Here is a 57033-nt window from a genome sequence, read left to right as displayed (position 1 = left end):
GCGGAGCCAGGTGGTGATGACCCACGCCGCCATGCCGGTCAGGCAAATGGTGACGATCATCGGGATGAAGTCGGGGTTGGTGCTCATCATGTCGGTCGTCCTCGGGTTCAGCGCAGCGCGTCGATTTCGCGGGCGGTTCGCGTGGCGGGATCGGTGGCGATGCGTTCGAGGACGGCGATCCGCTCTTCGAGGCGCAGGACCTTCGCCTGCAACTGCTCGTTCTGATCGGCCATCAACCGTGCCTGTCGCGTCGCGTCGATCTCATCCTGACGGCGGCGGCGCTTGCCCTTGCCCTCGCACGTTTCGTCATCCAGCGGATAACCGTGCTTCGCGCGGATCGCGGTCTTCACAATGCTCGCGATCATGACGATCGCGATGATCGACAGCACGAACCCTGGTCCACCCCAATTCATCGTCTCTCTCCCCTAATCTGCCCCGGCGGGGATCGGTTCAGCGCAGGCTGTCGATCTCGTCCGCCAGACGGGTGTTGCGGCTGGTATAATACATTTCGATGTCGGCGAGGCGACGGTCGATGTCACGGAAAGTAGAGCGCATTTCCGACGCGGTGCGGGTCGGGTTCGACCGGACGCCCTGCCAGAATTTCTCGTCCTCGCGGCTTTCGTACAGGCCGTGCGGCTTCTTCTGCGCCATCCAGGCGATCATGAAATAGGCGATCACCGTCCAGGGAAAGCCACCGGCCAGCGTCAGCAACACCGTGCCGATGCGAATCCACATGACCTCGACACCGGTATAGTCGGCGATGCCGGCGCACACGCCCGACATCTTGCCATTTGCCTTGTCGACATAAAATTTGGTGCGTGCGCCGGACATCAGTCCCTCCGTGAATAGTCGTGGTTGCGGAAATCGCTTTCCGGATATTCCCGGCGCGGCATCGATGGGCGGAAGTCCGGATTGTCGGCGGCGATGATCCGCTCGATCGTCTGGAGCCGCTCTTCGAGCCGGCGGGCAGTAAGATGCATGTCGTCGAGCAGTCGCTCGTCCTCGTTGGTCAGCGTCGGCGACTGTTTCCACTTGGTGATATAGTGGAGGATCAGCCACGGCAGCCCGATCAGGAGTGCGGCGACGGCGACCATGCCGATCAGGAAATCGCCCATCGCGATCAGCCCTCCCGGTTCAGGCGGGCCTTGAGCGCGGCCAGTTCGGCATCGATCTTGTCCGACTGCCGCAGCTCGGCGATCTCGTCCTCGAGGCTCTTGCCACCCTGGCCCATGCCGGCCGCTTCGGCGCGACCCTCGGCCAGATCGGCGCGGCGTTCGAGAACGTCGAAGCGGCTGAACGCCTCGGCGGTCTTGGAACCGGCATACATTTCACGCAGCTTGGTGCGGTTGTTGGCGCTTTCCATCCGAGTCTGGATGGCGTTCTGCCGGGTCCGCGCCTCGCGCAGCTTGGTCTGCAGCTTGGCGATATCGGCTTCCGAAGCGCGCAGCGCGTCGTCGAGCACGACGATCTCCGAATTGAGCTGTTCGATCATGTCAACAGCCTTCTGGCGTTCGACCAGTGCCGCTTTGGCTAGATCCTCGCGGTCCTTGCTCAGCGCCAGTTCGGCCTTTTCGGTCCAGCTTTCCTGCAGCTTGTCGAGCTTGGAGATGTGGCGGCGCATTTCCTTCTGGTCGGCGATGGTGCGCGCGGCGGATGCGCGGACCTCGACCAGCGTTTCCTCCATTTCGAGGATGATCATGCGGATCATCTTCGCGGGGTCTTCGGCCTTGTCGAGCAGGTCGGTGACGTTGGCGGCGATGATGTCGCGGGTGCGGGAGAAAATGCCCATCGGTTACTCCTGAAGAATGCGTGGGTGGCCGGGACGGAACGGGGCAGAACCGCCCCGGCCTGCCGCCTTACGCGATCGGCGCGGCGGCATGGGTGGTGGCGATCGGACCGGGTGCGGTCGTGACGCCGAAGGCAGTGACGCAGACCGCAACCGCGCCGATCAGGCTGAGGAGCGACTGGCGGGTGGTCACGTTCTTGTTGATGCGGATCATGGTGGAACTCCCTGAAGCTGTAGCGTGCGCCCTGTGTCGGGCTTGCACAATACCTTGCAGGAGGCGTGCCAAATCGAAAAATGACGGATTTGCGTCACTTTTCACAGATCGTTGACGCCGGCGCATTTGGCCTCTTGCGAACTATTGGGAAAATACGCCACATCATCGGCATGGAGCGCGCAACCCAGGTCGTCGGCCAGTCCGGTCCGTTTCTCGATGCCCTCGAACGGGCCAGCCGGGCGGCCGCGCTCGATCGTCCGGTGCTGGTGATCGGGGAACGGGGAACGGGCAAGGAACTGGTCGCCGAACGACTGCACCGCCTGTCGGGGCGCTGGGACCAGCCGCTGGTGGTGATGAACTGCGCCGCACTGCCCGAGACGCTGATCGAGGCGGAATTGTTCGGGCATGAAGCAGGTGCGTTCACCGGCGCGACCAAGGCACGGGCAGGGCGGTTCGAGGAGGCCGATGGCGGTACGCTGTTCCTCGACGAACTGGGCACGCTGTCGATGGGTGCACAGGAGCGGCTGTTGCGCGCGGTCGAATATGGCGAGGTGACACGGATCGGATCGTCGCGGCCGTTGCGGGTCGATGTCCGCATCGTCGCCGCGACCAACGAGCATCTGCCCGACCGCGTCGAATGCGGCACGTTCCGCGCCGACCTGCTCGACCGGTTGAGTTTCGAGGTGGTGACTTTGCCCCCGTTACGCGCGCGACCGGGCGATATCATGGTGCTGGCCGACTTCTTCGGGCGGCGCATGGCGGCGGAGATCGGGCGCGACGAATGGGTCGGGTTCGGGCCGAACGCGGTCGATCAGCTGATGGAGCATCGCTGGCCTGGCAATGTCCGCGAATTGCGCAACGCGGTCGAGCGGTCGGTCTATCGCTGGGAACGGCCGGGGCCGATCGATCTGGTCGAGATCGATCCGTTCGCCTCGCCCTTTCGCCCGCGCTCGAATGCGAACCAGGCCGCATTGGGTGCGGCGCCGGTCGTGGGAACGCCGACGATCGAGTCCGCCGCCCCCGACGATCCGTGCGAAGACTTCAAGACGCGGGTCAATCGCTTCGAACGGCAGCTGCTCACGCGGGCGATGGCGGAAGCGCGCTACAACCAGCGCAACTGCGCCGACGCGATCGGGCTGACCTATGACCAGTTGCGCCATGCCTTGAAGCGTCACGGAATGCTGGGGCAGGGCGGCTGACCCCCTTTTCGACACCGCCGGCCACGCCTATGGGTTCGCGGGCGTAACGATCGGAGCCAAGCGGGGTCCGCCGCGTTCGGTCGAGCGAGTTCTTTTCCTAAGGAGGATTGCCATGGCGTTCGAACTTCCGCCGCTGCCCTATGCCTATGACGCGCTGGAGCCGACCATCGACAAGGAAACGATGACGCTGCACCATGACAAGCATCATCAGGCCTATACCGACAAGCTGAACGAAGCCGTGTCGGAAGATGCGAGCCTGGAGGGCAAGTCGATCGAGGAACTGCTTGCCAATATCGGCAGCGGTTCGGCCAAGCTGCGAAACAATGGCGGCGGCTATTGGAACCACACCTTCTTCTGGGAAACCATGAAGGGTGGCGGGTCGCAGCCCTCGGGCGCGCTCAAGGACGCGATCGATCAGCAGTTCGGCGGGCTGGACCAGCTGAAGGAGCAGTTCAACACCGCCGGCGCGAACCAGTTCGGATCGGGCTGGGCGTGGCTGATCGTCGGGCAGGATGGCAAGCTGGCCATTACCTCGACGCCGAACCAGGACAATCCGCTGATGGACGTCGCGCCGGTCAAGGGCACGCCGATCCTTGGCAACGACGTTTGGGAACACGCTTACTACATCACCTACCGCAATGCGCGTCCGGCGTATCTGAAGGCGTGGTGGGACGTGGTCGACTGGGACAAGGTCGGCCAGCGGTACGACGCTGCGGTGAAGTAAGCCGAATAGCCCTCTCCCCTTCAGGGGAGAGGCTTGGGAGAGGGGGCTGTCCGCGAGGACCGCCCCTTTTTCGTGGGCGTTACGTTCGGGACTCCCCCTCTCCCCGGCCCTCTCCCCTGAAGGGGAGAGGGAGTTAGTCTGCGGGGGGCAGCGGCGTCTCTTCGCCGACCTTCAGGCCGTGTTTCAACAACATCGGAATATTCGCCAGCGCGAACAGCAGCGTCAGCGGCACCGCGCCCCACAGCTTGAACCCGACCCAGAAATCCCAGGTCGAATGGCGCCACACGACCTCGTTGAGCACCGCCATGCACGCAAAGAACGCCGCCCAGTTGACGGTCAGCTTGCGCCAGCCAACCGCGCTCAGCCCCGGATAGGCGGTTTCGAGCAATTGTTGCAGCAACGGCCGCCCGGTCACCAATCCGAAGGTCAGGATCGCCGAGAACATCGCATAGACGATCGTCGGCTTCATCTTGATGAAGGTATCGTCGCGGAAATAGAGGGTCAGCGCGCCGAACACGACGACCAGCCCCGCCGACAGCCACAACATCGGCGAGATATGGCCGGTCTTCCACTTGGATACGATGATCGCGATGACGCTGGCGATCATGAACGCGGTGCTGGCGATGATGACCTGCGCCAGCGAATCGATCATGTCGGGCAGGCCGATCTTGCCGGCCAGCAGATTGGCGACGAAGAACACCACCAGCGGCCCGTAATCGAGCGCCATGCGGAACAGCGGCGAGGCGGGTTGGCGCTGCGCGGTCATTTGCGCACCCGTTCGACACCGGCGATGATCCGCGACACTTCGTTGGCGTCGAAGCCGCGCAGGTCGTCGGCAGTCTCGCCCACGCCGATTGCGTGGATCGGCAGGCCGAACTTCTCCGCCGCCGCGACCAGCACGCCGCCGCGCGCGGTGCCGTCGAGCTTGGTCATGACGAGGCCGGTGACGCCCGCCGTCTCCTTGAACACCTCGATCTGGTTGAGCGCATTCTGACCGGTCGTCGCGTCGAGAACGAGGACGACGTCGTGCGGCGCTGCCGGGTTAAGCCGGCCGAGGACACGGCGAACCTTGGCCAGTTCGTCCATCAACTCGCGCTTGTTCTGCAGGCGTCCGGCGGTGTCGACGATCAGCACGTCGATGCCGGTCGCCGTCGCCTGCTTGACCGCTTCATAGACGATGCCGGCGGCGTCGCCCCCCTCGGCACCGCTGACGATCGGCACGCCGATCCGCTCGGCCCAAGTGCGAAGCTGGCCGATGGCGGCCGCGCGGAAGGTGTCGCCGGCGGCCAGCATGACGCCATAATCCTGTTCGACCAGGGTCTTGGCCAGCTTGGCGATGGTGGTGGTCTTGCCCGACCCGTTGACGCCGATGACGAGGATAACCTGCGGACGCGGAAACGCCTCGATTTCCAGCGGCTTGGCGACCGGTGTTAAGACCTTTTCGATCTCTTCGGCGACGACCAGCCGGATGCCCAGTTCCTCCATGTTGCGCTCATATTGCCCTTCGGCAAGGCGCTGTCGGACGCGGGCGGCGGTGGCGGGACCGAGGTCGGAGGCGATCAGCGCTTCCTCGATATCGTCGAGTTGCGCGTCGTCGAGCCGTGCGGCGGACAGGCCGACGAGGTTGCCGGTCAGCCGGTCGGACGTCTTCTTCAGACCGCCGAGCAGGCGTTCGTGCCACGAAAGGCTCATAGGGGCATTCCGATCAACTGATTGCCTTCGAGTTGGGTCAGCCGCGCGGTCACGATCGAGCCGGGCGGGCAGGGGGGAAGCGAGACATCGGCGAAGCCGGGGCTGTGTCCGCGCGTGCCGGGACGTTCGACGAGAATTTCGGCGGTAGTGCCGATCTGCCGCTCGAGCCAGTCACGATGGCGGCGTTCGGCGGCGACACGCAACGCCTGTGCGCGCGCCTTGCCGACCGGCGGTGGCACCTGCGGCATCCGCGCGGCAGGCGTGCGGGCGCGCGGGCTGTAGGGAAAGACATGGGCATGGACAATGTCGCAATCGTCGATGAGCGCGAGCGTGTTCGCCGCCATCGCATCGTCCTCGGTCGGAAAGCCGGCGATCAGGTCGGCGCCGATCGCGATATCGGGACGTGCGGACTTCAGCTGGTCGACCAGCGCGACCGCGTCGGTGCGGCGGTGGCGGCGGCGCATCCGCTTTAGCACCATATCGTCGCCCGCCTGGAACGACAGATGGGCGTGCGGCATGACGCGCGGTTCGTTCGTCAGCAATTCGAACAGCTTGTCGTCGATAGCTGCGGGATCGAGCGAAGAAAGCCGCAAGCGCCGCAAGCGCGTACGGACGAGGATCGCCGCGACCAGATCGCCGAGTCTCGGCGTATCGGACAGGTCGTCGCCATAGCTCGACAGGTCGACACCGGTCAGCACGACCTCGGCATGGCCGGCCGCGACGAGGGCCGCGACCTGCGCGACCACGCCGTCGATCGTCGCCGAACGCGACGGTCCACGCCCTGCGGGTATCGCGCAGAAGGTGCAGCGATGGTCGCAGCCATTCTGCACTTCGACAAAGGCGCGCGTCTGCCCTTCGAACCCGCCGGCCAGTTGCGGCGCGGTGTCGAGCACCCGGGCGAACTCACGGACGACGATCGGATCGGCAGAGCCCCACGCGACCGGGTTCAGCTTGTCCGAATTGCCGATGACCCGATCGACTTCGGGCATCGCCGCGAACTGCGCCGGATCGATCTGTGCCGCGCAGCCGGTGACGATCAGTTCCGCCGCCGGCCGGTCGCGGCGGGCGCGCCGGATCGCGCGGCGGGTGGCAGCGACCGCATCGTTGGTGACCGCACAGCTATTGACCACGGTCACGTCGCGATCGACGACCAGCGCGCGGATCGCATCGCTTTCGGCGATGTTCAGCCGACAACCGAGCGTGATGATAGTGGGACCAGCGGAGGATGGCATGGGCGGTGATCTAGGGACAGGGACACGCGAAGTCCACGCGAACGCGCGGGGCGTGCTCGACTTCTGGTTCGACGAGGTCGGGCCGGAACGGCATTTCGCCAAGGATGCGGCGCTCGATGCGACGATCGCGGAGCGCTTCGGGGCACTGCGCGATACGGTATTGGCGAGCGAGGCGGCGGAGTGGCGGGACGAAGAACATCATCTGCTCGCTGCGGTCATCCTGCTCGACCAGTTCTCGCGCAATATCTATCGCGGCACCGCCGAGGCATTCGCCGCCGACCCGCTCGCGCTCGAACTCGCGCTGATCGGCATCGCCCGTGGCGACGACAGGGAATTCAAACCGCTCGAACGTGCGTTCCTCTATATGCCGTTGATGCACAGCGAGGATGCCGGCGTCGCGCGCTTCTCGCTGCGCTGCTTCGAGTCGCTCGGCAATCCGGTGAACCTGCAATTCGCTCGCGACCATGCGGCCGTCCTGGCGCGCTATGGCCGCTATCCGTCGCGCAATGCCGCGCTCGGCCGCGAATCGACCGCGGCGGAACGTGCCTATCTCAGCCGGCCCGACGCCGGTTGGTAAGGTCGGTCAGTTCGGGATCGCTCCCCCCGCCGCAATGGAGCAGCCCGCGCGCCGCCAGCATCCGCCGGGTGTCGGCCACCGACAACGGCCGGCTATAGGCCCAGCCCTGTGCCTTGGCGCAACCGAGCGCGGCCAGCCGTTCGGCGATCGCGTCGGTCTCGACCCCCTCGGCGGTGATCGGCAGGTTCAGGCTTTCGCCCAGACCGATGATCGCATGGACGATCGCCGCCGAATCGGCATTGTCGAGCAGCGACAGGACGAAGCTCTTGTCGATCTTGATCCGGTCGAACGGCAATGCCCGCAGATGCGCGAGGCTCGAATAACCGGTGCCGAAATCGTCGAGCGACAGCCGGACGCCCTGGTTCTTGAGCGATCCGACGATCGACTGCGCCAGCGGCAGATTGTCGAACAGCGCGCTTTCGGTGATCTCGATCTCCAGCCGGTTCGCGGCGAAACCGGATTCGACCGTGGTCTTGATGATCTTCTGCGCCAGCCACGCGTCACGCAACTGCCATGGCGAGATGTTCACCGACAGGGTGATGCCCGGGTCCCAGTCGCGTGCGGCCGCGAACGCCTGGCGCATGATCGAGAGCGACAGGTCGCCGATCAGCCCGGCTTCCTCCGCCACCGGAATGAAGCGATCGGGCGGGATCGGCCCCTGCGTCGGATGGACCCAGCGCGCCAGCACCTCGAACCCGCACAGCCGGCCGGTGGCCAGATCGACCTGCGGTTCGAAAAAGGGAACGACCTGTCCGGCGGGGATCGCCTGACGCAACCCGCTTTCGATGTCGTTGCGATCGATCAGCGCGTTCTCCATCGCCCGGTTGAACCAGGTGAAGTCGCCGCGACCCGATTTCTTGGCCGAATACATCGCGATATCGGCGGCGCGCAGCAGCGTGTCGATGCTGCCCCCGTCAAAGTCCGACCGCGCGATGCCGATCGAACAGCTCAGATGGATGCGCAGATCGTCGACGAACATCGGCTGCGAAAGCGCGGTGATGACCCGGCCGGCAATGCGTTCGACGACCGCCGGATCGCGCGCGTCGAAGACGAAGGCGCAGGCGAAGGCATCGCCGCCGAACCGCGCGGTCAGCGCGGCTGGGGGCATCGCCCCGGCAATCTCCAGCGCGACGCTGCGCAGCACGCTGTCGCCCGCCGCATGGCCGTGCATGTCGTTGACCATCTTGAAATGATCGAGGTCGACGATCAGCAGCGCCACCGCCTGATCGCGCTTCGTCGCCGAACGCAGCAGCGCGGCACCCGCTTCGCTGAGGCTGCGGCGATTGAGGAAGCCGGTCAGCGGATCGCGCGACGCCAGCATCCGTGCGCGTTCCTCGGCGGCGGATCGGCCATGCATCTCGATCCGTACGGCGCGGTGGCGGCGCCAGCCGAAGATGACCAGCGCGGCATTGATGAGCAGCGCCGTCACCAGCGGCTGCGCCACCGGTTCGCCGCCATAGTAACGATGGTCGAGCAGCCCGGAAATGACCGCGAAACTGAGGCCGACGAACAGCAGGATCGCCGAGACGCAGATCGCCAGAGTCCAGCGTTCGCCGCCTTCCCGCGGTTCCGCCGGAGCAGGGCTGATGCCCTCGGTTCCTCTTTGACGATCCCATTCCATCGGCAATTCTTATCCCGACCATCGGTATAGAAGCGGTTAAAGCCGGCCCATCGTCCGCCATGGACCGGTCGTCGATCGTCATCGCTTGCGCTGAACCGAGTTTTGGGATAGGCGCCCCGGATCGTTTCCGTGCGGAGACGTTCAGCATTGCCGCCCATGGGCGACGCCGGCCGACGAGGTTTCGTCCGCCGGCGTGTTTTGCTTGAGCGTTTCCCGTACGGCAAGGTTGGAGTGGTACGCGTGTTCGAGAGTCTGAGTGACCGGCTGGGAGGAGTGTTCGATCGCTTGCGCGGTCGCGGCGCGCTGACCGAAGCCGACGTTCGCACCGCGATGCGCGAAGTCCGCGTCGCGCTGCTCGAAGCCGATGTGGCACTGCCGGTCGCGCGCGAATTCGTCGAGAAGGCGACCGAAGCGGCCGTCGGCCAGAATGTCCTGCGCTCGATCACGCCGGGGCAGCAGGTCGTCAAGATCGTCCATGACGCGCTGGTCGACATGCTGGGGCCGGACACGGCCGAACTCGACGTCGCGGTCACCCCGCCGGCGGTCGTGATGCTGGTCGGTCTGCAGGGGTCGGGCAAGACCACCACCACCGCCAAGCTCGCCAAGCTGCTCGCCAAGCGTGAGGGCAAGAAGGTGATGATGGCGTCGCTCGACGTCAATCGCCCGGCCGCGCAGGAACAGCTTGCGGTACTGGGGACGCAGGTCGAGGTCGCGACGTTGCCGATCGTGGCGGGGCAGCAGCCGGTCGATATCGCCCGGCGCGCGCTGCAATCGGCGAAGCTGCAGGGCTATGACGTCGTCATGCTCGATACGGCGGGTCGTCTGCACGTCGATCAGGCGCTGATGGACGAGATGAAGGCGGTGGCGGAGATCGCCCGGCCGAACGAAATCCTGCTGGTCGTCGACTCGCTGACCGGTCAGGACGCGGTCAACGTCGCGCAGAACTTCTCCGAACAGGTGCCGCTGACCGGCGTCATCCTGACCCGCATGGACGGCGATGCGCGCGGCGGCGCCGCGCTGTCGATGCGCGCGGTCACCGGCAAGCCGATCAAGTTCGCGGGTACCGGCGAGAAGCTGGACGCGATCGAGCCGTTCCACCCGAAGCGAGTCGCCGGCCGGATCCTCGGCATGGGCGACGTCGTCTCGCTGGTCGAGAAGGCGGCGCAGTCGATCGAGGCCGAAGATGCCGAGCGCATGGCCGGCCGCCTCGCCAAGGGTCAGTTCGACATGAACGACCTGCGCGGGCAGCTGGCGCAGATGCGGCGCATGGGCGGCCTCGGCGCGCTTGCCGGCATGATCCCCGGCATGAAGAAGGCGCAGGCGGCGATGGCCTCGGGCGCGGTCGATGAAAAGATCCTGCTGCGCATGGACGCGATGATCACGTCGATGACGGTCAAGGAACGCGCCAAGCCCGAGCTGATCAACGCCAAGCGCAAGATCCGTATCGCCAAGGGGTCGGGCACCACGGTGCAGGACGTCAACAAGCTCCTGAAGATGCATCAGGAAATGCAGTCCGCGATGAAGAAGCTCAAGAAGATGGGCGGCATCAAGGGCATGATGGCGATGCTTGGCAAGGGCGGCATGGGCGGCCTCGGCAATGCGCTGGGCGGTCCGGGGCTTGGCGACCTGATGAGCAAGGCAGGCGGCGAAATGCCGGGCCTGCCGGGTCTTACGGGTGGCAAGGGCATGCCGCAACTGCCCCCCGGCTTCGAAAACCTTATCAAAAAGAAGTAACCGCCGGTCGGAACCGGCTTACACAGACCAACGAAGGAAGAAGAATAATGGCACTCAGCATCCGTCTGTCGCGTGGCGGCTCGAAGAAGCGTCCGTACTACCGCATCGTCGTCGCCGACGCGCGCAGCCCGCGCGATGGCCGCTTCATCGAGAAGATCGGCACCTACAACCCGCTGCTGGGCAAGGAAGACGAGAAGCGCGTCGTGCTTGATGCCGAGCGTGCGACCCACTGGCTGGGCGTCGGCGCGCAGCCGACCGACCGCGTCGCGCGTTTCCTCGACAAGGCCGGCGTGAAGGAACGCGCCGCCCGCAACAACCCGAACAAGGGCAAGCCGGGCGAGAAGGCCGTCGAGCGCGCCGAGGAGCGTGCCGAAAAGGCGAAGGCCGCCGAAGAAGCCGCTGCTGCTCCGGCCGAAGCATAAGGGGTTCTGCCGGCGCGTCTTTTCGGGCGCGCCGGCACCCTATGATCGTTGTCGTGCGTTCCGGGTCCACTCGACCAGGAGCATGAACGATGATCGATCCCGAACAGCAGCCGAACCATGACGAAGACGCCACCAATGCCGGCCGATCGGCGGAAGAACCCGCCGAAGGCCGCGACGACGCCCCCGCGGGCGGCGAAGGCTCGCCCGACGCCTGAACCGGCGGCGGCGGACCGCGACCGGGTCGTGCTGGCGGCGATCGCCGGCGCGCACGGGCTGAACGGCGAGGTTCGGCTGAAGCTGTTCACCGACGATCTGTCGGCCTATCCGAAGTTGAACGGCGGCGCACTGACGCTGGTGTCGGTGCGCCCCGCCACCAACGGCGTCATCGGCAAGTTCCGCGAGATCGCCGACCGGACCAAGGCCGAGGCTATGCGCGGCACCGAGCTATGGATCGGCCGCGACCAACTGCCCCCGCTGGGCGAGGGCGAATATTACCATGCCGACCTGCTAGGGTTGCCGGTGGTGTCGAGCGAGGGCGAGGCGCTGGGCCGAGTCGTCGCGATCGACGATTTCGGCGCGGGCGACGTGATCGAGATCGAACGCCCTGGCGGCAAGCGCTTCATGGTGCCGATGCAGCCGCAAGCGGTCCCCGAATGGAATGCCGAACGGCTGGTCGTCGACGCGCTGTTCGCCGCCGACTGATTAACGATTGGCGGCGGTGGTGAACGCCTGACGCACCGATTCCGGCGCATTGGACAATCGCCGTTCGAGCCGCGCGAGCAACGCGTCGGTGTCGACGCTGCCTTTCTGCGCGCGTTCCATGCTCCAATAGCCGAATTCGCGGGCCTCGATTGGACGATCGGACAGGATCGTCAGCTCCTCATGCCGCGGATCGGTGGCGATCCGGGCGAAAGTGGCGGCGACGCTGCTCTCCGGCCCTTCGATCACCTGCAGGAACAGACCGTCCTGATACCATAGCAACCCGGTAACCCCGTCGACGGCATTATTGTGCCGCGACTGCTGCACGATCCTGTCGACATCGACGCCGTGCGCGCAGCGGCTGGCGTAAAATAGCTGACGGAAGGGCGGGGTAGTCACCAACATCGGATACGGTTGTCGCCGCGTCCGATCAAGTCACTTCGCTGCCGCCAGTCGTTCTCAACCCGAAATGGTCGGCGACGGACCGAATACGGTCCACGACAAAACTCACCGCCGCAGCGGGCGGCGTTCGCTCAGCAGGTTGCGGATCGTCGTCGCCGCGACCCCGGCCTCGCCCATCGCATGGCTGATCTGGTCGAGCCCCTTCACCACGTCGCCGGCCGCGAACAGGCCGGGGATCGAGGTGCGCTGGTGATCGTCGACCTCCAGACAGCCGTCTGCACTCGCCTTCGCGCCGGCCGCAACCGCCAGTTCGGAGCGGATATGCGATCCGAGCGCAGGATAGACGCTGTCGAACGCCATCTCGCCCTCGGCGGTGCGTACGACGAACCGGTCGCCGTCGATCCGATAATCGCCACATGGTCCGTCGACGCGCCGGATGCCGGCTGCGTCGAGCTTTTCCAGACAGGCATCGTCGAGATCATGGTCGCTGTCCGGGGCGATCAGCGTGACGTCGGCGGTGTAGCCGCGCAGGAACAGCGCCTCGCGCATACCGTGATCGCTGGTGCCGATCACCCCGACCCGCCGGTCGGTCACCTCATACCCGTCGCAGATCGGGCAATAGCGCAGCAATCCCCGCGCCAGCGCCGCGTCGTGGACGGCGTCGTCCAGCCCGCGCGGCCGATGGTTGACGACCCCGGTCGCGAGCAACACGCTGCGCGTCGCCAGGACGCCGTCGGCGGTGACGATGCGGAAATCCTCGCCATCGCGTTCGATCGCGTCGACCGTCGCAGGGGTGCAGGTCGCGCCGTATGTCCGCGCCTGTTCGTGCATCCGCGCCAGCAATTCCTTGCCGGCAATGCCGCCGGGAAAGCCGGCATGGTTATGGGTGCGCGGGATCATCGCTGCCCGGCTCGATCCGCAGTCGAACATGCGGATCGTCAGGTGGAACCGTGCGAGATAGATGGCGGCGGTCAGCCCGGCCGGGCCGGCGCCGACGATGATGCAGTCGACCGTTTCGGGATCGGGGGCAGGGGAGGTCGCCGGCATGGAGGCGCAAATGAAGCGGATGGGCTTTCGTTCCCCCGAACAAGCGGGCACAGGCTGCCGAATGACTTTCGCCGCGACCGTGCTGACCCTCTATCCCGAAATGTTTCCCGGGCCGCTCGGCTTGTCGTTGGCCGGCCGGGCGCTGCGTGAGGAACGCTGGTCGCTCGACACGGTGCAGATCCGCGACTTCGCCACCGACAAGCACCGTTCGGTCGATGATACGCCGGCCGGGGGCGGGGCGGGGATGGTGCTGCGCGCCGATGTGCTGGCCGCCGCGCTCGACAGCGTGACCGATGGCCGCCCGGTGCTGGCGATGACCCCGCGCGGGAAATCGCTGACGCAGGCGCGGGTACGCGAACTGGCGGCGGGGCCGGGCGCGATCGTGCTGTGCGGCCGGTTCGAGGGTTTCGACGAACGACTGTTCGAAGCACGCGATATCGAACCGGTCGCAATCGGCGATTATGTGCTGTCGGGCGGTGAAATGGGCGCGCTGGTGCTGCTCGATGCTTGCGTTCGGCTGCTTCCCGGCGTAATGGGCGCGGCTTCGAGTGGTATCGAGGAAAGCTTCGAAAGCGGCCTTCTCGAATATCCTCAATATACCCGACCTGCTGAATGGGAAGGGCGTGTGATCCCCGAAGTGTTGCGATCGGGGGATCATGCGAGGATCGCCGCGTGGCGCAGGTCACGATCGGAATCCGACACACGGCTATGGCGGCCGGATCTGTGGGAGCGTCACGTCGACGCTCGGGTCCAGTCGCCCTCTGGCGCGCACAGGCAAGACGAAGGTCAGAAGAAATGAACCTCCTCCAGACGATCGAAGCTGAACAGATCGCCAAGTTCAACGAATCGAAGAAGATCCCGGAATTCCGCGCCGGTGATACCCTCAAGGTCGGCGTGAAGGTCGTCGAAGGCGAGCGTACCCGCGTGCAGAATTACGAAGGCGTCTGCATCGCCCGTTCGAACAAGGGCATGGGTTCGTCGTTCACCGTCCGCAAGATGAGCTTCGGTGAAGGCGTGGAGCGCGTATTCCCGCTCTATTCGCCGAACATCGATTCGATCGAAGTCGTCCGTCGCGGCGTCGTGCGGCGCGCGAAGCTCTATTATCTGCGCGGTCGTACCGGCAAGTCGGCGCGTATCGCCGAACGCCGCGATCCGCGTCCGGCCAAGGCGACCGCCGCCGAGTAATCGGTGCGGGCGTGATTGCGCCAATGGGGCGCGGTGGCCATCGGTCACCGCGCCCTTTTTCTTGGGTCGATATCTGGCGACGCATCGCTGAATTGCTGCCGAACCTCCCTTTCCATCGAAGGGGGGAAGTTGGGAAGCGAACCGCACCGCACCGCACCTGACGGCAACAAGTCGGCGCGTATCGCCGAACGCCGCGATCCGCGTCCGGCCAAGGCGACCGCCGCCGAGTAATCGGTGCGGGCGTGATTGCGCCAATGGGGCGCGGTGGCCATCGGTCACCGCGCCCTTTTTCTTTGGTCGATATCTGGCGACGCATCGCCGAATTGCTGCCGAACCACCCTTTCCATCGAAGCGGGGGTTGGGAAGCGAACCGCACCGCACCGCACCTGACGGCAAGACGCCGCAGGCCTACGCCCCGTCCGGTCCACCGATCGGTGCCGACACGGTGAAGCGCAGCCCCGGCGCGTTGTCGCTTTCCTCGATCACGCCATCCAGTCGCTTGACCATGGCGGTCAACATGCGCGTGCCGAAGCCGGTGCGGTTGCCGACCCGGCCACGCCCACGATCGCTGACCGTCAGACGGAACCGGTTGCGGAACCGCTCCAGCGTCACCGCGATCGGTCCCGGCTTGCCCTCATAGGCATATTTCTGGGCATTGATGACCAGTTCGACCAGCACCAGCCCGACCTGCACCGCCGCATCGGCGGAGATCAGCATCGGCGACAAGTCCATGGTCAGTCGCCCGGTCCATTCGGCCCCCATGGACGATTGCATCTCGGACAACAGGTCCTCGATATAGCGGCCGAGATCGATGACGGTGACGGTATCGTCGGAATAGAGCCGGCGATGGACCAGCGCGACCGCCGACAACCGCCGCTGCGCCTCGCCCAGATGGCGGGTCAGCGTCGCGTCATTCTCCGCCGTCGCCTGCATGGCCAGGAACGCGACCACCAGTTGCAGGCTGTTCTGCACCCGGTGATTGACCTCCTTGATCAGCGTTTCCTGCTGCGCGAGCAGCGCGTCCTTGTCGGTGACGGCGCGCGACAATTCGCGGTTCAACTCGCTGATCCGCCGGCGTTGACGTACGTCGAACAACAGGCGCGACAGCCGGTGCGCAGCCTCGACCTCCGCCGGGGTCCATGGACGTGCGCGTCCGCGTATCTCCTCGCTCCACGCCGCGAACGAGGCGCGGGGAGTCAGGGGCTGGTCGGGCGTATCGCTTACCGCCTTGTGCGGATTGCCGGCCCATTGGATCGTCTGCAACGTCTCGGCGCGGAACCACATCAGCACTACCGGCTCCTCGACCGACAGCGTGATGGCGAGGATGCCGCTCGCCAGATCGCGATAGGCGTGCGCGGCGGGCAGACGCAGTTCGAGCGCGGCGCTATGCGTCAGGATCGAACCCTGCTGCCGGACCCAGCGCGACAGGTCGGCGATGTCCTCGCGCGCCGGAACATGGCCCGATGTGTGCAAGACGGCACCGCGTTGCAGGGCGAAGCCGTCCGCGCCCAGCATGCGTTGCAGGTCGTGACCGATCAGCGCGGCGGTCTGGTCCGGGTCGCTGTCGAGCGCCAGCCGCTGGGCCAGCGCATCCTCGGCCGCGCGCAGCCGCAACCGTTCGCGATATTCGGCAGCGTCTTCCTTGGCGCTGACCTGTTGCGCGAACGATGCCGCGACCAGTTCGCACGTCTTGCGCTGGAGATAGGACAGGCTGCGTGGGCTGCGATGGTGACAGGCGACCAGCCCCCACAACATGCCGTCCTTGACGATCGATACCGATGCCGATGCCGCCACGCCCATATTGCGCAGATACTGGACATGGATTGGCGATACCGCACGCAGGCCGACATCGCTCAGGTCGATAGTGCGCAGTGCCGGGTCGATGCCGGTGATCGGGGCCGGGGTGTAGGCGGCGTCGGGAATCACGCGGACCCGATTGCGGACATACAGCGCGCGGGCCTGTCGCGGGATGTCGGACGCCGGGAAATGATGGTTGAGGAACCCGTCCATGTCGACGGCATGGCGCTCGGCGATGACCTTGCCCGAGTCATCGTCGAGGAAGCGGTAGATCATTACCCGGTCGAACCCGGTCAGCCGCGAAAAGATCGACGCGGCGCGTGCGCTCAGATCGTCGATGTCGACGGCGCGCGCGAATTCCTCACCGCCATGTTCGATCCAGGTCAGCGCGTCGTCGGTGCCCGGCTGGCCCGGTGCGGTCGGCTCGATCTCGACCAGCCACTTCGCACCGGCACGGCTCGCGACGACCGAGAACGCGCGGTCGTTGATCGTGCCCAGCGATACCGGACCGGCGATCGTCGATCGCAGGACGCCGACTGCCTCGTCCCCGATCAGCGGACCTACCGGCCCGCCGAGCCAGTCGTCGCCCAGCAGCGCGGCGACGTCGCCCGCGCCGCCGGTGATCCGATCCTGCACGGGATCGACGATCAGCAACACGCCATGCGGCTGGATCGCGCCGGGTATATGGATCGGCTCGCGATCGCACGCGGTCAGATCGGGTCCCAGATCGGATGCCGAATGGGCATCTGCCTGCCGCGGCGCATCGAAGTCTGCATTCGTCGCCAACGGTTGGCCTTTCGTGGTCATGATGCGACCCGTCGACGAAGTTCGCAGCGGGAAGTGTTTGCAGTAAAAGGACTAGCGCGTTCGATCAACCGGCTCCCGTCGGGCCGTCCAGCACATGACGCACGCGCCCTGCCAGATCGGGACGTTTATAGGGTTTGCCGATCAGGTCGAACTCGGTTCCGCGCGCATCGACCCGCTCGATCGATGCCTCGGCATAGCCGGTGGTCAACAACACCTTCAGTCGGGGCCGCTGCCGCCGGGCTTCGCGCGCCAGCATCACCCCGTTCATCCCGCCGGGCATGATGAGGTCGGTGAACAGCAGATCGATCGGCGTTCCGCGTTCGAGTATCTCGATCGCTTCGGGGCCGTTGCCGGCGCGCAGGACCGTATAGCCGAAATCGTTCAGGATCGCTTCGGCCAAATCGCCGACATCGGGCTGATCCTCGACCACCAGGATCGTCTCGTGGCCCCGCGAGTCGCGCTCGCTATGCGTACGGCGGCGGCGGATCGGTTCGGCGGCATCGCTCGCGGCGGGGAATAGCAGGTGGACGGTCGTGCCCTTGCCTTCCTCCGACTCGATCTTCAGCGCGCCATCGGACTGTTTCATGAAGCCATAGACCATCGACAGACCAAGGCCCGGACCTTGCCCCTGATCCTTGGTCGTGAAGAATGGTTCGGTCACCCGCGCAAGTATGTCGGGCGCCATGCCCGGTCCGGTATCGGCGATCGACAGTCCGATATACTGGCCCTGGCGCGCGTCGGAGAAACGGGGATCGGTGCCGTCGACGCAGACATGCTCGGCGGTGATCGTCACCTTTCCGCCGCCGGGCATGGCGTCGCGGGCGTTCGTCAGGATGTTCAGGATCGCGGTTTCCGCCTGGACCGGATCGATCCGCGCATTGCAGTCGCTGCCGCACGGGATCACCTCGATCGCGATCTCCGCCGATCCGATCGTGCGTTTCAGCATCGGCAGCAGATTCCTGATCAGATCGTCGATACTGGTCACCCGGCCCGACAGTTTCTGCCTGCGCGAGAACGCCAGCAATTGCTGCGTCAGTTCCGCGCCGCGCTCCGCCGCCTCGACCACCGCGCGGAGCGACCGGGTGGTGCGGACCGGATCGATCGGTTTTTCGCGACTGCGCTCGACCTGGGTCAGCACGACATCGGTGAACCCTTGAATGACCGTCAGGAGATTGTTGAAATCATGCGCAATCCCCCCGGTCAGTTGGCCCACCGCCTCCATTTTCTGCGCCTGCCGTAATCCTTCCTCGGCATCGCGCCGGCGGGTGACGTCGAGTTGCGAGGCGAAATAGTAGCGAAGCTCGCCATCGCCATCGAGCACGGGCGAAATGAACAGCGCGTTCCAGAAGGCGCTGCCGTTCTTCTTATAATTGATGATTTCGACCGACGTCTCGCGGCGCCGGCGGATCGCTTCGGAAACCTCGGCGACGGTGTCCGGATCGGTATCGGGTCCCTGCAGGAACCGGCAGTTCCGCCCCAGCACCTCGTTCGCGGCATAGCCGGTCATCTGGAGGAAGGCAGGATTGGCGAAGATGATCGGATTGTCGTCCTGTCGGGGATCGGTCACGATCATCGGCATCCGCGTGGTCTTGACCGCCGCGAAGAAGATGCCGTTCGCCGGGTCGCGCATGTCTCCCTCCGCCATCGCCGGCTGGCGATGCACGGGATCGAGGGGCTTTTCCGGACTGGACGGCGAATGCATGGGCGAGGTCTACCGGTTCGAGTTCTTGGCTAAAGATCGCCAACGGCGGCTTTGGTTCCGCGCGGACGGACCCGGATCGCCGCGCCGCTCGTTGCATCGCATATGAACCCCGTCCGCCAAGCCATTGCCCGACAGGTCCGCGCACTGACCGGGGCGGGGGACGGCGCGATCGACCTGACCCGTCCGCCCGGCGATAACGGCCTGTTCGGCCCGCAATCGGTAAGCTGGCGCGTGCATGGCGATTTTTCTTCGATGATGATCGGCGGTACGGCGGCGCTGCTGGTACAGATGCTTCATCCCGGCGCACTGGCCGGCGTGTGGGACCACAGCAATTTCCAGCGTGACATGCTCGGTCGGCTGAAACGGACCGCACAGTTCATCGCTGCCACCACCTATGGCAGCACCGCCGAGGCCGAACGGCTGATCGGACGGGTGCGGCAGATCCATGACCGGGTGCACGGGGTACTGCCCGACGGCACGTCGTACGACGCCAACGACCCGCACCTGCTGACCTGGGTGCATGTCGCCGAGACCGATTCATTCCTGCGCGCTTATCTGCGCTATCGCGATCCGAACCTGTCGCGCGCCGATCAGGATCGCTATTTCGCCGAAAACGTCGTGGTGGCCGAACGGTTGGGTGCGACCAATGTCCCCGATAGCCGGGCGGCGGTCGATGCGTGGCTGCTGGCGGTCCGGCGCGAACTGCGCTGCGACGAACGCACCCGGACGGTGCGCGACGCGCTGCTATACCAGCCCTTGCCCAATCCGCTGCTGAAGGGGTTCGGCGCGCTCAATACCGCCGCGGCGATCGACCTGTTGCCGCCATGGGCGCGGGCGATGCTCGAATTGCAGCCGCACAGCGTCGGCGTCCGCACCGGCGCGCACGGCATGGCGCGGGTGTTGCGCTGGGCGCTGGGCGGATCGGCATCCGAACGGACGGCACGGGCGCAGGGTTAGAGCGGCGGCAACCCCGCCCGCAACTCCGCTACCCATGGCCCGGCGACGCCATCCGAGGGCGCCCGCCAGTCGCCGCGCGGCGACAGCGCGCCGCCGCCCGATACCTTTGGCCCGTTGGGCAATGCCGATCGCTTGAACTGGCTGGTCTGGAAGAAGCGCCACAGGAACTTCTCCAGCCACGCCGCGATCGTCGGCAGGTCGTAGCTGCCCTTCGCCTCTTCCGGGAAATCGATCGGCCAGCGCCCCGCCGCCGCATCGCGCCAAGCGTGCCAGCACAGGAACGCAATCTTCGACGGCCGCATCCCGTAACGCACGACATGGTGCAGGAAGAAATCGTTCAGCGCATAGGGGCCGACCCGGTCCTCGGTGCTCTGCATCCTGCCCGACGAATCCGCCGGCACCAGCTCGGGCGAAATCTCGGTATTCAGGATCGCGTCCAGCACCGCATCGGTATCGGCATCGAACTGATCGGTGCGGATCGCCCAGCGGATCAGATACTGGATCAGCGTCTTGGGCACGCCGGCATTGACGCCGTAATGGCTCATATGGTCGCCGACGCCATAGGTGCACCAACCCAGCGCCAGTTCGGACAGGTCGCCGGTGCCGAGCACCAGCGCCTGCCGCTGATTGGCCAGCCGGAACAGATAATCGGTGCGCAGCCCCGCCTGCACATTCTCGAACGTCACGTCATAGACCGGCTCGCCCTTGGCAAAGGGGTGGTCCATATCGGCCAGCATCTGCGTCGCGGCGGGACGGATGTCGATCTCGTCGCCGGTGATGCCCAGCGCGCGCATCAGCTTCCACGCATTGCTCTTGGTCGCCTCGCCGGTCGCGAAGCCCGGCATGGTGAAGCCGAGAATATCGGTGCGCGGTCGCTCCAGCCGGTCGAACGCCTTGGCCGCGACGATCAGCGCATGGGTCGAATCGAGCCCGCCCGATACGCCGATCACCAGCCGCTTGGTCCCCGACGCGACCAGCCGCTGGCGCAGCCCCTCGACCTGGATGTTGAATGCTTCGTAGCAATCCTCGTCCAGCCGGTCGGGCGTGTTGGGTACGAAGGGATAGCGGCGCACCGGTCGCAACAGTCCGATATCGTCGCCAGCCGGCGCATGGTCGAACCCGATCCGGCGGAAGCGGGTTTCGGGATGGCCGCTGGCGGTGGCGCAGTCGTTGAACGTGCCGGTCCGCATCCGCTCCAGCCGCAACCGCTCCAGATCGACATCGGCATAGACGATACCGGCCGCATGATCGAACCGGTCGGAGACGACCAGCAACTCGCCCAGTTCATGGACGCTGCCCTGTCCGTCCCAGGAAAGGTCGGTCGTGCTTTCGCCCATGCCCGCCGCCGAATAGACATAGGCCGAGATCGTCCGCGCCGATTGCGACGCGCACAGCATGTCGCGTTCGCGCGCCTTGCCGATGACGATGTTCGATGCAGACAGGTTGCACAGCACCAGTGCCCCGGCCATGGCGCCCGCCGTCGACGGGGGCAGGGGGGACCAGAAATCCTCGCAAATTTCGGCATGGAACACGAAATCGGGAAGGTCGTCGGCTGCAAAGATCAGGTCGGTCCCGAACGGTACCTCCTGCCCCGCGACGCGCATCGTCAGCCCGGTCAGCCCGGCACCGGGCGCGAACCAGCGTTTCTCATAATATTCGCGGTAATTGGGCAGATAGGTTTTCGGCACCACGCCCAGGATGCGCCCCCGCGCCACCACCACCGCGCAATTATACAGCCGCCCGTTGCGCCGCAGCGCCGCGCCCAGCAGTAGGGCTGGGCTGAGCTCGGCACTGGCCGCGACGACCTCCGCCAGCGCCGTCTCGGTCGCGTCGCACAGCGCGTCCTGCAGATGCAGGTCGTCGATCGCATAGGAGGTGAGGTTCAGTTCGGGAAAGACCAGCAGGTCGGCGCCGGCATCATCGCCTGCACGCGCCAGCGCGATCGCGGCCCGGCCGTTGGCGGCCGGATCGCCGACGCTCGCCAGCGGGGTGCAGGCCCCGACGCGAAGCAGGCCGTGGGTGTGGATCGAATTAAACGGGTGCGCGGTCATGGGCCGCAACGTAGGGGACGGCGCCGGAAAGGGAAACCGGGTCTTTCGATCGGTGCGACCCGTTGTCGCTTAACCCACTGATATTCAAACAACAGCCGTAGTCAGGCAGGTGCGGACCCTCGCGGACTTTGCCGCAGCTCTACTGGGTTCAGCCAAAACCTCGCGAACGTCCATCGCCCCGTATCCCCGCGAAGGCGGGGACCCAGGGCCAGAAGTACGACCGTTCGTTTTACGTGACTCTGGACCCACGCCTGCGCGGGGGTACGGACGGGAAGGGGGTAGAATGGGACTTTTACGGCGGTTTGGGTAAAGTCCGGTAACGTTCAATCAAACCTTCGCCGCGTACAGCATCCGCCCTTCGCCGAGCAGGTCGAACACCCGCGCCAGATCGCCCTCGGCGACCGCGAAACAACCCTGGCTGCGGCCCAGCTTGCCATGCTGGGCGATCATTTCGGGGTTGGCGTACCAGGCACCGTGAATGACAATCGCGCGCATCAGCGCATTGTCGTTGGTATGGTCCAGCCCGACCAGACGCTGCGACCGGCCATGTTTGCCGACATAATAATTGTCGGTGACGAACGCGCCTTCCGACGTGGCGTTCGAATCGGGTACGTTGCTGAACCGGTCGAGCATGCCGCGATGGCGCGGGTCCGATCCGCTGCCGTGCGCCACGCGCATCGCCGATACGACGCCGCTATGCATATCGATGAACTGGAAACGCGGATGCGCCGAATCGAGCGCGAAATCGGCGATAGCGATACGGTCGGTCTTGCCGATCGCGCCGCCATGACGCTGCAAAGCGGCATGCGCGCGTTCGAACAGGCCGGCATTGACCGTCGGCGGTGCCAGCATCTTCTTGACCGGGGCGGCGGGAAGCGGCGCCGATGCCAGTCGCTGCGGCACCGGTGCGACCGGCAGGTTCTGCGCGACGGGCACGATCGCATTCTTGGTGCAGCCCTGTGCCAGCACGAGCCCGGCAAGGCCCCCTGCCGCCTTCAGCACCGCCCGTCGCGATCGAACCGCTTCGTCTTGCATCCAAATCCTCGTTTAACCGTTATGGCTCCCCCAGATACGGGACGAGGCGGTTCCAATCAATTAACGCCGGGTAATAGGCGCCGTCACTGGTCGCGATGATGCCACGGGCGGTCGACTCCGTTGCAACCGATACCGCATGGATTTGCGTTCGCCGCGCCGCTGGCGGATAGTCGATGCATGAACGTCGCACTCCGCCTCGGCCTGTGTCTGGCGCTGTTGCCCTCCTCGGCACTGGCGCAGCGAAGCGATGCGCTGGCCGTCGAGCGCGCGGCGCTGGCCATGCGGCCGGGGGCGCATCGCTGGGCCGATGATCCGCGCCTGCCCGGACCGGTGAGCGTCGTCGTCAGCGTGCCGATGCAGATGATGTTCGTCTATCGCGGCGACGTGCTGATCGGCGCGTCGACGGTATCGACCGGCAAGCCGGGCAAGACCACGCCGATCGGCGAATATACCATCCTTCAGAAGCGGCCGTTCCACCGCTCCAACCTGTACGACAATGCACCGATGCCGTTCATGCAGCGACTGACCTGGGATGGCGTGGCGCTGCATGCCGGCAACCTGCCGGGCTTTCCTGCGTCGCATGGCTGTATCCGCATCCCGACCGCCTTCGCTCGTGCATTGTTCGCTGCGACAGCGCTGGGCGGGCAGGTGGCGGTGGTGAACGCCGTCATCGCCTTTCCCGCCTATCGCCCCGCCGATCCGGTCCCGCGGCTGGAGGCGGAGGTGGCAATGCTCGCCGGTCGCGACGACCGGGTCAGCATGGGAGGCCGGCGTGCCGAACCGCGCTAGCATCGGTATCTCGGTCATCGTCCTGTGGCTGGCCGGCTGCAACGACCGTCGCGACCCCGCGCCTGCCCCGCCGCCGCAGCCGACCGCGACGCGGCAGCCGACCGCGACCTCGCAGCCGATCACCTCGACGGTACCCGACCGGATCACGGTGACGACCAACGAACCCTTTTATTCGGCCAAGGTAGCCGCAGACGCCGTGGTGCTGACCGGGGTCGACCTGCCCGAGCGTCGCCTGAAGATCGTCGATCGTACCATCGCCGCCGATCGCCGTAGCTGGACCGCGCGCGACGATCGCGGGACCGTGATCGTCAATGTGGTTCGGAGCGCCTGCGAAGACGACATGTCAGGGGCACCGCGGGACTTTACCGGGACCTTGGCCTTTGGCGACCGGACCGTGCGCGGCTGTGCCTTCACCGGCACGCCGGCACCGCCACCCACCGAGACGGCAGCGACCATCCCCGCGACCTTCCTCGGCGAATGGAATATCGATGTCGCCGCCTGCGCCCGCCCGGCGGCCTCGATCGAGGGGGTGCGGGTCACGCCGTCCGAAATCCTGTTTCATGAAAGCGCCGGCCGGGTGACGAACGTCGAACCGCTTGCGCCCGACCGTATTCGGATCACCGCCGAGTATGATGGTGAGGGCGAACGTTGGACCGCGACTCAGACGCTGCGCGTAACCGGCGACCGGCTGACCATCACCACCGACGGCCGGCCGATCAGCCGCGTACGCTGTCCGAACTAGTCAGCGCTGCCGCGATCGCCGCGTGCAACTGGTCGCCGGTGAACGGTTTGGTCAGTACCGGCAATCCGACCGGCGTGTCACCGATCTCGGCGAAGCCGGTGATCAGCAGCACCGGCACGTCGGGACAGCAGCACCGAACCCGGTTGGCGACGTCGATCCCCGACAGATCGGGCATGGCGAAGTCGGTCAGCACCAGGTCGAACCGCGCGCCCGCCTCCAGCGCCTCGACCGCCGCGCGGGCCGATCCCTGTACGGTGACGCTGTGCCCGACCGCCTCCAGTTGCGCGGCGACCACGGCGCGGACTTCGGCATCGTCTTCGACCAGCAACAGCCTGCGCGGCGTCACGGCATGCGGATCGGGCAAGGCGGTGGTCGCGCTATCGGCCTCGACACGAGGCAGCCACAAATGGATCGTCGTACCCTGACCGACGACGCTATCGATCGTCACCTCGCCACCTGCCGCGCGGGCCATTGCCCGCACCATCGGCAGGCCAAGTCCGGTCCCGGCCCCTTGCGCCTTGGTAGTGAAGAACGGCTCGAACACGCGTTCGCGCACCGCATCGTCGATGCCGCTACCGGTATCGCTGACGGAGATGCGGACGAACGGTCCGCGCAATTCGGGCAGTTGCGCGGCGGCATCGACGATATTCTCGGTCGCGATGCCGACGGTTCCGTCGCCGTCCATCGCGTCGCGTGCGTTGATGGCGAGGTTCAACAGGGCCAGTTCGAACTGCCCCGGATCGGTGCGCACCGACCAGGGCTCCTCGGCGAAACGATAGGCGACGCGGATGCGTCCGGCGGTGGTCCGCAGGATCAGCTCCTCGATCGCGCGAATCGCCGCGTCGGGGCGGAAGACTTCGGCGGCAAGGTCGCGCTGGCGGCTGAAGCTGAGCAGGCGGCGGGTGATCGCGCTGCCACGACCGGCGGCTTCCCCGGCCGATGCCAGATAGCGCTTCAGCCGCTCGCGATCGTCGATGCGCCGTTCGGCCAGTTCCAGATTGCCGATGATCGCCGCCAGCAGGTTGTTGAAGTCATGGGCGATGCCGCCCGACAACGTGCCCAGCGCCTCCAGCTTTTCCGACTGATGGTGGCGCCGCTGCGCCAGCCGCCGATCGGTATCGTCCCGCTCGATCCGCAGCAGATAGCGGTCGTTCCCCGCCTGAAAGGGGATGCGCCGGACATGGGTCCACCGGTCGCCGCCGGGCATGGCGTGCTGGCGGTCCTCGTCATCGACCCGATCCTGCGCCAGCGCCGCCAGATCGCGCGCATCGACGCTCGCATCGCTTGCGCCGCGCACGATCCGCCCCTCCGCGTCGAGGATCGCGACCGTGTCGCCAGAACTGTCGGCAAGCCCGCGAAACGCGGCGCGCTCGAACGCCAGTGCGCGGCGCAGCGCATGGCGTTCGGCGGCGGCGGCGATCATCGCCGTCAGCGCCTCGGTATCCCACGGCTTGTTCGCATAGCCGCTGATCGCACCCTCGTTGAGCGCCGCGACCACCGCCGACAGATCGGCATAGCCGGTCAGCAGGATCGCCTCGGCATCGGTCGCGGTGCGCGCCCGGGCGAGGAACTGGCTGCCGGTCAACTCGGGCATCCGCTGATCGGACACGATCACGGCGATGTCGGGATGGACCGCGATCATGCCCAGCGCCTCGACCGGCGAGGTGGTGGACAGGATGCGATACCGATCCTCGAGCAGGTCGGTCAGCGCGACGAGGATCTCGCGCTCGTCATCGACCAGCAGCAGCAGAGGCGGGGTACCGGCGGTTTCCATTATGACTGTTCCGGTATCCTGATCGCGAACGACGCGCCACCCCGTGCCGCACGTCCGATCTCGATCGTGCCACCATGCGATCGTACCACACCATAGGCGATGGCGAGACCCAGTCCGGTACCGGCCCCGACATCCTTGGTCGTGAAGAACGGTTCGAACACCCGCTCGCGCTTGTCTTCGGGAATGCCGGGGCCGTTATCATCGATTCGGATCAGATACTGGCCGTCCGCCGATCCGGTCGCGATCGCGATTTCCCCCGCCACCGGATCGACCGCATCGGCCGCGTTGGCGACGATGTTCATCACCACCTGATTGACCAGCGCCCCCGAGCATTCGAGCATCCGCGCCGGCCCATAATCGCGCACCACCCGCACCGTCCCCAGCCGGGGCGCCAACAGCGTCAGCACCGCATCGATCGCATCGGGAATATCGATTTGCGACACTTCGCCATCGTCGAGTCGCGAGAAGCGCCGGAGCTTCACCACCAGTTCCTGGATGCGGGTCAGTCCCGACCGGATCGAGCCCAGCCGGTCCGCCGCCTTGGTCAACAGCGTCGCCCGCGTCGCATCGTCGGCCTCGCGCGCCCCCGCCACCGCGCGTTCGACGGTCGCCTGATGCGCGAGGATGAAGGCGAGCGGATTGTTGATCTCGTGCGCGATGCCCGCGACCAGTTCGCCCAGCGACGCCATCTTCGCCGATTGCACCAGCTGCGCCTGCGTCTCGCGCAGCAGGGCGTTGGCGCCGGCCAGCTCGGCATTGGCCCGCGCCAGCCGGTCGGCCGAATCGGCCTCCGCGCGCGCCTGTGCCAGCGCGATGGCCTGTGCCCGCTCGCGGGCGATGCCGGCCGCCTCTTCGTCGCGCGCCAGCTTGCGCCGGACGATGGCGCGGATGCGGACCAGCAGCATGTCGCCGTCGCTGCGCCGCGACACGACATCGTCAACGCCGGCGGCCAGCCCGGCCAGCATCGTCGCCGGTTCGGCATCGTCGGTCAGCGCGACCAGCGCCATCCCGCTCGCCCGCGCCACCCGGCATCCGTCGAGCCGGGCCGACAGCGCAAAATCGCGCTCGCGCTCGATGACCAGAATGCCGTCAATATCGTCCGCCTCGATCGCCGCCAGCGCCACCACCGGATCGGCGCAGCAATCGACCCGATACCCCTCCGCCGACAGCCGCCCGACCAGCGGATCGCGGTTCGCGTCATCGGTATCGAGCAGCATCAGCCGCGCCTGCCGCAGCGCCGGGGCCGGGCCGTCCTCGATCGGCCGTCCGCGCGTCTGGCGGAGCAGCGCGCGGATGCGCGACACGATCAACTCGCCACCGCCGCGCTTGGGCACATAGGCGTTGGCCCCGCTGTCGAGGCCCTGGCGTTCGACCTCCGACGCATCGTCGCCGGTCAGCATCAATATCGGCAGCGTCCGCGTCGCGCCGGTCTGCCGCACGATCCGCACCAGTTCGTCGCCGTTCATGCCTGGCAGCCGGTAGTCGACGACCAGCAAATCGGGGCGGGCATCGTTCAACGTCGCCAGCGCAGTTTCGGCATCGCGGGTCCGCGCGACCCGCAACCCGGCCCGCTCGAACATTCGGCGCAGTTGCAGCGCCTGTGTCTCCGAATCCTCGACCAGTAGGATCGACGCACCCTCCATTACCGGGTCCGTTCCAGCACGCGGCGGAGATGCGGCGCGATCAGGTCGAGCGGCAGCGACAATGCCCCCATCCGGTGCGCGGCGGCGGGCATGCCATAGACGACCGAACTGGTCGCATCCTCGGCCACCGCCTGTCCGCCCGCCGCCAGCAGCGCCTGTACGCCCACCGCGCCATCCTCGCCCATGCCGGTCAGCACCACCGCCATCGCCGCCCCGTCCAGCGCGCTGGCGCCGCTCTCGATCAGGCGGGTGGCCGACGGACGCTGGCCGTTGACCGGCGCATCGCGACCGACCAGCATCGTACCGCTGCGGCTGACGGTCAGGTGCGCGTCACCCGGCGCGACATGGATGCACCCCGCGCGCGGCGCTTCGCCATGTCCGGCGATCTCGACCCGCTGCGGCACGACGCTGTCGAGCCAGCTCGCAAAGCCGGTCATGAAGCTTGCCCCCATATGCTGGACCAGCAGCACCGGGACTGGCAGCTCGGCGGGCAGCGCCGCGAACAGCCGGGCAAGGGCAGGGGGGCCGCCCGTCGATGCCGCCACCAGCAACATTTGCGGCGCGCGCTGTCGCGATACCGATACCGGCAGCACCGGGGCGGTCCGCATCCGCCGCCGGACGACCGCCACCTCGCTCATGATCGCCAGTTGCGTGCGGATTTCCTGCGCGACCCGCGAATAGGCGGCATCGCCCAGCCCGACCGGCTTTTCCACGACCGACAGCGCCCCGGCGCGCAATGCGTCCATGCTGTTGCCCATCGCCCCGCCGTCCATGCTGGCGGAGATGACGACGATCGGAGTCGGGTGGTCGGCCATGATCCGCCGCGTCGCCTCCAGCCCGTCGATGCCGGGCAGGCGGATATCCATCGAAATGACGTCGGGCTGCACCACCGGCATCGCCGCGATCGCTTCCTCGGCATTGGCAAAGGCACCGGCGACGGTCAGCCGCGGATCGTCGTTGATGATGTGGGTCAGCAGCGTGCGGACGACGATCGAATCCTCGACGATCATCACGCGGGCCGGATGGGTACGATCGCGCATCGGCAGGTCAGATCAATTGCTGGACGACGGCGATCAACTTGCCCTGATCGAAGTCCTGCTTGGTGACATAGGCATCCGCGCCGAGGCTGAGGCCGCGTTCGATATCGTCGGGGCTGTTACGCGAGGTCATCATGACGACGGGTAAAGTTTTCAGTGCCGGATCGTTCCGTATCGCGGCAAGCAATCCGAACCCGTCCATGCGCGGCATTTCGACATCGGCCACGACCAGATCGATCGCATCGAGACCGGATCGCAACCGCTCGAGTCCCGCCAGCCCGTCGACCTCGATCAGTACCCGGTAACCCTGCGCTTCGAGGATGCTGCGCTCCAGCGTGCGGGTCGTGATCGAATCGTCGACGACCAGGATCGTGTGGCTGCTGGTATCCGGCGCGGCGGCGATCGCGATCGGCGGCCGGACGATGCCCGGCCGGTCGCGCACCAGTTGCGCCGGGTCGAGCACCAGCACGATTTCCCCGTTCAGCAGCACCGTGCCCAGCACCAGCGGCACATCGGCGGCGATCGCGGAGACATCACCGACCAGCAATGCCCGCACGTCGCTCAGCGCATCGACGACCAGCATCCGCCGGACGCCATCGGCCGCGATCAGCACCGCGGGCAGGGATCCGCTCGCTGCGCCATGCGCCACGCCCAGCACGTCGCCCAGACGACCGACCGGCACGGCTTCGCCATCGATGGTCAGCATCGTGTCGCCGCCGCTCGGGGTCAATTCGCTCGGGTCGATCCGCCGTACCTGCCTGACCGCATCGGACGGCAGCGCGACGCGCATGTCGCCGACCTCGACCAGCAACAAGGTCCGCCGGGTGAGCGCGACGGGCACCGCGATCGACACGACCGTTCCGCCAAGCGCACTACGCGCGATCGTCGCCGTTCCGTGCAGCCGCCGTGCGACCTCGGCGACGACCGACAGGCCGATGCCACGCCCGGCGACTTCGTCCAGACGGTCGGCGGTCGAAAATCCCTGTTCGAACAGCAGCGCGTGTAGCTGGGCTCCGCGCGGCGCCGGCGCGTCGGTGGCGATCAGCCCGGCGGCGCGTGCGCGCGCGACGATCGCGGCATCGTCCAGCCCCGCGCCGTCGTCGCGCACGGTGATCGTCATCCGCCCGCGATCGATCCGCGCGTCGACGGCGATGGTACCGGCATCCTCCTTGCCCGCGCGCCGCCGCACCGCCGGCGTCTCGATCCCGTGGCGGACGGCATTGCGCAGCAGGTGCAGCAACGGATCGCGCAGCGCGTTCAGTACCCGGCGATCGGCTTCGCCATCGCTGTCAGCCACCTGCAATCGCGCGATCTTGCCCTCGGCGGCGGCAAGGTCGCGGACCGCCCGCTCATGCCCGTCGAACAGTGTCGCGACCGGTTGCAGCAACAGCCGCTCGCCATCGCGCTCCAGCTCGGCGCTCGACCGGTCGAGCGCGTCGCGCAGCCGACCGTGCAGCCGACGGATGCGGTCGAGTTCGCCGGTTGCCTGCCGCAACCGTCGCGCCGTCTCGCTATCGCCGCCCATGGCCAGCAACGGGTGCAGCGCCGCCAGATCCTCGGCAAGCGCGTCCAGCCGCTCGGCGACCTGTCCCTGTTCGGCGACCTGCGTCGCCATGACGTGCAGCGACCGGCCGAGTCGTTCGACGCGGTGCCCCGCGATCGCGACCCGGCGTTCGGGCTCATGGTCGCGCGTCGCCTCGACCGATGGGGGCGCGGCGCCGTCCTCGATCGCATCGGCCAGCGTCCGCAATTCGGCGATGGCGGCGGCATCCAGCGCGCGATCGCCGCGCTCAACCGCCAGCAACAGCGCCTCGGCCTCATGTGCCGCCGCCTCGGTCGCCGCCAGTTCGACGGCGCGCGCCGCCCCTTTCAGGCTATGTGCCCGCCGGCTGAACTCGCGCAGGTCGACCGGCCGCCCGGCATCGGCATCGGCCAGCGCCGCGCGGATGCCGGCCATATGCTCGGCCAGCTCCGACGCGAACGCCGCCATCAATTCGGCCTGCAATTCGTCCATGGCTTACAGCCGGTAGCGTTCGGTCAGCCCGACCAGCGTACGCGACAATTCGCCCAGATCGCCCGCCGCCTGGTCGAGCTGCCGGGTCGACGACGCGGTCTGCTGCGATGCCTCGCGGATGTTCTGCAGTGCGATCGTCACCTGTTCGATGCCGATCTGCTGCTGGTTGGTCGACGCCACGATCTGCTGGAACGTCTGGACGTTTTCCTGCACCCGCGTCGCCAGTTCCTCGATCGCGGCATGGCCGGCATCGGTCCGCTCCTTGCCCGATGCGACGCGCTTGACCGCTTCCTCGGTCAGCATCACCGACGAATTGATACCGCGCTGGATATCGCCCAGGATCGACCGGACGTTGCGCGTCGCGCCCTTCGCCTGGTCGGCCAGCAGCTTCATCTCGGCCGCGACGATGGCGAAGCTGCGCCCCTGTTCGCCTGCCGCCGCCGCCTCGATCGACGCGTTCAGCGCCAGCAGGTGCGACCGTTCGGACACGTCGTTGACCGTGGCGATGATGTCGCCGATCGCCTGCGTCTTTTCCGACAGCGCGACGATGTTGGTCGCGACCGCTTCGGCCTGTTCGCGGATCGCGTCCATCGCCCGCGCGGTGTCGCCGACCGCGTTCAGCCCGGCATCGCTGACCTGTGCGGTTGCCTGTGCCTGCGCGATGACCTCCTGCGCGCGGCGGCTGATCTGCGCTCCGCTATGGGTGATTTCGTCGACGGTCGCGGCCGTTTCCTGCACCGCGGCCAGCTGTTCCTCGACCGATGCCGCCTGTTCCTGCGTCGATGCGCGGATTTCGTTGGTAGCGGCGTTCAGGTTGGTGGTCGCGGCGCGGTTCTGCGCGGCGATGGTGCGCAGTCCCGCGACCATCTCGTTCAACGTCCGCCCCAATTGGCCCAGCTCGTCCTTGCCGGTCGCATCGGTCGTGGTCGACAGGTCGCCGCCGCCGATCCGCCCGACAAACCCCATGAACTCGTCGAGCGGGCGGACGATCGACCGGCGGATGGCGATCGCGACGGCGACGCTGACCAGTATCGCGACGATCAGCCCGATGATGATCGATATGCGGCTGGCGGTGTAGACGTCGCGGGTCGCATCGCGGCCCTTTTCGATCGCGGCGTTCAGCGTCTCGCGCGCCTGCCCGACGCGGGCCACGGTCGCGGCATGGTCGCGAACGATCTCGTCCTCCGCCGCCAATACGCCCGCCCGGTCGCCCGCCTGGATCTCGGTCAGCTGCGTCTCGACATCGTTGCGGGTGCGGGCCAGCGCCCGACCGGCATCGCCCAGCTGGCGGCTCATGCGAGCCCATTGTTCGGACCGCAGGCCGGTGACGGCGTTGGCGCGATAGGTTTCGGCGGCGCGTTCCTGTTCGGCGATGCCGCGCGCGGCATCGTCGGCCGCCGCCCGCCAGCCGGCAATGGCTTCGCGCGTGCCGGCAGTGTCCCCGGTCAGGAACCCGCGAACCAGCGCCGCGCGCTGCTCGACCTTGCGCGACAAAGCGTGATCGATGCGGTTCAGCGCCTCCATCGACGACAGGTCGCGTTCGACGATCATGTCGACGGTCGATCGGACCTCGCCGATCTGGGTCAGCGCATAGAGGCCGAGGGCGAGCAGGATCGCGGTGAGTGCCGCGAAGCCGGCGGCGATCCGGGTGGAAACGGACAAACCTTATCCTTCCTGAAGACGGGCGGGGAGCAGTAGCTCGATCAGCAGCGCCGGGTCGATACGGGTCAGGCGCTCTCCGTCCCCTTCGACCAGACGCGACAAAGTTGGCGCCGTGTCGTGCAGCGGCGCATCGACCACGCCCAGCAGGGCATCGACCGCCAGCGCGATGCGCGGCGCGTCGTGGCGCAGGACGATCATCGCGGCGGGCGTGTCAACTTCGCGCGCCAGCAGCCCCGCCGGATCGAACAGATTCACCACCGCCCCCCGCCATGCCACCAGCCCCAGCAGGGCGGCCGGACCATGTGGCACACGTGTAACCTTTGGCACCATCGCCACCGCCCGGACCTGCGCGATCGGCAGCCCATGCGGCACTCCGCCAAGCGCGAACGCCAGCAGCGTCTCGGTCGGCGTATCGCGCAGCGTCCGCTCCCCCGCCACCGCCCGCTGCCGCGCGCGCAGCACCGCCGCGACGGCATCGGCGTCCATCCCCTCGGCGACGATCGGCGGCGCGCTCACCGCGTGGTCCCGATGATATGCCGAATCGCGGCGGTCATCGCGCCTGCGGTCATGCCGTCGCCCTCGGCCAGTTCGGTCGCGGGATCGAGCGCAGCGGCGACGCGCAACGCGTTGGTCAGGCTGCGTTTCCCATCGGGCTGGCGTCCCTGCGCCAACAGATAGTGGCCGAACTGATAATGAGCCATCGCGAACGACCGGTCGAGATACAGCGCATCGCGAAACGCCCGCTCGGCCGAATCCTTGTCGCCGCTCGCCAGCGCGTCGAGCGCCGCGAAGTAGCGCGCGACCGCATCCGGCATCCGCTCGACGACGGGCGGCGGAACGGGCAGCGGCCTTGCCGCCACCACGCGCCGCTCCGGCACGGGGGGCGGCGGTGGCGGTGGCGGTGGCGGTGCGACGGCTAACGCCCCGACCGGCGCCGGCCGCTCGACCGAACCCTTTGGGCGATAGGCGAGCACCCCTCCGACTTGTACCGGATCGGCAACGGCATCGAACCCCGGATTGGGTTCTGCATGCCCCAGCAGCAGCAGCCCTTCGGGCGCGAGCCGCTCGACCAATGCCCCCACGACCGCGGTCGCATGTTCCTGCGCGAAATAGATCAGCACGTTGCGGCAAAGGATCAGGTCGTAATCGGTGAAGCCGAGCGCCCCCGTGCCGTCGATCATCGACATTAGATTATGCCGTTCGAACCGCGCCATGCCGCGATAGCGCTCCTTCAACCGGTAGCGTTCGCCGGTTCGGTCGAACAGCCGCGCGCGCTCGCCCTCGCCGACGGTGCGCAACGCCCAGGACGAATAATCCGCCTGCCGCGCCGCGTTCAGCGCCGCCTCGTCGATATCGGTACCGGTCAGCGCGATCCGCCATTCGCCGACCGCCTCGCCCAGCAGATCGGTCAGCACGATCGCGATCGAATGCGCCTCGGCCCCGGTCGAGCAGCCGACGCTCCAGATGCGCAGTCTTTTTTCGGCGGCATTGCGGCGGATGAGGCGCGGCAGGATGACGCCGCGCAACGCGTCGAACTGTTCGGCAAAGCGGAAGAAGAAGGTTTCGTTGATCGTCACCGCGCTTTCGAGCAACGGCCATTCGGCATCCTGCGGGTCGTGCAGCCGATCGCGATAGCGCGCGAGCGTCACGTCGCCGGTCTCGGCCATGCGATGCGCGATACGCTCGGCAAGCTGCGCATCCTTGTCGACATAATAATGATGGCCGGTTCGGGCGATCACCAGCGCCTTGACCGCCGCAAAGCCATCGTCATGAATCATGCCGCGCTCCACTGCTGGGCACGCGTAGCCGCCGCAGCGGTCAGCGTGGCGAGCATGGCGCGTTCGCTGTCGAGGAGCAGGCGATCCGGCGCGATGACATGCGCGATATCGTCCCCGATCATCAATTCGCCGATGATCGCCGCGTTCAGGCTGTGCGCGGACTGGATCGGCGCGACGTCGCCGGACACGACGTCCTCCGCCCGGTCGACGAGCAGGCACGGCCCGCCATCCCGCAGCCGCACCAGATGCGCGGACAGGGCGACGGTATCGACCCGCGCTGTCGGATCGAGCAACAGCAGCGGGGCGAGCACCGGCACCGGCGCACCCTGCAACAGGACGAAGCCCAGCACCGGCACCGGCAATCCCGGCGACGCATCGATCGGCAGCACAGGCAGCACCTCGCGAACTGCCGACAGGGGCAGCGCCAGACGGCTATCACCGATGCGCAGGATCAGGAACGATGCAGTCATCGCAACCGCTATATCGTGGGTGCGACCTGCTGTCAGTCGCGTTGCGCGCTGATCCGCGCGAGATCGTCCGGCGTGTTGACGTTGGCGATCTCGTCCGCGACCGTCACCGGCTCCGCCCCGATCCAGTCGGCGAAGGCCCGTACCGACCGCGATCCGCCACCATGCAGCATCGTGCGCAGCGTCGTATTCGCGTCGACCGGCCATAGCCCGACGACCGGCAGGTCGGGCAGATACGCAGCCGGACCCGCCGCCGCCAATCGCGCGCGCAAATCGCCCGGTACGAATGGCGTATCGCATGGCACGGTCAGGACATGCGTAAATCCTTCGGCACAGGCATGGTGCAGCGCCGCCGCGATCCCGCCGAGCGGCCCGAGATTTGGAGCGGGGCGGTCGGGAACCGCCTCCAGCCCCGGGTGCGTACGTCCCACGACGATCAGCGCATCGACCTGCGGCTCGACGGCGTCGGCGACATGATCGATCAGCGCGCGACCGCCGATCGCCGCCAACGCCTTGTCACTGCCGAAACGGCTCGATCGGCCGCCGGCAATGATCGCTCCCAGGACCCGTGTCATGATGCGAGCATCGCATCGGATCGGACCAGCGTCCGCAACGCCAGTCCGGCCGCTGCCGCGCGGTCCAGCGCCAGCGTCGTCGCGGCCGACAGCGTGGCGAGCATCGGGCATCCGGCAAGCACCGCCTTCTCGACCAGTTCGAACGAACAGCGCGACGACAGCAGCGCGAAGCCGCCGTCCCAGTCGTATCCGCCGCGGCGCATCGCCCCGATCAGCTTGTCGAACGCGTTGTGGCGGCCGACATCCTCGCGGACCAGCCGGATAGTGCCATCGGGCGCGCACAGCGCCGCGGCGTGGGTCGCTCCGGTCGCCTGCGCCAGCGGCTGGTGATCGCGCAGTGCAGCCGCGGCGGCGAAGAGTGCCGCATCGTCCGCCGTGGATCGGGCGGTGACGGTCGGCAACGGGCGCAGCGCCTGTTCGAGATTCTCGATCCCGCACAGTCCGCACGACGATTCGGATACGCGATGCCGGACGCGCTCGGCCACCCGGTCGTGACGCTCGGTCGCCAGCGTTACGCGCAGCAGCGTACCGGCATCGGTGGCGTGTGCATCGACGTCGATCAACTCTTCCGCCCGGTCGATCAGCCGTTCGGCCAGCACGAACCCAAGGGCCAAGTCGTCCAGATAGCTCGGCGTCGCCATCAGCACCGCATAGCCCAGTCCGTTCACCTCGACCGCGATCGGTGCTTCGACCGCGACGGCACGGTCGTGCCCGGTGCGTTTCCCGCCTGGTGCCAACCGGTCGAACTGCCGGATGGTCGTATCGCCGTGTATCATCCGGCGACGATGCGTACCGGCACCGCCTTGGCGGCCGGGGTCTGCGACGCATGGTCGTGCCAGCCGATCGGGATCAGCGGGTTGAGTTCGGGATAATAGCCCGCGACACAGCCATCGGGCAGGTCGAACGGCACGACTTTCAGTCCGGCGACGCGACGATCGACGCCATCCGGTGCGTCACCGATCAACGTCACCACCTGTCCCTTGTGCAAGCCGGCCTTGGCGATTTCGGCCGGGTTCATCATCAACACGTCGCGCGTCCCCGAAATGCCACGGAAGCGATCGTCATAGCCGTAAATCGTCGTGTTGAACTGATCGTTCGAACGGAGCGTCACGAGCCGATACCGTCCTGGCGCATCGTCGATCGTCGTTCCCGACAGCGAACGTGGCACGGTGAACTCCGCCTTGCCGCTTTCGGTCTTCCACACCCGCTCGCGCGCGGAATTGCCGCGGTAGAAGCCGCCGGGCGTGAACATGCGTTCCTCGAAGTCGTGAAACTCTTCGGGATAGGTCGCTTCGATCAGCTTGCGGATCTTCGCATAATCCCCGGTCCACCCGTCCCAGTCGACCTTCGGGTTCGGATCGAGCGTCGCCTTCGCCATGCCGGCGACGATCGCGACTTCGGATTTCAGATGCTCGCTCGCCGGTTCGTGCGTGGCGATCGACCCGTGGATATGGCTGAACGTATCCTCGATCGACACGATCTGTTCGCCGCCCGCCTGCTTGTCGACCTCGGTCCGGACGAGGCAGGGAAGAAGATAGGCGGTCTTGCCGTTGATGAGGTGGCTGCGGTTCAGCTTGGTCGCGATCTGGACGGTCAGGCGGATGTCGGGCCATGCCGCCTCGATCCGCTCCAGATCGGGGATCGCGCGCAGGAAATTGCCACCGAGCGAGACGAAGGCGTCAATCTCGCCCTTCAATATGTCTTCGCACGCGGTGACGGTATTGTGGCCATGCTCCATCGGCGGGTCGAAACCGAACAATTCGCGCAGCCGGTCCATCGGCACCAGTTCGGGCTTTTCGGAGATGCCGACGGTACGCTGGCCCTGCACGTTGCTGTGCCCGCGCACCGGCGACATGCCGGTCCCGACGCGGCCGATATTCCCCTTCATCAGCAGCAGGTTCACATAGGTCGCGACATTGTCGAACCCGTTGACCTGCTGGGTCAGGCCCATGCCGTAGATGCCGATCGTCCGATCCGCCTCGACATAGACTTGTCCCGCCGCCTCCAGATCGGCGCGCTTCAGTCCGCTCTCGCGTTCGATGTCCGCCCATTCGGTCGCGCGCACCATCGCTTCGAATTCGGGCCAACCATCGGTATGCTGCTCGATGAAATCGACGTCGAGGACGTGGACCTTGTGCTCGGCCCAGCTCTTGTCCTCGGCAGCCAGCACATGCTTGGCGAGACCGATCATGACCGCCACGTCGCCGCCGGGCCGGACCTGATGATATTGGCAGGAGATCTTCGTCTCGCTGCGCGTCGCCATCTCGAACGGGTTCTGCGGATCGGTGAAGGCGATCAGCCCCGGTTCCTTGACCGGGTTGAACGTCACCACCTTGCACCCGCGCTTCACCGCATCGCGCAAGGGGTGGAGGAAGCGCGGGCTGTTCGATCCGGTATTCTGCCCGAAGAAGAACATCGCGTCGCAATGTTCGAAATCGTCGAGGATCGACGTGCCGACCGGTGCGCCGATCGTCTTCTTCAGCGCGACCGACGTCGTCTCATGGCACATGTTCGAACTGTCGGGCAGGTTGTTATGCCCATAGAGCCGCGCGAACAGGGCGAAGAGATAGGAGGTTTCGAGGCTGGCCCGGCCCGAGGCGTAGAAGATCGCCTTCTTCGGATCGATCGCGCGCAACTCGGCACCGATCGCGGCAAAGGCTTCGTCCCAGCTGCATTCGACATAATGGTCGGTGGCATGGTCGTAACGCATCGGGTGGGTCAGCCGCCCCTGATGCTCCAGATCGAAATCCTTCCATCCCTTGAGTTCGCTGACCGAATGTTCGGCGAAGAATTCGGGCGTGCAGCGATTGGGCGTTAGGTCCCACAAGGTCGCCTTCGCCCCATTCTCGCAGAACTCGAAGGGGTGCGGTTCGGCCGGCTTGCCCCATGCGCAGGACGTACACATGAAGCCCTTGGGCTTGTTCTGGCGGGCAAGCTGGGCGAGCGCAGCGGGGCGGTTGCGTTCCTTGCCGAGGATTTTCGACATCCCCTTGACCGAACCCCAACCGCCGGCGGGGCCGTCATACCCCACCACATCATCGCGATCCGCCACATTCATCCCTTCGCCACGCCGTCTGGCGTAGGTACGCAGCAGGATGGACGAAGTTCCAGAAGTTAAAGGACCATTTCGACCGCGACTGCCGTGGCTTCGCCCCCGCCGATGCACAGCGACGCCATGCCGCGGCGCGATCCGCGCGTCTCCAGGGCCGACAGCAACGTCGCCAGGACACGCGCGCCGCTCGCCCCGATCGGATGGCCGAGCGCACAGGCGCCACCGTGCACGTTCACGATATCGTGCGCAAGGCCAAGGTCGTGCATCGCCGCCATCGTCACGCAGGCGAATGCCTCGTTGACCTCGAACAGGTCGACATCGCCGCTCGCCCAACCCGCCCGGTCGAGCGCACGGCGCATGGCGAAGACCGGGGCGGTCGCGAAGCGGGCCGGCGCATGGGCATGGCCCGCCTGCGCGACGATCCGCGCGACCGGGGTCAGGCCCAGCCGGTCGGCGACCGACGCGCGTGCCAGCACTAGCGCCGCCGCCCCGTCCGAGATCGACGATGCGTTGGCGGCGGTGATCGTGCCGTCCTTGGCAAAGGCGGGCTTGAGCGTCGGGATCTTCGACGCGTCGCCACGTGTCGGCTGTTCGTCGGTACGGATGGTCGTGCTGCCCTTGCGGCCGGCAATTTCGACCGGCACGATTTCCCGATCGAACGCACCCGAGGCCTGCGCCGCCTGCGCCCGGGTCAGCGAGGCGATGGCGAAGTCGTCCTGCATTTGCCGCGTAAAGCCATAGGCGGCGGCGGTTTCCTCGGCGAAGCTCCCCATCAGCCGGCCGGGTTCATAGGCGTCCTCCAGCCCGTCGAGATACATATGGTCGAGCAGCCGGTCGTGCCCGATCCGTGCGCCGCTGCGGTGCCGCTGCGACAGATAGGGGGCGTTGGTCATGCTCTCCATGCCGCCGGCGACGATGATGTCGGCCGATCCCGCGGCGAGGGTGTCGGCGGCCATCATCACCGCCTGCATCCCCGACCCGCACATCTTGTTGACGGTCGTCGCCTCGACATGCTGGGGCAGGCCGGCACCCAGCGCCGCCTGCCGCGCCGGTGCCTGGCCCAGACCGGCGGGCAGCACGCAGCCCATATAGATACGCTCGACCGCCTCCCCCGACAGGCCCGCGCGCGCCACCGCCGCGCCCACCGCCGCTGCGCCCAGTTCGGTCGCGCTCGCCCCGCTCAGCGACCCCTGAAAGCTGCCCATCGGGGTGCGGGCATAGGACAGGATGACGACGGGATCGGACATGCGGCTCTCCAACGGATTCTGGTTTCGTTTGATATCATATCTAGGGGCAAGGCCGCCGCCTCGCAAATGCCGGTGATTGCCGATAGGGGCTGGCAATGTTGTCCGCACTTCCCCCCATTGTCTGGCCCGTTCTGCTCGGCGTGCTGGGGGCGGTGTTCGGCAGCTTCATCGCGACGCTCGCCATCCGCTGGCCGCAGGGCCGGTCGGTCGCGGTCGGCCGGTCGGCGTGCGACGGGTGCGGCCGGACGTTGCGCGCAACCGAACTGTTGCCGGTGGCGAGCTTTGTCGCCCTGCGCGGGCGATGCAGCCGTTGCGGTACGCGGATCGCGCCGAGCCATGTCGTGACCGAACTGCTCGGCGCGGCGATCGGCGTCATTGCGGGTCTGGTCGCCCCCGGTTTCGACGGCGTGGCAGGCGCAGTGTGCGGCTGGTTGCTGCTCGCACTGGGCGCAGTCGATCTCGCCGCTTTCTGGCTGCCCGACCGCTTGACCCTTACCCTCGCCGTCGCCGCATTGGTCGGCGGCATGGCAGGGGCCGCACCCGACATGACCGACCGGCTGATGGGCGGGGCGGGGGGCTTTGTCATCCTTTGGCTGATCGCGGCACTGTATCGACGGATTCGCGGCCGGACCGGGTTGGGCGGCGGCGACCCGAAGCTGTTCGGTGCGATCGGCCTGTGGCTCGGCTGGCGGGCGCTGCCGGTCGTGTTGCTCGTCGCATCGCTGGCCGGGCTGGCGGTCGTGCTGGTGATGGCGGTCGCCGGCCGACGCCCTACCGCGACCGACCGCCTGCCGCTCGGCACGCTGCTCGCCGGTGCCGCCTTCCTCTGCTGGGCGCTATCCGCCTAGGCCGCCTCGACCCGATATTCGATCGGCTTGAAGCTTCCGCCATTCGATGCCGGCGCCGAACAGGCGGTCAGCCCGATCACCAAATCCATCGCCGCGCGAAAGGTGATCGAATCACCCGCCTTGCTGACCGGAGGCAGGACGCTCAGCTTCCCCGTCGCCCCATCGACCGGCACGTTCATGAAGCAGTTGAATGCCACCGGTATCCGGTCGGGCCGCACGCCATAGGGTTCGAGCGCCGCCGCCAGATTGCCGAAACAGCCACGATGCGGCGGCAGGTTCGGATAGAAATGATCGAACGTGTCGTAGGAACAGGGCGTCAGCAGGAAATCATGAATCCCGACCATGTCGTCGACGATCTCCAGCATGACCCGGCTGCGGTTGGAATAGAGTTTGTGCCCAGTCGTCAGCCGGATCGTCTCGGCATAATCGAGCGTCCGGCCCGATGAAATCACTTCGTCCAGATCGTCGGCATTGAACGCCAGCAGGTCGGCGACCTGACAGCCGCGCGGATCGACCACCACCAGCGTTTCGCCCTGTTGCAGTCTGAACGCCGTGCCCGAGCGTTCGGGAATGACGACGTTCACTTTGCCTCTCCCGAATAGTGGAACGGGCATGCCCAGCGGTCGTCGACCTGGCGACCGCTATATTGCCGCGCCTCGCTCGCCGCGCCGTGGCGCGCCAGCATCGGGTTGCGGCTGCCGGCCAGCGCCTCGTCGCGCACCAGGATCTTCTCGCGCATGGTCTCGTATTTGCCCTCGGCGCGCAGCCGCTCGAACTGGTCGTGCAGGTTGAACACCAGCGTCGGGCGGTCGAACCGTCGTGCCGGCCGGCTGGCGCGCGGGTGCAGGCCAACGATGAAGAACGCCTCGCCACCGAAACTCAGCGAGAAATGCGGGTTGTCGGGATCGGCGCTGACCCGGGCGTCATAATCCTGCCCACGCCACACATCCTTGTCGGACAGCGACTGGACACGTTGCCACAGCGCACGCTCGAACTGGGCTTCGCTCAGATCGCCCGGCCCGTCGAAGATCACCGCAAAGCTGCGATACATGGCGCGATCGCGCCGATAATTCTCGGCCAGCCGCATCAGCGAATCATGGATGCGGACATCGTCCCACGCGCTATCGATGCGGGAGCAGGCCAGCACGTCGAGCGTCCCCTTCGCCATCGCCGATTTCGCCCCGACGCAGGGGAAGGCGCGGTCATCGACATGCTCGAACAACATCGCCTGCAGGCGATCCTGCGCTTCGTGCTTCCAGTTGAACATATTTCGGAGGTCCCGACCCGGTTATTGGATGGAGAGTACGTTTCGCGCCTGACACCGGTTCCGCGACAGTTGACGAGTGGAGGCAGCGCGGCAACAATCCGGTCCGTGAACAAACGCCTGCTTCTCGACGACTTTCTGCCGTATCGGCTGTCCATCGCCTCGAATCGCGTGTCCGATGCGATCGCATCGACCTATCGCTCGTTGTTCGGGTTGCGTATTCCCGAATGGCGGCTGGTGACGGTGATCGCCGAAAGCGACGGGATTACCCAGCAATCGCTGTGCGTTGCGACCCGGATGGACAAGGTGACGGTCAGCCGCGGCGCCATTGCGCTGGTCGATCGCGGGCTGGTCGAACGCCGTGCCAATGCCGGCGATCAACGGTCGCACCTGTTGCAACTGACCCCGTCGGGCCGCGCACTGTACGAACAGGTCGCGCCAAAGGCGTTGCTGATCGAACAGGAATTGTTCGCGTCCTTCACGCCTAGCGAAATCGACGTCCTGCGCGACATGCTCGAACGGGTACAGATCGCCGCCGATGCCATGGAACGCCGGACGCTCGATCAGTAACGGTCGCGGCGCGGCTTGGCCTGATGCTTGGTGGGCAGCGTATCGGCCAGCCGAGCGCCGCGGCGGCCCATGGGTCGGGGATGGCCGACCGTCGAATCGATCGCGGTCTGGCGCTCGGCCTCCGCATTGATCTCGGCGCCGATCAGTATCGCGAAACTCGATACGAACAACCACATCAGCAGCACGACGACCGCGCCCAACGCGCCATAGGTCGCGTTGTAATCGGCGAAGTTGGCGGCATAGATGCCGAACAGGACGGTCGCCAGCAGCCATAGCAACGTCGCCGCAACCGACCCGACCGACAGCCACCGCCATTGCGCCCGCGCGCGATCGGGGCCGTAGCGATAGGCGAAGGCGATTGCCGCGCTGGCGATCCCGCCTGCGACCAGCCAGGTCGCGCCCTGAATCAAGATCGCGCCGGCGGTGCCGAGGAACTGGGTCTCGCTGCGGATCCACGTCAGCACGCCTGCCGAGACGATGCCGACCAGTGCCGCGATGATCGCGGCTACGGTAATCATCGCCGACAACAGGGTCGTCGTGATGATGCTGCGTTCGTCCTCCTCTTCGTAGATCACGTTCAGCGCCTGGATGATCGCGCTTGCTGCCCGCATCGCGCCATAGATCGACAACAGCAGCGCGACGGCAAGGCCAAGGCCGGCCTGCGACGATGCGGTGGTCACCACCGCGATCAGCTGGTCGGAGATCAGCCGGGCGGCATCGGCCGGCACCAGTTCGAAGATCGTCTGCATGTGCCGCGACACGGTCGACGGGTCGGCGACCAGGCCATAGGTCATGACGATCGCCCCCAGCAGCGGCACGAACGACAGGAACGCGTAGAAGGCGACCCCTGCCGCCATCAGCGTCAGATTATGATAGCCGACCATCGTATATACGCGGAACAGGATCGCGCGCCACGCCGGCCACGGATGGGCCCATGGATGGGTCGACTGGCTCCCCGGAATCGTTGCCGGATCGATCGGTGTCGCGGTGTCGGTCACGTTCTTCCCCTTCGCTGTCGCAACCAACGCGTCGCGCTTTGTTGGGATGCAGCGTAATTTCAATATGAACCAATTCTTCGATGCGGCGTTTCGTAAACCGCCGGGGATTGTGCGCTGCAATGCCCGGGACAAGGGGACGGGGACGGAACGTTGGGGGATTTTCGCGCGCGGACGATCTATATGTTGCTGGCGGGAACGATGACTGCCCCGACCGCGCTGGCCCAGACGACCCAGAACCCGCCACCGGTGGCGGCTCCCGCTACGCCGCAGGGTACGACCGCCGATGGCGCGATCGTCCCCGATCCCGAATTCGACGCGGCACTGCCGACGCTGTCGGGCGACATCAATGCGCCGCTCGAACCGATGTCCGGTTTCGATGCGCCGGCCGCGCCGACGCCGCAGTCCGCCAAGCCCCAGGCCGCCGCGCCCGCTCCCGCAACGGTGACGCCACCGGCCGCGCCCGCGACCGAGGCGTCGGTTCCGGCCGAAACCCTGCCCGATGCCGTCCTGCCCGAGGCACCCGAACTGGCCCAGCCGTTACCGCCGCTGTCGACGTTCGACGTGACCCCGGTCGAGGTCGCAGGCGTCGACGACGGCCGGGCGGTCGAAATCCGGTACGACACGGTCATCCGCGGCCTCGACGAGATCGACGGCACCGCGCAGTTCAAGGCGCTGTCGTCGCTGCAGGAGGGGAAGGGCAAGGCCGCGAACGCGACGATGGTACAGGCGCGCGCCCGCGAGGACGAACAGCTTGCAGTCCGCATCATGCGGGCCAAGGGCTATTATGACGGCACCGCGACCTCGGCGATCGAAAACCCGCCGGGCCAACGCATCCGCGCCGTCGTCACCGCCATTCCGGGGAAGCAATTCACCCTCGGGTCGATCCGCGTGGATACGCAGCCGACCGTGCCGCCCAACCTCGTCCAGCGCGAATTGCCGCTGAAGGTCGGCGATCCGGTCGATGCCGAACGCATCCAGGCGGCCGAGGCGAATGTCAGCCTGAAGCTGCCACAACAAGGCTATCCCTTTGTCGAGGTCGGACAGCGCGATATCCTGCTCGACGACACCGCCTATACCGGCGCCTACACCCTGCCGGTGACCACGGGGCCGCGTTCGTCGTTCGGCACCTATTCGACCACCGGCAAGCTGGCGTTCGATGCCGAGCACGTCGGCGTGCTCGCCCGGTTCGAACAGGGCGAACTCTACGACAATCGCAAGGTCGACGATCTGCGCGCCGCGCTGGTGTCGACGGGTCTGTTCTCCAGCGTCTCGGTCGAGCCGCAGCGGACCGGCCAGCTTGCGCCCGACGGCACCGAATATGTGAACCTGCTGGTGCGGCAGGATGCCGGCCCGGCGCGGACACTGGCGGGGGAGGCGGGCTATGGCACCGGGCAGGGCATCCGCCTCGAAGGGTCATGGACCCATCGCAACCTGTTCCCGCCCGAAGGCGCGCTGATCGTGCGCGGTGTCGCGGGTACGCAAGAACAGGGCGCGGGCGTCACCTTCCGCCGCTCGAACGCCGGTCGCCGCGACCGCACGTTCCAGATCCTCGCCAATGCCAGCCGCACCAATTACGACGCGTTCGAGGCGTTCACCGGCACGCTCGGCATCCGCTGGTCCTATGATTCGACGCCGATCTGGCAGAAGCGCTTCACCTATGCCTATGGCGCCGAACTGATCGGCACCAACGAGGACACCTACGACTTCGAGGTCGGCGCGCGCCGTCGCAAGACCTATGGTATCGCCGCGCTGCCGCTGTTCGCCGGGTTCGACACCTCGGACAATCTGCTCAACCCGACCAAGGGCTTCCGCCTGAAACTGAACGTCAGCCCCGAAGCATCGGTGCAGGGCGCCGCGCGGCCCTATGGCCGGTTCATGGTCGAGGGCACCGGCTATTACCCGATCGGCGAGAGCATCGTCATCGCCGGCCGCGCCCGCGCCGGATCGATCCAGGGCATCGCCCGCGACGACCTCGCCCCATCGCGGCGTTATTACGCCGGCGGCGGCGGGTCGGTGCGTGGTTTCGGCTTCCAGGAACTCGGACCCCGCACGCCCGAGGTTGACGAGGACGGCAACAACCTGAACCGCCCGATCGGCGGCCGCAGCCTTAACGAATTCGCGATCGAGGCGCGCTACCGCTTCGGCAATTTCGGGATCGTGCCGTTCCTCGACGCCGGGCAGGTCTATGAATCGAGCCTGCCCAAGGGCTCGGACCTGCGCTTCGGCGCCGGCATCGGCGGCCGTTTCTACACCAATTTCGGGCCGCTGCGCGTCGATGTCGCCACGCCGATCGCCCGGCGGCCAGGGGAATCGAAGATCGCGCTCTACATCTCGATCGGGCAGGCTTTCTGATGACCGACGCCGAACTGCCCGCCGCCGACACCGTCATCGTCCGCGACCGCCCGCTCTTGCTCCGCATCCTGAAATGGATCGGCATCGCGATCGTCGCGCTGCTGCTGCTGGTCGTCGCGCTCGTGTTCGCCTTGAACACCGGCCCCGGTCGCGGCTTCCTCGTCAGCAAGCTCGACGGCTACACCACCGCTTCCGGCCTCAAGGTCAATATCGGCCGGATCGACGGATCGCTCTACGGTGCGATGACGATCCGCGACCTGCGACTGAGCGACACGCGCGGGGTCTTCGCCGATTCGCCCGCCATTGCGCTCGACTGGCGGCCCTTCGCCTTCGCCAACGGCCATGTCGATATCCGCAGCCTGACCAGCCCGCTGGTCCGCTATGCCCGCAATCCGGTGCTGAAGGACACGCCGCCCGGCGATCCCAACGCGCCGCTGCTCCCCGATTACGATATCGACGTGAACCGCCTGCGCGTCGACCGAATCGAGGTCGGCCAGGCCGTCACCGGCCAGCGCCATATCGCCCGCCTCGACGGCGAAGTGCACATTGCCGACCGCCGGGCGCAGGTGACCGCCAATGCCGCGACCATCGCCGCACCGGGTGTGGCCGGCGGCGACAGCGTCGCGCTGAAACTTGACGCCGTCCCCGACGACAACCGCTTCGACATCGACGCCCGCATCCTCGGTCCGGCGAACGGCATGATCGCCGGCATGGCCGGCCTGACCGCACCGATCGCCGCGACGATCGACGGGCAGGGCGACTGGAACAATTGGCGCGGGCGCCTGGCCGGGACGCTCGGCGGGCAGCAGCTTGCCGATCTGGCGGTGACCGGGCGCGATGGCCGCTTCACCGTGCGCGGTTCGACCCGCCCGGGGCTGATCCTGCAGGGGCCGGTCGAACGGCTGACCGCGCCGCGCCTCGACGTCGCGATCGACGCGGCGCTGGCGGATCGCAAGGCCGACACCCGCATCCAGCTTCGCTCCAGCGCGCTCGCGGTCAACGCCGCCGGCCTGCTCGATCTCGGCAACAGCCGTTTCGGCAATTTCCGCACCGAAGCGATGCTCCTCACTCCCGGCGCGATCCTCCCCAACCTCAACGGCCGCTCGGTCCGTGCCGCCGTCGTCCTCGATGGCGGCTTCGGCACCCCGACCGTCGATTACAAGGTACAGGCCGCCGCGCTTGGCTTTGGCGAGACCGTGGTCGAGCAACTTTATGCCGAGGGTCGCGCGACCGTCGATGCCGACCGGATCCTGATCCCGATCGCCGCCAAGGCGCGCCGCATCACCGGTCTCAACGCCGCGGTCGGCGGGCTGGTCACCAACGTCGCGATCAATGGCGACCTCGCCATTTCGGGCGATCAGGTGCTGTCCGACAATCTGCGCATCCGTTCCGACCGGATCGATGCGACCGCGATCGTCGCCGCCAACCTGACCACCGGCCGCTATACCGGGGCGATCAAGGGGCGAATCAACGACTATGAGGTCGCCAGCATCGGCATCCTCAACCTGTCGACCGACGCCAGCCTCTATGCCGCGCCGAATGGCGGCTTCGGCATCAAGGGCCGCGTCGTGGCCCAGACCACGCGCCTCTTCAACGAAGGCGTCCGCAACTTCCTCGGCGGCAATGTCTCGACCACCCGCGTCGATGTCGGCGTCGCCCCGGACGGGATCATCACCTTCTCCAACCTGCGGATGAACGCACCGCAGTTCCGCATCACCAACGGGTCGGGTCGCTACGACCCGGCCGGGCCGTTGCTGGTCAATGCCGATGCCTATTCGACGCAATACGGCCCGCTGTCGGCGCGGGTGACCGGATCGGTTGCCGCGCCGCAGGTGCTGTTGCGCGCGGCCCGCCCGGGCGTCGGCGTCGGCCTCGTCAATCTCGAAGCGCGGGTGCGCGGGCAGGGCGATCGCTATGCGATCCAGGCGACCGGCGGCACGAACTACGGCCCGTTCCGCGCCGATGTGCTGGTGTCGACCGCACCGCGCCTCGTCGCCGAAATCCGTTCCGCCACCTTTGCCGGCGTCAATATCGACGGCCGGATCGAGGCGACGAATGCGGGACCATTTGCCGGTCGCATCAACTTCGCCGGATCGGGCATCGCCGGCATCGCCCGCCTGTCGGCACAGGGCCGCTATCAGCGCGCCGATGTGAATGCACAGGCATCGAACGCCGCGATCCCTGGCAATATGGGCATTCGCATCGGCCGCGCGATCGTCACCGCCACCGCCGTGTTGTACGACCAGCCCGAAATCGTCGCCGATGCGCAGGTCGCCAACCTGTCGATGGGCGACTTCCTGCTCGAACGCAGCCGTGCCAAGGTCAATTATCGCGGCGGCAACGGCACGGCGCAGTTGTTGGCCGAAGGATCGTCGGGCGTCCCGTTCCGTGTCGCCGCCAATGCGCGCCTGCGTCCGAACGACTATCTGGTCGCGTTGCAGGGCGTCGCCAATTCGATCCCGTTCAAGACGGTCAATCCCGCGCGGATCGTATCGGCACCCGGCGGTTATCGCCTCTACCCGACGCGCATTGATTTCGCGCAAGGGTCGATCCGTGCGGCCGGCGTCTATGGCAACGGCATGTCGATCCAGACGCGGCTCGACCGGCTCGACCTGAGCATCATCAATGCCTTCATGCCCGGCACCGGCATCGGCGGCACCGCGACCGGCAGCCTCGATTTCGCGCAGGCCGCCGATCAGAGCTTCCCGCGCGCCGATGCCCGGCTGACGATCCGCAATTTCCAGCGGACCAGCCTCGCCTCGGTCTCCGAACCGGTCGATATCGTGTTCGCCGGCGACCTGCGGCCCGAGGGGGGCAGCGGTCGCGCGCTGATCCGGCGCGGTACGACCACGGTCGGACGGATGGTCGCCAACTTACGGCCGTTGCCCCCGGGCAGCGGTTCGTGGGTCACGCGGATGCTGGCGGCTCCGCTGTCGGGCGGCATTCGTTATAACGGGCCGGCGGGTGTGCTGTTCTCCTTTGCGGGGATCGCCGACCAGCAGTTGAGCGGACCGATCGGCATCGCCGCCGACTTTGGCGGCCGGGTGCAGGCGCCGCAGCTGACCGGTGTCGTCCGCGCCAACAACCTGACCTATGAGAATGAGACGCTGGGCACCCGGCTGACCAACCTCGGCATCAACGGTCGCTTCACCAACGACCGGTTCGAACTGACCCAACTGCGCGCCCGGGCCGGGGACGGCACGATCGCGGCGCAGGGCACGGTCGGGCTGGCGTCGAACAGCGGTTTCCCGATCGATATCCGTGCGCAGCTTCGCGACGCGCAACTGGCGCGGAGCGATGCGCTCGGGGCATCGGCGACCGGCGATATCCGCATCCAGAACGGTGCCGATGGCGGGCTGATCTCGGGCGACCTCACCATTCCCGAGGCGCGCTATCAGATCATTCGCCAGGGCGCGGCCGAAGTCCCCGAACTGACCGGCGTCCGGCGCAAGAGCGACGCCAACCGTCCCGCCGCCACCCGTCCGCAGCAGCAGCAGGCCGCATCGGCCGGGCTGTTCCGCCTCGCGCTGCGCGTCCGTGCCGACAACCGGCTCTACGTGTCGGGCATGGGGCTGGAATCGGAATGGGAGGCCGATCTGCGCATCGGCGGCACCTCCGCCGCGCCGACGATCAACGGCCAGTTGCAGCTGGTGCGCGGCACCTATTCCTTCGCGGGCAAGCGGTTCGAGGTCGAACGCGGCATCATCCGTTTCGAAGGGGAGAATTACACCAACCCGGTCATCGACATCGTCGCAAGCACGACTGCCGAAGGAATCACCGCGTCGATCAACGTCAGTGGCACGGCGCAGGCGCCGCAGATCGCGTTCAACTCGACCCCGGCGCTGGCGCAGGACGAGGTGCTGTCGCGGCTGTTGTTCGGCAGCTCGGTCACCAACCTGTCGGCGACCGAGGCGATCCAGCTGGCCGCCGCGCTCAACTCGCTGCGCGGGTCGGGCGGGGGCGGGCTCAACCCGCTCGGCAAGCTCCGCTCGGCGACCGGTTTCGACCGGCTGCGCGTGCTGGGCGGAGACGAGGCGACCGGCCGCGGCACCTCGCTCGCCGCGGGAAAATATTTGACCGACGACATATATATCGAGATCATCACCGACGCCCGCGGCTTCACCGCCACGCAGATCCAGATCGCCCTGACCCGCACGCTCAGCGTGCTGTCGCAGACGGGATCGTTCGGCGGATCGAACGCCTCGGTGCGCTACAGCCGGGATTATTGAGGAAGGACCGGGGTGCTTCGGCGCCCCGGTCTGGTCGTACCGAATCTATCCAGGCCGGATCGACATTCTGATAAGCCCTGCCTCCCCTCGCCCCTCGTAGAGGGGAGAGAGTTGCGCAGACTTGGTCTTTGCGTAGCAAAGGCTTAGTCGGAGCTGGGCGAGGGGTGAAGCGCTCGCGTCAGCGCGCGCGCGAGCCTTCGGCTCGCTCGACCCCTCTTGCAAGCTGCGCTAGCCAGCAGGCTGGCAAGCTCCGCTAACCCTCTTCCCTGCCCAGGGGAGAGGGAAGAATGGCGACCCTTGAATGTCGATCCGCCCTAGTTCACCGAAGATCGATCGCTTACAGGACCGCGCTTACCGAACCATCGCTCGCACCGCTCCTATCGCCCCGGAGCAGCCCGCTCCACGCCCCCGGCCAGCGCTGCCAGCATCGCGCCGCGCAACGGCTTCGCCCTGAAATCGACATCGTAGGGACAGCCGCGCGCGATCACCCCGTCGGTGCGCGGTTCGAACCCGCGCAGCCAGCTATACCGGTCGCTCATGCCCCAGGCGAGCACGTCGCCCAGTTGCGGATAGGACAGCATGATGTCGAGATAGGCGCGCGCGAAGTCGGCCACGCCCATGTCGCGCGGGGCGATCGTCGCCGGCAGTCCCTTGTCGCGCACGTCGAACTCGGTGATGACCAGCCGGTATCCCATGCCTGTCACCCGGTCGAGGAACGCGCGCCATTCGGGTTCCAGCCGCTTCGCGACCGCGCCGGCATCGGTCGTCGGCTTGAACAGGCCGATATGCGACTGGACGCCCAGCGCATCGACCGGCGTGCCGCGGCGACGAAACTCCTCCAGCAGCGCGAGCACCCCGGCGCGGTGCTTCGCGTTACCGTCTTCCCAGCTCATATAGTCGTTATAGACCAGTTCGGCATGCGGTGCCGCCGCCCGCGCGGTGCGGAACGCATGGTCCAGCACGACCGCCGTGCCGCCCATCGCGCGCGACAGCGATGTTTCGCGCAAGCCCCCCGTATCGGGATCGACCGCTTCGTTGACGACGTCATAGCTTTCGATCTTGCGGCCATAGCGTTTGGTGACGGTATCGATATGCTGGTCGAGGATGCGAGCGGCTTCGACCGCGGGCCGCTGGCCGAAATCATGATTGTTCAGCCATGCCGGAAACCATTTCGAATAGGCCCAGAGCAGCGTGTGTCCCCGCAGCGCGAAGCCATTGGTCGTCGCCCATTCGACCATCGGATCGAAGCGACTGAAATCGAACCGGTCGGCGGCGGGGCGGATCGCCTGCCACTTCATCTGGTTTTCGGGGACCAGCACGTCGCAGTCACGCTTGAGCAACGCGGCATAGGCCGGGTTGGCGAAGGATCCGGCATCGGCACCCGGCGGGCTCCAGGCGAAGGCCGATCCGAAGCGACGGCCCTTGCTGGCGGCGGCGGCCTTCAGCGTATCGGTAGGCGTGTCTGCCGCGCGTACCGTCGTGGCGGCGAGGAGGGCGGCGCTACCCGCAAGCATGTTGCGACGATCGATCATGGTCATGCGACGGCCTTTCCATCGACGGGGGTGTAGTTGGGTACGATCAGGTGGATGACCGCGACCGCGAGCAGATAGGCGCAGGCGGCAACGATGAAGATCGGTTGATAGCTGCCGACGGTTTCGAGGATCGCTCCGGCGAACTTCGCCATCAGCATGCCGCCGACCGCGCCGGCCAGCCCGCCAATGCCGACCACCGACCCCGCCATCCAGCGCGGGAACAGGTCGCCGGGCAGTGCATAGAGATTGGCCGAGAAGCCCTGATGCCCGGCACAGGCCAGCCCGATCAGCCCGACCGCGACCCACATGCTCGGCGCGTAGACTGCGCCGGCGATCGGCACGGCGCACAGCGCGGCGCAGAACATGGCGGTCTTGCGTCCCCGTCCGATCGACATGCCGCCCCCGATCAGCCGGGTGCTGAGCCATCCGCCCGCCACCGATCCGACATCGGCGAGCAGATAGACCGCGATCAGCGGCGGGCCGAATTCCTTCATCGACAGGTTGAACGACTTCGCAAAGAAGTCGGGCAGCCAGAACAGGAACGTCCACCAGATCGGATCGATCAGGAACCGTCCGGCGATGTAGGCCCAGGTCTGGCGGATGCGGAACATGCGCGCCCAGGGGACGTGGCGCTGCGGTTCGACCGGATCGGCCTCGATCCATGCCAGTTCCTCGGCCGACAATGACGCCTTTTCGCGCGGCCGACGATAGAATGCGAACCACGCCGCCAGCCAGACGATCGACAGCGCGCCCGTGACGAAGAACGCCGCCCGCCAGCCAAGGTCCAGCGTCACAACGATAAATGGCACCAGCAACGGCGTCAGCAACGCCCCGACATTCGACCCCGCGTTGAATATCCCAATCGCAAACGCCCGCTCCCGCTTAGGAAACCATTCGTTGGTCGCGGCGATCGCGGCGGGGAAGGTGCCGGCCTCGCCCGCCGCCAACGGCATCCGCGCGAGGATCATGCCGCTGGTCGAGGTGAATGCGGTATGGAGGACATGGCCGAACGTCCACACGATCATCGCCAGCGCATAGCCGGCCTTCGCACCGATCCGGTCGACGATGCGACCCGCGACGACATAGGCGAGGCCGTAGGCGAGCTGGAAATAGAAGGCGAGATCGGCATAGCCGGTTTCCGACCAGCCATATTGCTGCGCCAGATCGGGCTTCAGCACTGCGAGCACCAGCCGGTCGACATAGGATAGCACGACCGCGAAGAACAACATCGCGCAGACGATCCATCGTACCCGCCCTGCCGGCTTGGCCAAGGGTGGCAAGGAACTGGCCGCAACTGCGGACGCACCCGCGCGATCGGGGGGATTCAGGGTCATGCGCTCTCCGATTCCACGCTCTTGGACGTGGTAGCGCTACCATGGTCGGCATGTTATGCTCGTGTCAACGCCGTCGGTCAGACGGGACGCAAAGAGGATGCCGGATGCTGAAATGGTTGGGGTGGATCATGCTGGTCGGCGCGCTATGGGCCGCCCCCGCACGCGCCGAGGATGGGTATGACCTTTGGCTGCGATACCGGCCGTTGCCAGCGGCGCAGGTGAACGCCGTTGCTGCCCGGGCGACATCGGTAGTGCGTGACGAAGCGGATCCGACGATCGAACTGGCGGCGGCGGAGCTTGCTCGGGGAATGAGCGGCCTTATCGGCCGTGCGGTTGCTACGGGGAACGTAGCAAATGGAGCCATCGTAATCGGCACGGTCAGGTCTGCGCGGATCGCGGCGTTACGGTTGCCGTTGGCGGACCTCGGCGACGAGGGGTTCGTGGTGCGGTCGGCGACGGTCGATGGAAAGCCGGTGACGGTAATAGCGGCGAACCGGCCGATCGGCGTGTTATATGGTGCGTTCCGGTTGCTCCGTATCGCCCAGACCGGCGGTTCGATCGACAAGCTGTCGGTGGTGGATCGGCCGAAGCTTGGGCTGCGGATACTCAACCATTGGGACAATCTGGATCGTTATGTCGAGCGCGGCTATGCCGGGCGGTCGCTTTGGGATTGGCAGAAGCTGCCGGGCTTTTCCGATCCGCGTTATACCGACTATGCCCGCGCCAATGCGTCGGTCGGCATCAACGGCACGGTGCTGAACAACGTCAATGCCAGCGCCGATATCCTGAAGCCCGAATTTATGGGCAAGATCGAGAAGCTGGCCGGCATTTTTCGGCCTTGGGGGATCAAGGTCTATGTGTCGGCCCGGTTCTCGGCGCCGATCGAGATCGGGGGGCTGAAGACCGCCGATCCGCTCGACCCGCAGGTCGCGGCATGGTGGAAGGCAAAGGCCGACGAAATCTATGCCCGCATTCCCGATTTCGGCGGGTTCCTGGTCAAGGCCAATTCGGAGGGGCAGCCGGGACCGGGCGATTACAAGCGCAGTCATGCCGATGGCGCCAACATGTTGGCCCGCGCGCTTAAGCCGCATGGCGGGATCGTGATGTGGCGGGCGTTCGTCTACGCCAACGACAAGCCCGAGGATCGGGTGCGACAGGCCTATAGCGAGTTCGAGCCGCTCGACGGCAAGTTCGCCGACAATGTGATCGTGCAGGTCAAGAACGGTCCGATCGACTTCCAGCCGCGCGAACCCTTCCATCCGCTGTTCGGGGCGATGCCGCGCACGCCGCTGATGATGGAAGTGCAGATCACCAAGGAATATATGGGGTTCGCCACGCACCTCGTCTATCTCGGGACCCTGTGGCAGGAGGTGCTGCGCAGCGACACCTATCGTCCGCGCAAGGGTACCACGGTCGCCAACGTGCTCGACACGCCGGTACGGCCGGGCGCGCTGACGGGAATGGCGGGGGTGTCGAACATCGGCACCGATCGCAACTGGTCGGGATCGCAATTCGATCAGGCGAACTGGTATGCGTTCGGGCGGCTGGCCTGGAACCCGGACGGCGATGCGCGCGAGATCGCGCGCGACTGGGCGGCGATGACATGGGGGCAGGCGGCGGCCGAGCCGATCGTCGCGATGATGATGCGGTCGCACGAGGCAGTCGTCGATTACATGATGCCGCTGGGCCTCAATCACCTGTTCGCGACCGGTCACCATTACGGGCCGGGGCCGTGGGTCGACGATCTGGCACGGGAGGACTGGAACCCGGTCTATTTCCACAAGGCCGACCGGAACGGCATCGGGTTCGACCGGACGCCGTCGGGCAGCAACGCCGCCGCGCAATATGCGCCGGTGCTGGCCAAGAAGTTCAGCGATCCCAAGTCAGTGCCTGAAAATCTGCTGCTGTGGTTCCATCGCGTCTCATGGGACCGGCGAATGGGGTCGGGGCGGACGCTATGGGAGGAGCTGGTCGCGCATTACGACCGGGGCGTGGCCGAGGTTGCAGCGATGCAGGCGCAGTGGGCCGCAATGGAGGGGAAGGTCGATGCGGAGCGCTTTGCCGAGGTCAGCCAGTTCCTCGCGATTCAGCGGCAGGAGGCGCAGTGGTGGCGTGATGCGTGCATCGCCTATTTCGCCGAGGTATCGGGCCGTCCGATCCCGGCCGGGGTAACGCCGCCGCCGCATCCGGCCAGCTATTACAAGGCGATACGGACTCCATGGGCGCCGGGTAACGGCAAATAACGGTGAGGCCCCGCCCGGTTGGAGAAGCCGGGCGGGGCGCCAAAGTTCACTAAGTTCACACTTGCGCGCGGTGCGTTTGCAATCGCGACTGAATCTTAACAGGCGGTTTGTAGGGGTTAGATCGCTCTCACCCTTCCACGGCGTTGCCGCTCCCTTCCTCGCCGCCGGGGAAGGGAATGGAGGTTAGTAGCGGCGGAGAAGGCCGGCGAGCTTGCCCTGTACGCGCACCTGTTCGGGGCGATAGCGCTGCGGGTCGTAGCTGCGGTTGGCGGGGTCGAGACGGATCATCGCGCCTTCGCGGCGAAAATATTTGAGCGTCGCCTCGCTATCCTCGATCAGCGCCACGACAATCTCGCCGTCGCGGGCGGTTTCGGTCCGGCGGACGAGCGCATAGTCGCCGTCGAGAATGCCGGCCTCGACCATCGAGTCCCCGGCAACCTCAAGCGCATAGTGATCGCCGGCACCAAGCAGCGCGGCGGGGACGGGCAGCGTCGCCTGTCCCTCGATCGCTTCGATCGGGACACCGGCGGCGATGCGGCCGTGCAGCGGCAGTTCGATGACGTCGTTCGCAGGCTGGGGCGTGGGGCGGGGGGCGGCGGCAGGCTTGGCCGCCGCCTTCTTGGCGACCGGCCGCTCGGGCATCCGCAACACTTCGAGCGCGCGGGCGCGATTGGGCAGACGGCGAATAAATTCGCGTTCCTCCAGCGCCGAGATCAGGCGGTGGACACCCGATTTGGACTTCAGGTCGAGCGCTTCCTTCATCTCCTCGAACGAAGGAGATACGCCGGTCGCGCGCAACCGGTCATCGATGAAGCAGATCAGCTCGTGCTGCTTACGCGTCAGCATGGGGTCCTCCGTCGGAACAGACGTGGAACCAATAGGAAACGATTTGCTTGCCGTCAAGCGAGTTGCAGGATTTCCGCCGAGTCGCCCGCATCGGCCGCCGGGGCGTGCGGCGCGCGGACGATCAGGCAATCGGAACGCGCCAGGGTCCGTAGCATCGAGCTGTCCTGGATGGCGGCGGTCGATGCCTGTCCGTCGACCAGCGTCGCCCGGAGATAGTCCTGTCGCGGGCCGTTGGCGGGGAGGGGGTGGGCCAGTGTCGCGCGAACGGTGCGGGGCAACGGATCGGTCGCGCCGGCAAGGCGTGCGACCAGCGGGCGGACGAACAGCAAGGCGGTGATGTACGACGATACGGGGTTGCCAGGCAGTCCGAGTACCGCCGCCTGCCCGAGCGTTCCCGCCAGCATCGGCTTGCCCGGACGCAGCGCGATCCGCCAGAAATCGAGGGTCCCGCCCGCCGCCGCCAGTGCCGGGCGGACCAGATCATGTTCGCCGACCGAGGCGCCGCCGGTGGTGACGAGCAGATCGCAGTCGACGTTCGTAAAGGCGTCGACCAAGGCGTCCATCCGGTCGGGCAGGATGCCGAGGTCGATACGATCGACCGGCAGGTCGCCGAGCAGACCGGCGAGCATCAGGCCGTTAGTTTCGGGGAGTTGGTCGTCGCGGATCGCCTGTCCGGCGGGAACGAGTTCGTCGCCGGTCGCGGCGATGGCGACGCGGACGCGGCGACCGACGGAAAGGCTGCCATGGCCGGCGATCGCGGCCAGTGCCGCGCGGGCGGGAGTGATGCGCTCGCCGGCCGCGATCAGTAAATCGCCCTCGCGGAAGTCGAGCCCCGCGCGACGGACATTGCCGCCACGGACGGGGCCTTCCCCCGACAGGTGCAGGCGGTCGCCGTCGCGCGTCGCTTCCTCCTGTACCAGCACGCAATCGGTGCCGGTCGGCATTGCCGCGCCGGTGAAGATGCGAGTGGCTTGTCCTTCGCCGACGACACCGGGAAAGGCGGCACCGGCGGCGCTTTCGCCGATGACGTCGAATGGTCCAGGCAGGTCGTCGAAGCGGATCGCATAACCATCCATGGCCGATAGCGGACGTGCGGGCTGGGTACGGCGGGCGACGACGTCGGCGGCGGCGAAGCGACCGATCGCGTCGGCGAT

At 66.8% G+C, this 57033-nt stretch carries 51 protein-coding genes (2 of these 51 running past the window's edge); 16 read left to right on the top strand and 35 right to left on the bottom strand.

The features are described from left to right. The 6 genes from ACZ1JS_RS07570 to ACZ1JS_RS07545 form a co-directional block, all read right to left on the bottom strand. Positions 1-87, bottom strand: the 5' end (the start) of a protein-coding gene (locus ACZ1JS_RS07570) for a hypothetical protein (RefSeq protein ID WP_465168653.1). 225 nt of this gene lie to the left of the window's left edge; only the first 87 of its 312 coding nucleotides appear in the window; it begins with the start codon at positions 85-87; its stop codon lies off the left edge, out of view. A gap of 20 nt (positions 88-107) precedes the next feature. Continuing rightward, positions 108-413, bottom strand: a complete 306-nt coding sequence (locus tag ACZ1JS_RS07565) for a hypothetical protein (RefSeq protein ID WP_465168400.1) — start codon at positions 411-413, stop codon at positions 108-110. Between the two features lie 37 nt (positions 414-450). Continuing rightward, positions 451-831 carry an envelope stress response membrane protein PspC gene (pspC, locus tag ACZ1JS_RS07560; RefSeq protein ID WP_242117496.1) on the bottom strand — a complete coding sequence of 127 codons (381 nt, stop codon included), beginning with the start codon at positions 829-831 and terminating at the stop codon, positions 451-453. After that, complete coding sequence (gene pspB, locus ACZ1JS_RS07555; RefSeq protein WP_465168399.1) at positions 831-1115, bottom strand: envelope stress response membrane protein PspB; 285 nt, start codon at positions 1113-1115, stop codon at positions 831-833. The genes pspC and pspB overlap by 1 nt, the downstream gene beginning before the upstream one ends. A gap of 5 nt (positions 1116-1120) precedes the next feature. Then, on the bottom strand, positions 1121-1789 hold the full coding sequence (pspA, locus tag ACZ1JS_RS07550) for a phage shock protein PspA (protein ID WP_242117502.1): 669 nt from the start codon (positions 1787-1789) through the stop codon (positions 1121-1123). 67 nt (positions 1790-1856) lie between these two features. Further along, positions 1857-2000, bottom strand: coding sequence for a hypothetical protein (locus tag ACZ1JS_RS07545; RefSeq protein ID WP_345875511.1), 144 nt, complete (start codon positions 1998-2000; stop codon positions 1857-1859). 170 nt (positions 2001-2170) lie between these two features. Between ACZ1JS_RS07545 and pspF the strand changes: the two genes are divergently transcribed. Next, complete coding sequence (pspF, locus tag ACZ1JS_RS07540; RefSeq protein WP_465168398.1) at positions 2171-3199, top strand: phage shock protein operon transcriptional activator; 1029 nt, start codon at positions 2171-2173, stop codon at positions 3197-3199. Between the two features lie 112 nt (positions 3200-3311). Continuing rightward, the gene (locus ACZ1JS_RS07535; RefSeq protein WP_465168397.1) at positions 3312-3923 is read left to right on the top strand and encodes a superoxide dismutase; all 612 of its coding nucleotides are present in this window, start codon (positions 3312-3314) and stop codon (positions 3921-3923) included. 133 nt (positions 3924-4056) lie between these two features. Here the strand turns inward: ACZ1JS_RS07535 and ACZ1JS_RS07530 are convergent, their stop codons facing one another. From ACZ1JS_RS07530 to mtaB, 3 genes are read right to left on the bottom strand one after another with little or no spacing between them, the layout of a single operon-like run. Continuing rightward, the gene (locus tag ACZ1JS_RS07530) at positions 4057-4689 is read right to left on the bottom strand and encodes a septation protein A (protein ID WP_465168396.1); all 633 of its coding nucleotides are present in this window, start codon (positions 4687-4689) and stop codon (positions 4057-4059) included. Beyond that, positions 4686-5615, bottom strand: a complete 930-nt coding sequence (gene ftsY / locus ACZ1JS_RS07525; RefSeq protein WP_465168395.1) for a signal recognition particle-docking protein FtsY — start codon at positions 5613-5615, stop codon at positions 4686-4688. Before ftsY ends, ACZ1JS_RS07530 begins: the two co-directional genes overlap by 4 nt. Further along, positions 5612-6847: a tRNA (N(6)-L-threonylcarbamoyladenosine(37)-C(2))-methylthiotransferase MtaB gene (gene mtaB / locus ACZ1JS_RS07520; protein ID WP_465168394.1), complete on the bottom strand. Its 1236-nt coding sequence runs from the start codon at positions 6845-6847 to the stop codon at positions 5612-5614. Before mtaB ends, ftsY begins: the two co-directional genes overlap by 4 nt. Between mtaB and ACZ1JS_RS07515 the strand changes: the two genes are divergently transcribed. Then, complete coding sequence (locus tag ACZ1JS_RS07515) at positions 6846-7424, top strand: DUF924 family protein (protein WP_465168393.1); 579 nt, start codon at positions 6846-6848, stop codon at positions 7422-7424. The two genes, mtaB and ACZ1JS_RS07515, sit on opposite strands and share 2 nt — an antisense overlap. Here ACZ1JS_RS07515 and ACZ1JS_RS07510 read toward each other — a convergent pair. Further along, the gene (locus ACZ1JS_RS07510) at positions 7399-9045 is read right to left on the bottom strand and encodes a putative bifunctional diguanylate cyclase/phosphodiesterase (RefSeq protein WP_465168392.1); all 1647 of its coding nucleotides are present in this window, start codon (positions 9043-9045) and stop codon (positions 7399-7401) included. The two genes, ACZ1JS_RS07515 and ACZ1JS_RS07510, sit on opposite strands and share 26 nt — an antisense overlap. Positions 9046-9285: 240 nt before the next feature. Here ACZ1JS_RS07510 and ffh point away from each other — a divergent pair, with 240 nt between their 5' ends. The 3 genes from ffh (at position 9286) to rimM (ending at position 11903) form a co-directional block, all read left to right on the top strand. Beyond that, positions 9286-10779: a signal recognition particle protein gene (ffh, locus tag ACZ1JS_RS07505; RefSeq protein ID WP_242117525.1), complete on the top strand. Its 1494-nt coding sequence runs from the start codon at positions 9286-9288 to the stop codon at positions 10777-10779. Between the two features lie 47 nt (positions 10780-10826). Beyond that, a complete protein-coding gene (gene rpsP, locus ACZ1JS_RS07500; protein ID WP_242117527.1) occupies positions 10827-11201 on the top strand; it encodes a 30S ribosomal protein S16 in 375 nt (124 codons plus the stop codon). Positions 11202-11318: 117 nt separating this feature from the next. Further along, positions 11319-11903, top strand: a complete 585-nt coding sequence (gene rimM, locus ACZ1JS_RS07495) for a ribosome maturation factor RimM (RefSeq protein ID WP_465168391.1) — start codon at positions 11319-11321, stop codon at positions 11901-11903. Here the strand turns inward: rimM and ACZ1JS_RS07490 are convergent, their stop codons facing one another. Both ACZ1JS_RS07490 and ACZ1JS_RS07485 read right to left on the bottom strand, forming a co-directional pair. After that, positions 11904-12299, bottom strand: a complete 396-nt coding sequence (locus tag ACZ1JS_RS07490) for a BLUF domain-containing protein (RefSeq protein ID WP_465168390.1) — start codon at positions 12297-12299, stop codon at positions 11904-11906. It abuts the gene before it with no gap. A gap of 108 nt (positions 12300-12407) precedes the next feature. Further along, entirely contained in the window at positions 12408-13349 is a 942-nt protein-coding gene (locus ACZ1JS_RS07485) for an NAD(P)/FAD-dependent oxidoreductase (RefSeq protein ID WP_465168389.1), read from the bottom strand. 61 nt (positions 13350-13410) lie between these two features. On the opposite strand from ACZ1JS_RS07485, the gene trmD reads away from it, so the two are divergent. Both trmD and rplS read left to right on the top strand, forming a co-directional pair. Beyond that, a complete protein-coding gene (gene trmD, locus ACZ1JS_RS07480; protein WP_465168388.1) occupies positions 13411-14148 on the top strand; it encodes a tRNA (guanosine(37)-N1)-methyltransferase TrmD in 738 nt (245 codons plus the stop codon). Then, positions 14145-14534, top strand: a complete 390-nt coding sequence (rplS, locus tag ACZ1JS_RS07475; RefSeq protein WP_066689771.1) for a 50S ribosomal protein L19 — start codon at positions 14145-14147, stop codon at positions 14532-14534. The genes trmD and rplS overlap by 4 nt, the downstream gene beginning before the upstream one ends. A 408-nt stretch (positions 14535-14942) precedes the next feature. Here the strand turns inward: rplS and ACZ1JS_RS07470 are convergent, their stop codons facing one another. Both ACZ1JS_RS07470 and ACZ1JS_RS07465 read right to left on the bottom strand, forming a co-directional pair. After that, positions 14943-17117, bottom strand: a complete 2175-nt coding sequence (locus tag ACZ1JS_RS07470; RefSeq protein WP_465168387.1) for a histidine kinase dimerization/phosphoacceptor domain -containing protein — start codon at positions 17115-17117, stop codon at positions 14943-14945. A gap of 85 nt (positions 17118-17202) precedes the next feature. Continuing rightward, the gene (locus ACZ1JS_RS07465) at positions 17203-18768 is read right to left on the bottom strand and encodes a histidine kinase famiy protein (protein WP_465168386.1); all 1566 of its coding nucleotides are present in this window, start codon (positions 18766-18768) and stop codon (positions 17203-17205) included. Between the two features lie 174 nt (positions 18769-18942). Between ACZ1JS_RS07465 and ACZ1JS_RS07460 the strand changes: the two genes are divergently transcribed. Further along, positions 18943-19797, top strand: a complete 855-nt coding sequence (locus tag ACZ1JS_RS07460; protein WP_465168385.1) for an oxygenase MpaB family protein — start codon at positions 18943-18945, stop codon at positions 19795-19797. Here the strand turns inward: ACZ1JS_RS07460 and ACZ1JS_RS07455 are convergent. Together ACZ1JS_RS07455 and ACZ1JS_RS07450 are read right to left on the bottom strand one after the other, a co-directional pair. Beyond that, the gene (locus ACZ1JS_RS07455) at positions 19794-21848 is read right to left on the bottom strand and encodes an NAD(+) synthase (RefSeq protein WP_465168384.1); all 2055 of its coding nucleotides are present in this window, start codon (positions 21846-21848) and stop codon (positions 19794-19796) included. The genes ACZ1JS_RS07460 and ACZ1JS_RS07455 overlap by 4 nt on opposite strands. Positions 21849-22175: 327 nt before the next feature. Next, a complete protein-coding gene (locus tag ACZ1JS_RS07450; RefSeq protein ID WP_465168383.1) occupies positions 22176-22883 on the bottom strand; it encodes a murein L,D-transpeptidase catalytic domain family protein in 708 nt (235 codons plus the stop codon). A 177-nt stretch (positions 22884-23060) separates the two neighbouring features. Here ACZ1JS_RS07450 and ACZ1JS_RS07445 point away from each other — a divergent pair, with 177 nt between their 5' ends. Beyond that, on the top strand, positions 23061-23672 hold the full coding sequence (locus ACZ1JS_RS07445) for a L,D-transpeptidase family protein (RefSeq protein WP_465168382.1): 612 nt from the start codon (positions 23061-23063) through the stop codon (positions 23670-23672). Then, entirely contained in the window at positions 23656-24414 is a 759-nt protein-coding gene (locus tag ACZ1JS_RS07440; RefSeq protein WP_465168381.1) for a hypothetical protein, read from the top strand. The genes ACZ1JS_RS07445 and ACZ1JS_RS07440 overlap by 17 nt, the downstream gene beginning before the upstream one ends. Here ACZ1JS_RS07440 and ACZ1JS_RS07435 read toward each other — a convergent pair. From ACZ1JS_RS07435 to ACZ1JS_RS07380, 12 genes are all read right to left on the bottom strand, one after another. Next, positions 24389-26188 (bottom strand): response regulator, encoded by a 1800-nt coding sequence (locus tag ACZ1JS_RS07435; protein WP_465168380.1) that lies wholly within the window; start codon positions 26186-26188, stop codon positions 24389-24391. The two genes, ACZ1JS_RS07440 and ACZ1JS_RS07435, sit on opposite strands and share 26 nt — an antisense overlap. Continuing rightward, the gene (locus ACZ1JS_RS07430; protein WP_465168379.1) at positions 26188-27831 is read right to left on the bottom strand and encodes a response regulator; all 1644 of its coding nucleotides are present in this window, start codon (positions 27829-27831) and stop codon (positions 26188-26190) included. Before ACZ1JS_RS07430 ends, ACZ1JS_RS07435 begins: the two co-directional genes overlap by 1 nt. Beyond that, entirely contained in the window at positions 27831-28871 is a 1041-nt protein-coding gene (locus tag ACZ1JS_RS07425) for a chemotaxis protein CheB (RefSeq protein ID WP_465168378.1), read from the bottom strand. Before ACZ1JS_RS07425 ends, ACZ1JS_RS07430 begins: the two co-directional genes overlap by 1 nt. Positions 28872-28878: 7 nt before the next feature. Then, entirely contained in the window at positions 28879-30882 is a 2004-nt protein-coding gene (locus ACZ1JS_RS07420) for a hybrid sensor histidine kinase/response regulator (protein WP_465168377.1), read from the bottom strand. 3 nt (positions 30883-30885) lie between these two features. Next, positions 30886-32544 (bottom strand): methyl-accepting chemotaxis protein, encoded by a 1659-nt coding sequence (locus ACZ1JS_RS07415; protein WP_465168376.1) that lies wholly within the window; start codon positions 32542-32544, stop codon positions 30886-30888. A 3-nt stretch (positions 32545-32547) separates the two neighbouring features. After that, a complete protein-coding gene (locus ACZ1JS_RS07410) occupies positions 32548-33060 on the bottom strand; it encodes a chemotaxis protein CheW (protein ID WP_465168375.1) in 513 nt (170 codons plus the stop codon). Further along, positions 33057-34322, bottom strand: a complete 1266-nt coding sequence (locus tag ACZ1JS_RS07405; RefSeq protein WP_465168374.1) for a CheR family methyltransferase — start codon at positions 34320-34322, stop codon at positions 33057-33059. Before ACZ1JS_RS07405 ends, ACZ1JS_RS07410 begins: the two co-directional genes overlap by 4 nt. After that, complete coding sequence (locus ACZ1JS_RS07400) at positions 34319-34792, bottom strand: chemotaxis protein CheW (protein WP_465168373.1); 474 nt, start codon at positions 34790-34792, stop codon at positions 34319-34321. Before ACZ1JS_RS07400 ends, ACZ1JS_RS07405 begins: the two co-directional genes overlap by 4 nt. A gap of 32 nt (positions 34793-34824) precedes the next feature. Further along, the gene (mobA, locus tag ACZ1JS_RS07395; RefSeq protein WP_465168372.1) at positions 34825-35364 is read right to left on the bottom strand and encodes a molybdenum cofactor guanylyltransferase; all 540 of its coding nucleotides are present in this window, start codon (positions 35362-35364) and stop codon (positions 34825-34827) included. Continuing rightward, a complete protein-coding gene (gene fdhD, locus ACZ1JS_RS07390) occupies positions 35361-36140 on the bottom strand; it encodes a formate dehydrogenase accessory sulfurtransferase FdhD (RefSeq protein WP_465168371.1) in 780 nt (259 codons plus the stop codon). The genes mobA and fdhD overlap by 4 nt, the downstream gene beginning before the upstream one ends. Further along, a complete protein-coding gene (locus tag ACZ1JS_RS07385) occupies positions 36137-38416 on the bottom strand; it encodes an FdhF/YdeP family oxidoreductase (RefSeq protein WP_465168370.1) in 2280 nt (759 codons plus the stop codon). Before ACZ1JS_RS07385 ends, fdhD begins: the two co-directional genes overlap by 4 nt. 62 nt (positions 38417-38478) lie before the next feature. Beyond that, entirely contained in the window at positions 38479-39663 is a 1185-nt protein-coding gene (locus ACZ1JS_RS07380; RefSeq protein WP_465168369.1) for an acetyl-CoA C-acyltransferase, read from the bottom strand. Positions 39664-39758: 95 nt separating this feature from the next. Between ACZ1JS_RS07380 and ACZ1JS_RS07375 the strand changes: the two genes are divergently transcribed. Continuing rightward, positions 39759-40511 (top strand): prepilin peptidase, encoded by a 753-nt coding sequence (locus ACZ1JS_RS07375; RefSeq protein WP_465168368.1) that lies wholly within the window; start codon positions 39759-39761, stop codon positions 40509-40511. On the opposite strand, the gene ACZ1JS_RS07370 is transcribed toward ACZ1JS_RS07375, so the two are convergent. Both ACZ1JS_RS07370 and gntA read right to left on the bottom strand, forming a co-directional pair. Next, positions 40508-41095: a DUF1989 domain-containing protein gene (locus tag ACZ1JS_RS07370; protein ID WP_465168367.1), complete on the bottom strand. Its 588-nt coding sequence runs from the start codon at positions 41093-41095 to the stop codon at positions 40508-40510. The genes ACZ1JS_RS07375 and ACZ1JS_RS07370 overlap by 4 nt on opposite strands. Next, entirely contained in the window at positions 41092-41778 is a 687-nt protein-coding gene (gene gntA, locus ACZ1JS_RS07365) for a guanitoxin biosynthesis heme-dependent pre-guanitoxin N-hydroxylase GntA (protein ID WP_465168366.1), read from the bottom strand. The genes ACZ1JS_RS07370 and gntA overlap by 4 nt, the downstream gene beginning before the upstream one ends. A gap of 105 nt (positions 41779-41883) precedes the next feature. Between gntA and ACZ1JS_RS07360 the strand changes: the two genes are divergently transcribed. Then, the gene (locus tag ACZ1JS_RS07360) at positions 41884-42345 is read left to right on the top strand and encodes a MarR family winged helix-turn-helix transcriptional regulator (RefSeq protein ID WP_465168365.1); all 462 of its coding nucleotides are present in this window, start codon (positions 41884-41886) and stop codon (positions 42343-42345) included. Here the strand turns inward: ACZ1JS_RS07360 and ACZ1JS_RS07355 are convergent. Beyond that, a complete protein-coding gene (locus tag ACZ1JS_RS07355; protein ID WP_465168364.1) occupies positions 42339-43343 on the bottom strand; it encodes a YihY/virulence factor BrkB family protein in 1005 nt (334 codons plus the stop codon). The genes ACZ1JS_RS07360 and ACZ1JS_RS07355 overlap by 7 nt on opposite strands. Before the next feature lie 180 nt (positions 43344-43523). On the opposite strand from ACZ1JS_RS07355, the gene ACZ1JS_RS07350 reads away from it, so the two are divergent. Next, complete coding sequence (locus ACZ1JS_RS07350) at positions 43524-45695, top strand: autotransporter assembly complex protein TamA (RefSeq protein WP_465168652.1); 2172 nt, start codon at positions 43524-43526, stop codon at positions 45693-45695. Further along, entirely contained in the window at positions 45695-49924 is a 4230-nt protein-coding gene (locus tag ACZ1JS_RS07345; RefSeq protein WP_465168363.1) for a translocation/assembly module TamB domain-containing protein, read from the top strand. Before ACZ1JS_RS07350 ends, ACZ1JS_RS07345 begins: the two co-directional genes overlap by 1 nt. A 377-nt stretch (positions 49925-50301) precedes the next feature. On the opposite strand, the gene ACZ1JS_RS07340 is transcribed toward ACZ1JS_RS07345, so the two are convergent. After that, on the bottom strand, positions 50302-51462 hold the full coding sequence (locus ACZ1JS_RS07340; protein WP_465168362.1) for an endo-1,4-beta-xylanase: 1161 nt from the start codon (positions 51460-51462) through the stop codon (positions 50302-50304). After that, positions 51459-52685 carry an MFS transporter gene (locus tag ACZ1JS_RS07335; protein WP_465168651.1) on the bottom strand — a complete coding sequence of 409 codons (1227 nt, stop codon included), beginning with the start codon at positions 52683-52685 and terminating at the stop codon, positions 51459-51461. Before ACZ1JS_RS07335 ends, ACZ1JS_RS07340 begins: the two co-directional genes overlap by 4 nt. A 209-nt stretch (positions 52686-52894) precedes the next feature. Between ACZ1JS_RS07335 and ACZ1JS_RS07330 the strand changes: the two genes are divergently transcribed. After that, positions 52895-55033, top strand: a complete 2139-nt coding sequence (locus ACZ1JS_RS07330; protein WP_465168361.1) for an alpha-glucuronidase family glycosyl hydrolase — start codon at positions 52895-52897, stop codon at positions 55031-55033. A gap of 183 nt (positions 55034-55216) precedes the next feature. Here the strand turns inward: ACZ1JS_RS07330 and lexA are convergent, their stop codons facing one another. Together lexA and ACZ1JS_RS07320 are read right to left on the bottom strand one after the other, a co-directional pair. Then, on the bottom strand, positions 55217-55879 hold the full coding sequence (gene lexA / locus ACZ1JS_RS07325) for a transcriptional repressor LexA (RefSeq protein WP_465168360.1): 663 nt from the start codon (positions 55877-55879) through the stop codon (positions 55217-55219). Positions 55880-55932: 53 nt separating this feature from the next. Beyond that, positions 55933-57033, bottom strand: partial view of a molybdopterin molybdotransferase MoeA gene (locus ACZ1JS_RS07320; protein ID WP_465168359.1) — the 3' portion only. Its footprint extends 78 nt past the window's final position; the window shows 1101 of its 1179 coding nt (coding positions 79-1179); the start codon falls outside the window, past its right edge; the stop codon is at positions 55933-55935.

The organism is Sphingomonas sp. BL-S-05, assembly GCF_055521695.1.
This window is presented reverse-complemented; position numbering and strand designations above follow the sequence as displayed.

Coding starts and splice junctions, on each gene's coding strand:
- ACZ1JS_RS07565 (WP_465168400.1), bottom strand. CDS start 413: ATGAATTGGGGTGGACCAGGGTTCGTGCTGTCGATCATCGCGATCGTC.
- pspC (WP_242117496.1), bottom strand. CDS start 831: ATGTCCGGCGCACGCACCAAATTTTATGTCGACAAGGCAAATGGCAAG.
- pspB (WP_465168399.1), bottom strand. CDS start 1,115: ATGGGCGATTTCCTGATCGGCATGGTCGCCGTCGCCGCACTCCTGATC.
- pspA (WP_242117502.1), bottom strand. CDS start 1,789: ATGGGCATTTTCTCCCGCACCCGCGACATCATCGCCGCCAACGTCACC.
- ACZ1JS_RS07545 (WP_345875511.1), bottom strand. CDS start 2,000: ATGATCCGCATCAACAAGAACGTGACCACCCGCCAGTCGCTCCTCAGC.
- pspF (WP_465168398.1), top strand. CDS start 2,171: ATGGAGCGCGCAACCCAGGTCGTCGGCCAGTCCGGTCCGTTTCTCGAT.
- ACZ1JS_RS07535 (WP_465168397.1), top strand. CDS start 3,312: ATGGCGTTCGAACTTCCGCCGCTGCCCTATGCCTATGACGCGCTGGAG.
- ACZ1JS_RS07530 (WP_465168396.1), bottom strand. CDS start 4,689: ATGACCGCGCAGCGCCAACCCGCCTCGCCGCTGTTCCGCATGGCGCTC.
- ftsY (WP_465168395.1), bottom strand. CDS start 5,615: ATGAGCCTTTCGTGGCACGAACGCCTGCTCGGCGGTCTGAAGAAGACG.
- ACZ1JS_RS07515 (WP_465168393.1), top strand. CDS start 6,846: ATGGGCGGTGATCTAGGGACAGGGACACGCGAAGTCCACGCGAACGCG.
- mtaB (WP_465168394.1), bottom strand. CDS start 6,847: ATGCCATCCTCCGCTGGTCCCACTATCATCACGCTCGGTTGTCGGCTG.
- ACZ1JS_RS07510 (WP_465168392.1), bottom strand. CDS start 9,045: ATGGAATGGGATCGTCAAAGAGGAACCGAGGGCATCAGCCCTGCTCCG.
- rpsP (WP_242117527.1), top strand. CDS start 10,827: ATGGCACTCAGCATCCGTCTGTCGCGTGGCGGCTCGAAGAAGCGTCCG.
- rimM (WP_465168391.1), top strand. CDS start 11,319: ATGACGAAGACGCCACCAATGCCGGCCGATCGGCGGAAGAACCCGCCG.
- ACZ1JS_RS07485 (WP_465168389.1), bottom strand. CDS start 13,349: ATGCCGGCGACCTCCCCTGCCCCCGATCCCGAAACGGTCGACTGCATC.
- trmD (WP_465168388.1), top strand. CDS start 13,411: ATGACTTTCGCCGCGACCGTGCTGACCCTCTATCCCGAAATGTTTCCC.
- rplS (WP_066689771.1), top strand. CDS start 14,145: ATGAACCTCCTCCAGACGATCGAAGCTGAACAGATCGCCAAGTTCAAC.
- ACZ1JS_RS07465 (WP_465168386.1), bottom strand. CDS start 18,768: ATGCGCGACCCGGCGAACGGCATCTTCTTCGCGGCGGTCAAGACCACG.
- ACZ1JS_RS07460 (WP_465168385.1), top strand. CDS start 18,943: ATGAACCCCGTCCGCCAAGCCATTGCCCGACAGGTCCGCGCACTGACC.
- ACZ1JS_RS07455 (WP_465168384.1), bottom strand. CDS start 21,848: ATGACCGCGCACCCGTTTAATTCGATCCACACCCACGGCCTGCTTCGC.
- ACZ1JS_RS07450 (WP_465168383.1), bottom strand. CDS start 22,883: ATGCAAGACGAAGCGGTTCGATCGCGACGGGCGGTGCTGAAGGCGGCA.
- ACZ1JS_RS07445 (WP_465168382.1), top strand. CDS start 23,061: ATGAACGTCGCACTCCGCCTCGGCCTGTGTCTGGCGCTGTTGCCCTCC.
- ACZ1JS_RS07435 (WP_465168380.1), bottom strand. CDS start 26,188: ATGGAAACCGCCGGTACCCCGCCTCTGCTGCTGCTGGTCGATGACGAG.
- ACZ1JS_RS07430 (WP_465168379.1), bottom strand. CDS start 27,831: ATGGAGGGTGCGTCGATCCTACTGGTCGAGGATTCGGAGACACAGGCG.
- ACZ1JS_RS07425 (WP_465168378.1), bottom strand. CDS start 28,871: ATGCGCGATCGTACCCATCCGGCCCGCGTGATGATCGTCGAGGATTCG.
- ACZ1JS_RS07420 (WP_465168377.1), bottom strand. CDS start 30,882: ATGGACGAATTGCAGGCCGAATTGATGGCGGCGTTCGCGTCGGAGCTG.
- ACZ1JS_RS07405 (WP_465168374.1), bottom strand. CDS start 34,322: ATGATTCATGACGATGGCTTTGCGGCGGTCAAGGCGCTGGTGATCGCC.
- ACZ1JS_RS07400 (WP_465168373.1), bottom strand. CDS start 34,792: ATGACTGCATCGTTCCTGATCCTGCGCATCGGTGATAGCCGTCTGGCG.
- mobA (WP_465168372.1), bottom strand. CDS start 35,364: ATGACACGGGTCCTGGGAGCGATCATTGCCGGCGGCCGATCGAGCCGT.
- fdhD (WP_465168371.1), bottom strand. CDS start 36,140: ATGATACACGGCGATACGACCATCCGGCAGTTCGACCGGTTGGCACCA.
- ACZ1JS_RS07380 (WP_465168369.1), bottom strand. CDS start 39,663: ATGTCCGATCCCGTCGTCATCCTGTCCTATGCCCGCACCCCGATGGGC.
- ACZ1JS_RS07375 (WP_465168368.1), top strand. CDS start 39,759: ATGTTGTCCGCACTTCCCCCCATTGTCTGGCCCGTTCTGCTCGGCGTG.
- gntA (WP_465168366.1), bottom strand. CDS start 41,778: ATGTTCAACTGGAAGCACGAAGCGCAGGATCGCCTGCAGGCGATGTTG.
- ACZ1JS_RS07350 (WP_465168652.1), top strand. CDS start 43,524: ATGTTGCTGGCGGGAACGATGACTGCCCCGACCGCGCTGGCCCAGACG.
- ACZ1JS_RS07345 (WP_465168363.1), top strand. CDS start 45,695: ATGACCGACGCCGAACTGCCCGCCGCCGACACCGTCATCGTCCGCGAC.
- ACZ1JS_RS07340 (WP_465168362.1), bottom strand. CDS start 51,462: ATGACCATGATCGATCGTCGCAACATGCTTGCGGGTAGCGCCGCCCTC.
- ACZ1JS_RS07335 (WP_465168651.1), bottom strand. CDS start 52,685: ATGTTGTTCTTCGCGGTCGTGCTATCCTATGTCGACCGGCTGGTGCTC.
- ACZ1JS_RS07330 (WP_465168361.1), top strand. CDS start 52,895: ATGCTGAAATGGTTGGGGTGGATCATGCTGGTCGGCGCGCTATGGGCC.
- lexA (WP_465168360.1), bottom strand. CDS start 55,879: ATGCTGACGCGTAAGCAGCACGAGCTGATCTGCTTCATCGATGACCGG.